The sequence below is a fragment of the Streptomyces sp. Wb2n-11 genome (assembly GCF_001049855.1).
GTDB classification, from domain to species: Bacteria; Actinomycetota; Actinomycetes; order Streptomycetales; family Streptomycetaceae; genus Streptomyces; species Streptomyces altiplanensis.
Map to the genome: position 1 here is coordinate 3,283,939 of NZ_CVPB01000001.1, position 55,692 is coordinate 3,339,630.

A 55,692-nucleotide genomic window follows, 5' to 3' on the forward strand; every position below is an offset into this window, starting at 1 on the left:
GGTGATCCAGCGCGCCCACGCGCCCAGCAGGTCCGAGCGCAGCAGCAGGGACCTCTGCCGGAGGAAGTCCGCGAAGGACAGTTCCCGGGCGACCAGCGCCCGGCGGTCCGCCTCCCAGTCGTCGCCCGTGGTGTCGCCGACCACGGTGCCGGCCGTCGGGCCCGCGAGCAGCACTCCGGCCTCCTCGTACGTCTCGCGCACCGCCGCGCACACGATGGCCTGCGCCGACGCCGGGTCCACGCCCAGGCGCACGGCCCAGTCGTCCAGCGACGGGCCCGCCCAGCCCACGTGGTGGTCGTCGTCGCGCGGGTCCACTCCGCCGCCCGGATACGCGTACGCGCCTCCGGCGAAGGCCATGGAGGCGCGTCTGCGCAGCATGTGCACGACGGGGCCGCCCGCCATGTCCCGCAGCAGCATGACGGTGGCGGCCCGCTTGGGGGACGCGACGGTGAGCTCACCGCCGGCGAGGGCGCGGATCCGGTCCGGCCACTCGGGCGGGTACCACTGACCATTGGACATGGCCGGAGGCTATCCGCTCCCGGTTGGATGTTCGAGAGGACCGGGGCCCGGAGGCGGAAGACCGGGGTCCGGAGACGGGACCCCGGCCGTCGGGCAGACGTGAGAGCCCTCGGGCGGAGGCGGCCGCTCAGGCGGAAGCGAGCTCGACCTGGATCTCGATCTCGACCGGCGCGTCGAGCGGCAGTACCGCCACGCCCACCGCGCTGCGCGCGTGCACGCCCTTGTCGCCGAGCACCGCGCCCAGCAGCTCGCTCGCGCCGTTGATCACGGCCGGCTGGCCGGTGAAGTCCGCGGCGGAGGCGACGAAGCCGACGACCTTCACGACACGCGCGATACGGTCCAGGTCGCCGGTGACCGACTTGACGGCGGCCAGGGCGTTCAGCGCGCACGTACGCGCCAGGTTCTTGGCCTCCTCCGGGGTGACCTCCGCGCCGACCTTGCCGGTGCACGGAAGCTTGCCCTCCACCATCGGGAGCTGGCCCGAGGTGAAGACGTACACACCCGACTGCACGGCCGGCTGGTACGCGGCGATCGGCGGAACGACCTCCGGAAGCGTCAGGCCGAGCTCGGAGAGCTTCGCCTCGACCACACCGGTCATGCCTGCTTCTCCCGCTTCAGGTAGGCCACCAGCTGCTCGGGGTTGTTCGGCCCGGGCACGACCTGGACGAGCTCCCAGCCGTCCTCGCCCCAGGTGTCCAGAATCTGCTTGGTCGCGTGCACGAGAAGGGGCACGGTCGAGTATTCCCACTTGGTCATACGGCGACTGTAGTCGCTGCCACAGGCAGCCTCCTGCGTAGGCCGGGTCCCGACTGGTTAGGCTCCAGGACGTGAGCAGGCTCCAGGTCGTCAGCGGCAAAGGCGGTACCGGAAAGACCACGGTGGCCGCGGCACTCGCGCTCGCCCTCGCGACGGAGGGCAAACGCGCCCTCCTCGTGGAGGTCGAGGGCAGGCAGGGGATCGCGCAGCTCTTCGAGACGGAAGCGCTTCCGTACGAGGAGCGAAAGATCGCTGTCGCACCGGGCGGCGGGGAGGTGTACGCCCTCGCGATAGACGCCGAACGCGCGCTTCTCGACTACCTCCAGATGTTCTACAAACTCGGAGGAGCCGGCCGGGCGCTCAAGAAGCTCGGCGCGATCGACTTCGCGACCACCATCGCGCCGGGTCTCAGAGACGTGCTGCTGACCGGCAAGGCGTGCGAGGCGGTCCGCCGCCGGGACAAGCAGAACCGTTACGCGTACGACTACGTCGTGATGGACGCGCCGCCCACCGGCCGCATCACGCGCTTCCTCAACGTGAACGACGAGGTGGCGGGGCTGGCCAAGTTCGGCCCGATACACAACCAGGCCCAAGCCGTCATGCGCGTGCTCAAGTCGCCGGAGACCGCGGTCCACCTGGTGACGCTGCTCGAGGAGATGCCGGTCCAGGAGACCGCCGACGGCATCGCCGAACTGCGCGCCGCCGAGCTGCCCGTCGGCAACGTCATCGTGAACATGGTCCGGCCCCACCACCTCGACGAGGACGCGCTGCGCACCGCGTCCGGTGAGCGGCGCTCCGATGTCGCCAAGGCGCTCTCCCAGGCCGGACTGGGCGGCGCGCGCCGCGGCGGTCTCGCCGAGCGCCTCGTCGACCCGCTCCTCGAACAGGCCGCGGAGCACGCGCAACGCGTCGAGCTGGAGCGCGAGCAGCGCGCCGTACTGGCCCGGCTGGACCTGACGGCGTACGAACTGCCGCTGCTCGGCGAGGGCATGGACCTCGCCGGGCTCTACCGGCTGGCGAAGGAACTGCGGACCCGTACCGCCCTTGGGGGAACTGCATGACCGCGAACGTGACGGATACGAGGGACACGACGGACGCGATGGACACGGCGCCCGCGCTGGACATCGACCCGCTGCTCGACGACCCGGCCACCCGCATCATCGTGTGCTGCGGCTCGGGCGGCGTCGGCAAGACGACGACCGCGGCGGCCCTGGGGGTACGGGCGGCCGAACGCGGCCGGAAGGTCGTCGTCCTCACCATCGACCCGGCCCGCAGGCTCGCCCAGTCCATGGGCATCGACGCCCTGGACAACACCCCGCGCCGGGTGAAGGGCATAGACGAGTCGGCCGGCGGCGAGCTCTCCGCGATGATGCTCGACATGAAGCGGACCTTCGACGAGATCGTCGAGGCGCACGCGGACGCCGAGCGGGCCCGCGCGATCCTGGAGAACCCCTTCTACCAGTCCCTGTCGGCCGGTTTCGCCGGCACGCAGGAGTACATGGCGATGGAGAAGCTGGGCCAGCTGCGGGCGCGCGACGAGTGGGACCTGATCGTCGTCGACACCCCGCCGAGCCGGTCCGCCCTCGACTTCCTCGACGCGCCGAAGCGGCTCGGGTCGTTCCTGGACGGCAAGTTCATCCGGGTGCTGATGGCGCCCGCGAAGGTGGGCGGCCGGGCCGGGATGAAGTTCCTCAACATCGGCATGTCGATGATGACGGGCACCCTCAGCAAGCTGATGGGCGGCCAGCTGCTGAGCGACGTACAGACCTTCGTGGCCGCCATGGACACCATGTTCGGCGGCTTCCGCACGCGTGCGGACGCGACGTACCGGCTGCTCCAGGCGCCCGGTACGGCGTTCCTGGTGGTCGCCGTACCGGAGCGGGACGCCCTGCGCGAGGCCGCGTACTTCGTCGAGCGGCTGGCGGCGGAGGAGATGCCGTTCGCCGGACTCGTACTCAACCGGGTTCACGGCAGCGGCGCTTCCCGGCTCTCGGCCGAGCGGGCGCTCGCCGCCGCAGAAAATCTTGACGAGGGCCGCATTGTGGATCAGGAGGCCGGGAAGGCTGGTGTTCGTGACTCCTCGGCCATCTCTCCCGATGCGGAAGTCGATGACGAAACCCACGCCGAAATCTCGCCGGACCACCAGGGCCACGGCCGCGGCGACACCCACACCGTGGAGCAGTTGACGGCGGGTCTGCTGCGCCTGCATGCCGAGCGCATGCAGGTCCTCGCGCGTGAACAGCGCACGCGCGACCGCTTCACCGCACTCCACCCCGAGGTGGCGGTGACCGAAGTGGCCGCCCTCCCGGGTGACGTACACGACCTGGCGGGACTCCGGGCCATCGCTGACCGGCTCGCCGCCGGTAAGGCCGTCGAGCCTGGTGGGTCCGTCCGTCCGGACTAACCCACAGCCGCGTACTCGATGTACGCCCCGGTTTCGTCGTCCTCGGCCAGAATGCCCGTGCTGCGCTCGTACTCAGTGCGGGCGGTCTCAAGGAGCCGGCGCCAGGAAGTGACGGTGGGGCGCCTGCGCAGAAGTGCGCGCCGCTCCCGTTCCGTCATGCCGCCCCACACGCCGAACTCGACGCGGTTGTCCAGCGCGTCGGCCAGGCACTCGGTCCGCACCGGACATCCGGTGCACACCGCCTTGGCCCTGTTCTGTGCTGCTCCTTGTACGAACAGTTCATCCGGATCGGTAGTGCGGCAGGCTGCCTGCGCACTCCAGTCGGTTACCCAGCCCATACCGGCGCCGTCCTCTCCCGAATCGAGGCTCCCCCACGGCGACAGCGGCATATTCACCGCTGCCAGTTGAGGACGTTACGGAAGGTGGGCACAGCACAACACCCCCTTCGGGCCCAATCTTGAATGACCCGAACGGACTATGCGTAAGCGACAGATCACCCGACGGAGTGATGCGAGGGCATACATGACCAACCCGGCGAAGCGGGGCGGTTCGACCAAGTCACAACGGGAATCAAGTGACGCATGAGGCGGAATCAGACATGCGCATGCCCCATTCCGGAACTGACGGGATGTGACACCGGCGATGTCGGGGGGCTTGATGCGAAACCGCACTGCTGTGACAGTTGGGAGCAGCTTAGGCCAAGGCCTGTACGCGTGTCCGGCGAATGAGAACGTAGGCTGCCCCCATGCCAAAAAAGCGCTCGGGCGGGGGTCTCACCGGGATCCAGCAGGCCGCCAAATTCATCGGTGTCGCCGCGCTCTCCGGAGTTGTGCTGGCGGGCATCGCGCTGCCGGCGGCCGGAGCGCTGGGTCTCGCGGCCAAGGGGACGGTCGAGGGGTTCGACGAGATCCCCGCGAACCTCAAGACGCCGCCGCTGAGCCAGCGCACCACCATCCTCGACGCGCAGGGCGGTCCCATCGCCACGGTCTACTCGCGTGACCGCACCGTCGTGGACCTGAAGGACATCTCCCCGTACATGCAGAAGGCGATCATCGCGATCGAGGACGCGCGCTTCTACGAGCACGGGGCGATCGACCTCAAGGGCGTGCTGCGCGCGGCCAACCGCAACGCCCAGTCGGGCGGCGTCTCGGAGGGCGCGTCGACCCTCACCCAGCAGTACGTCAAGAACGTCTTCGTCGAGGAGGCCGGTGACGACCGCACCAAGGTCGCCCAGGCCACCCAGCAGACACTGGGCCGCAAGGTCCGCGAGCTCAAGTACGCGATCCAGGTCGAGGAGGAGCTGGGCAAGAACAAGATCCTCGAGAACTACCTCAACATCACCTTCTTCGGACAGCAGGCGTACGGCGTCGAGTCCGCGTCCAAGCGCTACTTCAGCAAGTCCGCCAAGGACCTCAAGCTGGAGGAGGCCGCGCTGCTGGCCGGCATCGTGCAGTCGCCGTCCCGCTACGACCCGGTCAACGACTCCGAAGAGGCGACCAAGCGGCGCAACACCGTGCTCCAGCGCATGGCCGACGTCCACGCCGTCCCGCAGGCCGAGGCCGACCGGGCGAAGGCCACCCCGATCGAGCTGAACGTCAGCAGGCCCAAGAACGGCTGCATCACCGCCGTCAGCGGCGCGGGCTTCTTCTGCGACTACGTGCGCGAGGTCTTCCTGTCCGACCCGGTCTTCGGGAAGACCAAGGAGGAGCGGCTCAAGGTCTGGAACAAGGGCGGCCTGAAGATCCGCACGACGCTGGACCCGAAGGCACAGGAGTCGGTGCAGGCGTCGATCAGGAACCACGTCTACCAGTCCGACAAGGTCGCGACGGCCGTCACGCTGGTCGAGCCCGGCAGCGGCAAGGTCCTCGGCATGGGCCAGTCCAGGCCGTACGGCTTCGGGAACAACGAGACGACGATCAACTTCTCCGCCGACAAGGAGATGGGCGGATCGACCTACGGCTTCCCGACCGGCTCGACCTTCAAGCCGTTCGTGGCGGCCGCGGCCATCGAGCAGGGCATCCCGGCGACGAAGATCTACTCGTCGCCGTTCGAGATGGACTACCCGACGGTGCAGACCTGCAGCGGCAGGCCCTGGGTCAACGTCAACGGCGAGCGGGTGCCGAACGAGTCCGAGTCCGAGGTCGGCCCGTACCCGCTGCAGGAGGCGATGGCCCTCTCGGTCAACACCTACTTCATCCAGATGATCGAGGACATCGGCATCTGCCCGGTGACGAGGATGGCCGACAAGCTCGGCGTCGTCACGGCCGACGGACAGAAGCTGAAGGAAGTACCCGCGATCTCGCTGGGTACGGAGGGCATGTCCCCGCTGACGATGGCGAACGCGTACGCGACCTTCGCCAACCGCGGCACGTACTGCACGCCGGTCTTCATCGAGTCGGTCACGACCGCGCAGGGCAAGAGCCTGCCGGTGCCCAAGTCGTCCTGCTCGCGGGCGATGTCCGAGAGGACCGCCGACACCATCAACACCCTGCTCATGGGTGTGGTCGACTCCGGCACCGGCCGGGAGGCCGGGCTCACCAGCCGCGACAACGCCGGCAAGACGGGTACGACGGACAGCCGCCACAACGCCTGGTTCGTCGGCTACACGCCGAACCTGTCCGGTGCGGTCTGGGTCGGCGCGGCCGGCGCCGAGCAGGTCTCGATGGAGAACATCACCATCGGCGGCGTCTACCACCCCAAGGTCTACGGCGGCCAGGTTCCGGGCCCGATCTGGAAGGACGCGATGAGCGGCGCGCTGGACGGCGAGCCCGCGCCCGACTTCAACACCGTCCACATCCCGAAGCCCGAGAAGGAGAAGAAGGACGAGGGCGACCGGGACGAGGGCGACGACAACAAGCCCAGTGACAGCAGGCCCGGTGGCGACGACGGCGACAGTGACCGGGGCCGCGGCAACGGCGGCGGCCGGGGCGGGAACGGGCCGTAGACACAGCGGCATCGTGTACGGGTACGGCGGAAGGGGCGCCCGGTGGAGACCACCGGGCGCCCCTTCCGCCGTACTGCGCGCCGTACCGCGCCCGTACGTCCGTGTACGCGTAGGGCGTGCTCAGCCCGCCAGGAGCTTCTTGACCGCGGCCGCGACCCGGCCGCCCTCGGCGCGGCCCGCCACCTTCGGGTTCACGATCTTCATGACCGCGCCCATCGCGCGCGGCCCCTCGGCGCCCGTGGCCTTCGCCTCTTCGACCGCCTGCCCGACGATGGCGTTCAGCTCGTCGTCGCTCAGCTGCTGCGGCAGGTACGCGTCGAGGATCCTGCCCTCCGCCAGCTCCCGCTCGGCCGACTCGGCCCGGCCGCCCTGGGTGAAGGCCTCGGCCGCCTCGCGGCGCTTCTTCGCCTCCTTGGCGATCACCTTCTGCACCTCGTCGTCGGAGAGCTCGCGCGCCGCCTTGCCGCCGACCTCCTCCTTGGTGATCGCGGTGAGGGTCAGCCGGAGCGTGGACGAGGTCAGCTCGTCGCGCGCCCTGATGGCGGCGGTGAGGTCTTCCTGAAGCCTGGACTTGAGCGTGGTCATGGGGCAAGTGTGGCAGGTACGCACCGACTGACGCCCACCGATTTCGTGCGCCGGAACCGTCTGCGACGATGGGCACATGCGCGCACGTTACGGGATACCCCTGAAAGTCACCGCAGGAATCACGGCTGTTGGCGCGGCCGGCCTCGCCTACGCCGCCGGGTTCGAGGCCCGCTCGTTCCGGCTCCGCCGGGTGACCGTGCCCGTGCTTCCGCCGGGGGCCCGGCCCCTGCGCGTGCTCCAGGTCTCGGACATCCACATGGTGAGCGGGCAGCGCAAGAAGCAGCGCTGGCTCCAGTCGCTGGCCGGCCTGCGCCCCGACTTCGTCGTCAACACGGGCGACAACCTCTCCGACCCGGAGGGTGTGCCGGAGGTGCTGGACGCGCTCGGCCCGCTGATGGAGTTCCCGGGGGTCTACGTCTTCGGCTCCAACGACTACTACGGCCCCAAGCTCCGCAACCCCGCGCGCTACCTCATCGAGAAGGCCCAGGGCAAGCACGGCCTGAACGGCAACGCACCTGCCGTCGGCGTCGTGCACAACCCGTGGGAGCGGCTGCGCGACGGCTTCGACGCGGCGGGCTGGGTGAACCTCACCAACACCCGGGGCCGGCTCAAGCTCGGCGGGCTCGACGGCATGGAGGTCGCCTTCACCGGCGTCGACGACCCGCACATCAAGCGGGACAGGTACACCGAGGTCGCCGGCGGCCCGGACCGCTCGGCCGACCTCTCCATCGGCGTGGTCCACGCCCCGTACCTGCGCTCGCTCGACGCCTTCACCGGCGACGGCTACCCGCTGATCCTGGCCGGCCACACGCACGGCGGCCAGCTGTGCATTCCCTTCTACGGGGCACTGGTCACCAACTGCGACATCGACACGGACCGGGCGAAGGGCCTCTCGACGCACTCCGCCGAGGGCCGGCGTTCCTACCTCCACGTCTCGGCGGGCTGCGGCACCAACCGCTACACCCCGGTCCGCTTCGCGTGCCCGCCGGAGGCGACCCTGCTGACGCTCGTGGCGCGTCCCTGAAGGAGCGGCCCCACCCCGGACCCGGTGATCACCGGCCTCGGCCGGATCCGCCCCGGCCCGCGAGGCCGCGAAACCGGATTTCGCCTCCGGGCGCGCGTCCGCTAAAGTAATCGATGTCGCCGCAACGCGCGCGACATCGGGGTGTAGCGCAGCTTGGCAGCGCGCTTCGTTCGGGACGAAGAGGTCGTGGGTTCAAATCCCGCCACCCCGACAGAGAAACACCAGGTGAGGCACCTACGAATTTTCGTAGGTGCCTCACCTGTTTCGTCTGCGTGTCTATCTGAGTGACTACCGGCTCCCGCGTGTCTACGGCCGCTGCGGATCAGCTCCGAAGATCCCGTCCATGACCACGGCGCCGGTCTGGATCACGGGCCGGATCTGCTTCCGGTAGACCTCCTCGGTCACGGCCGTACCGGAGTGCCCGACGAGCCGGGAGATCACTTCCAGCGGGACGCCGCGGTCGGACAGCAGGGACACGAAGCTGTGCCGGAGCTCCCGGGGCGTCCACTCGTCGGCATTGATTCCCTCGATGCCCTTGAGCGCCTGGCGGAAGGCGCGGCGGACGTTGGCCGCGTCCAGTGGCTTGCCCACGGCCGAGGAGAAGACGAGCCCGTGTTCCTCCCACTTGTCGCCGGCCGCCAGCCGATCCCAGCCCTGATCCTCGAACTGCTGCCAGAGGGCATCGACGCAGCGCGCAGGCAGAGCGAGCGTGCGCCGGGACTTTCGGGTCTTGGTGTCCCCGCCCCGCCGGACCGAGCGCCACACCGCGATGTGCGGAGGCTGCGGCGGGTTCGCGTCCGGCTTGCCCTTGAGGAAGACGTGGTCCCAGGTGAGCGCCCGCAGCTCCTCGGTACGGGCACCGGTCAGCAGGGCGACGACGATGTACGCGTACATCGAGGTCCCCTCGGCACCCTTGAGCACGGCCTCCGCCTGAGCGAAGGTGAGCGCCTTGGAAGGGCGCCCGGCTTGGCCTTGGGGCACCGAGCACAGCTCGACGACGTTGCGCTTCACCTTGTCCCGGGCCATGGCCCGCTTGACCGCGCGGTTGAGGCACGAGTGGATCGCCTGGAGGGTGCGCGTGCTGAGCGTCTTCGCCTTGGCGGCCAGCCAGCGGTCGACGTCCTCAGCGCTCAGATCACGGAGCTTGCGAGCACCGAGGGATGGGATGACGTGCGCCTGACTCAGGATCGCGCAGGTCTTGGCCGTGCTGGGGTCGATGCCCACCAGGCCGTACGCGAGCCAGTCCGTCATGGCGTCCTTGACCGTGTAGTTGGTGGGCGCGATCGCGAGACCGTCCTCGTGGTCCCGCAACACCTCCTTGAGCTTGTTCTTCGCCTCCGTCTTGGTCTTGCCACTCCCCCGCTTCACGATCCGCTTTCCGCTCGGATCGAACCCGAGGTTCGCCGTGGCGATCCACCGTTGCCGCTTCTCGTCCCAGTGCAGGCCGCCGTCACCGCGGCTCCGACGCTTGGTCATCAGGCCGCACTCTCCATCTGTCCCGCAATGAAGTCACGCAAAGCGATAACAGGGATGCGCCGGCATCGGCCGATGGTGACCGAGGCCAGCTGCCCCGTACGGAGCAGGTCGTACACCGTGGACCGGCCGAGCCTGAGACGGGCCATCACCTCGGCGACGGTGAGCAGTTCATCGTCATGCACGGGTAGGTTCTCCTTCCGTTCCGGGAGCGGGTTCGAGGGTTTCGGCGAGCCAGGCTTCGGCGTCGGTGAGGCCGGTTCCGGCGTAGCTCCAGTGCGCGAGGACGAGGGTCGTGTCCGGGTCGGTCCCGTCCGATACCAGGGCTTGTGCGCGGCGCCATTCGGCGCGGGCGTCGCGGAGGGCGCCGAGGGTGGTGGAGTAGCGGCGGGACTTGGTGGAGAAGTGGCCGCAGAAGCCGAGCATGTGGGCCCAGGCGCGCAGGCGGAGGTGTTCGAGGTCCTTATGCGCGCCGAGGGTCCAGGCGGTGCGGATGAGCCGGCGGGCGTGGTCGCTGATGTCGAGCTGGGCGAGTTCGGCGAGGAACCTCAGCGGCCGGTCCAGAGCTCCCGTGGCGATCTCGGCGCCCTTGGTGGCGTACTTGGCGATGTACGCGGCGACGGCCCGTTCGGTCAGTTCCGGGCCGCCGTCGAAGTCGGCGGAGCGGATGGTGCGGACGTCGAGTTGGCGGCCGAAGGCGAAGGTGTGGGCGCGGCCGTCGATGACCGGGCCGTCCACGCGGGCGGCGGTGGCGGCGGCCCGGATGGCATCGGTGAGCAGTTCGGCGGTGGCCCAGGCGGGAGGCGGGGTGTCGCCGCCCTCGGGGCCGTCGAGGCGGATGACGGCGTGGAAGTGGACGGCGCCGCGCTTCTGGTATTCGGCGACCTTGGCGAAGGACACCCGGGCGTACTCGCGGAAGGCCCGCTGGGTGAGGCCGGCGCGCTTGGCGACCTCCCGGCGCAGGTAGATGGAGAAGCGCCGCCACAGTGGACCGGCGTGCGCGTTCCAGAGCACGGCCGCTTCGTAGTCGTAGGTGTCCGGGTCGAGCGGGGTACCGAGGGCGGGGTCGTCCGGGTCGTGGAGGGCACCGCAGCGGCAGCGGCGGACCGATCCGGCCGGGCCGGTGGGGCGGTTGTGGACCGGGCCGAAGCCCGGTGCGGTGAAGGTGGCGAAGACGCGCGGGTGGGCGGCGACGCGTTCGGGGACGCCCTTGCCGCCGCGCAGGCCGCTGGTGATCAGGTGGAAGGTGTCGCGGCGGTAGACCTCGGCGCAGGCCGCACAGCGGGTGGTGCGGCGGTTGTTGCAGCGGACCAGGAGGTGACCGGCCGGGAGGCTGGAGGAGTCGAGGTGGTGGAGGACGTTGCCGATCTCGCCGGTGCGGGTGTCGACGGCGTGCTCGGTGCGGTGGCCGTCGAGGCGGATCGGGTGCGTGCAGCCGCCGAGGCCGGCGAGCTGGCGCAGGAGTGCGGGCATGGTGCCCAGGGCGGCCAGTTCGCCGAGTTCGTGGAGCGGGGGCGGAGTGGCGCGGGTGATGATGGCTTTCTCCTTCTGGTTCGGCTGGAGGGAGACGGCCCCCGGGGCGGCGGATGCTTGGCGGTATCGAGGTCGCCCCGGGGGTTCGGTGCGTCAGCGGTGGTGCTGGTCGCGCAGCAGCGAGCGCAGGACCACGGTGGCGACGGCCACGGAGACGGCCGTGACGGCGACGGCGGCCAGGAGCGCGGTCAGCACGACGCCGCCGACGAGGACGGCCGCGACCGCTCCGGTGCTGACGGAGATCTGAGGGACCGGCCGCCGAGCGGGCATTTGGTCGGCCATGGTGTGGGGGTGTGCGGGCGGCGGCGTCGGGCTGTCGGGGCACTTGGGCAGGAACACGGCGAAGCTCTCCTTATCTACTCGTCTAGTCATGTGAGCCGTTGACGATGTCTACGCCGGAGCGCGTGCCGGACTCGATGGCGGGGGCCATGAAGGTGTCCGAGAGCCAGAAGCCGAAGAGGGCGATCAGGACGACGATCCATGTGCGGACGCCGAGGAACTTGACCGCTCCCCAGGCGAAAAAGCCGAGGAGGACGACGAGCGGCAGGCTGACGGTCACGGTGTGCGGGTCCTTTCAGCGGACGGGGCAGCGGTGGGTACGGGCGGCCAGTTCGGCGGCGGAGCGGCTGTCGTAGTCGGCGGAGAAGCCGCAGCGCGGAGCCGTGCAGGCGGCGGTGTGCTTCTCCCGGCCGCGGCCGTCGTAGGACGTGCCGACCTGGACGGGGCCGATGCGGCTGACGTTGCGGAAACGCTTCGGTGCGGGCACGGTCAGTTCTCCTGTCGCAGGCTGGGGCCGGGGAACTCACGCAGGATCCGGGCGGCTTCCCCGGGCTCCGACGTGCGGTCGGCAGCTTCTTCGGCGAGGAGCCGAGCGAGCGCCGACCGACCGCTTACGGCCATCTCGCGGGCCGCTTCGAGGTAGTCGGCGGCCGTGTTGAAGCAGAGAGGCATGGTTCTCCTTTGTCGGTCAGGTGAGCTGGGCGGCGATGGCGTCGGCCATGGGCGGCGGGACGCCGAGGCGGGCGCGCAGGGTCGGGGTGTCGATGGCCGTTCCGGTGCGGGCGTGGTGCTCGGCGGCGACTTTGCGGGCGTGCTCGACCAGGGCGGCCGGGACGGCGACCGGCGGCGGGGCCGGAACCGGGGTCGGTGCCGACTCGACCGCCAGAGGCTCCGGAGGTTCCGGCGCGGGATCGGGCGCGTCCTCCTGTTCCTCGATGTCCTCGGGCGCCTCCTGGCCCGCGGCGTCACTGGTCTCGTCGTGCGTGGTCGGCGACGAGTGGACGAGGAGGGTTCCACCGAGGAAGGCGACCGCGGGCCAGCCCGCGACGAGGATGCGGAGCCAGGCCGGCACATGGTCCAGGTCGAGCAGTCCGGCGGTGGCGACGTTCGCACCCAGGGACGCGGCGAGGGCGATCAGGAACCAGCACCACCCGGCCGCTTTCGCCTCGCCGGACCGCAGCCGACGCCAGGCGGCGACGAGCAGCAGGTCGACCGAGACGGGATAGGCCCACGCCTTCCACCCGTCCTGTCCGGCCGCCAAGGCGACGTCGTGCAGGTGGGCGAAGGACAGCGCGGCGGCGATGACCGCTTGGACGAGCACCGCGTCGACACGGGCCAGGTGGGCGCGCATGCGGCGGCTCCTTCCGGATTCGGGCATGGGAGGGGTAGGGACATGGCGTGAGGCGGTCACGCCGACCGGGGATGAGCGGGGACGCGGATCAGTCGGTCACCGGTCGGGGCCGCACGACCGGGCCCGGCATCTCGGCAGGCGGCCGTACGGGGACGTCGGGCCGGAAGGGCTTGAGCGCGGGCAGGTCGGGGACCAGGTGGGCCGACTCGCGGCAGGTCTCAGCGGCGTCGCCGAGGGAGAGGTACGGCGTGCGGATGCGAGACCAGCCGCCGGAGGTGTCACCGGCCACGGCGAGGCCGGGCCGTTCGGGGGCGATGGCGCAGGCGGCGGAGACCGCCTCGGGGGCGATGTCGCCGAGTGCCATCTTGGCGGAGGCTTCGTCGTTGACGCGGTGGCAGACGCGGCCGGTCAACTGGGCCCGCAGCATGGTCGCGCCCTTACCCAGCTCGGCACCGAAGCGCTGACCGCAGACCTCCAGGTAGATGCCGGCGGCCCGGCCGAGCTGGGCGAGCCGGATGAGCTGGGTGACCATCTCGTCCCGGCGTTCCTCGTCCTTCCTCGTGGCGACGAGGAAGAGTTCGGCCACCTCGTCGACGAACAACACGACGGGCACCGGGCGTTCATCCTCGGGCAGACCCCAGATGTCGGAGGTGATCTCCTCGTCCGGCGTGTTCGGCGCGATGCCCTGCCGGGCCTTGATCAGGTCGTACCGGTCCTCCATTTCCTTGATGAGCACGGGCAGCAGCTCGGCGGCCTGCTCCGGGTCGGTGGCGAGCGCCGACAGGCGCGGAGCGAAGGGCCCCAGCTCCACACCCCGCTTGCAGTCGATGCCGACCAGGGCGACGGGCTGACGGGCGAGGCCGGCGACGAGGTGGCGCAGGTACATGGACTTACCGGACAGCGTGGCGCCAAGAGTGAGTTGATGCGGAACGGTGCGGTAGTCGCGTACGAACGGAGTGGCGTCCTCGCGCAGCGCGACCGGCACCCGGAGCAGGTCCGGGCGGAGCTTGCGCGGCATACGCACCCGCCGCAGCACGTCGAAGCCGACGAGCCGCAGTTCGACCACGCCCGGCTTGACCGTGGTCACGTAGACGGCGTGGACACCCCAGGCATGCCGCAGTCGTTCGGCGGAGGCGGCCACGTCGGCGGGTTCCTGCCCCGGGGCAAGCCGCAGGCGGACCCGCAGCCCCGTCGTGGTCGGCCGGATGATCCCCCGACGCGGCGGTACGGGACGGACCTCACGGCGGGTGGTGGCCTTGACCGCCAGGACCCGCAGCCGGGAGGGGGCCACGGTCAGCCCGCACGCCTCCATGACGGAGCCGTAGGAGCCGAGCAGCCGGACCGTGGATGCGGGTAAGCCGACCGTGGACCAGTAGACGCCGGGGTGTCGCGCCCGGGCGTAGGCGGCCCCACCGCCGAGCGCGGCGACGGGACCACCCACCTCCAGAAGCGTTGCCAGGTCGGTCATCAGGCCGACGCCCCCACGGCGGCCGGGAAGGCGGCCGGAGTGACGGCGGCGGCCCGGAAGGCGATGCCGTGCCGCTGCTGGCCGTTGAACACGCTCTCCCACGGCCGGGCGATCAGGCCCGGCAGGGAGACCGGGGCACCGAGGGCGAGCCCTTCCGACACCCCGCTCTCAGGGACGGTCACCTTGATCAGGGACGACTCCCCCTCCTCGATGTACACGACGCCGATGGTCATCAGCGCCTCGCCGCTGACGGCGTCCTTCGCGATCTCGCCCGACTGCCGGTCGCGGACCTTGGGCTCGGGTGCCTCGGTTAGCAGGATCGTCGCGGCCGAGGTCTCCACACGGATGGTGCGCAAGGTTCTTCCCATCTACTCGTCTAGACAAGATGCATCTTTCGAACCCGGCGACGCCGGGAACGGGATCACCTTGCCACACAACTTGCCCACTCGTCTATACGAGTATGCATGTCAGTGTGTACGAGTCCGGGGAAGTGGCCTCGCGTACCGCCGATCAGGTCGCCGGAAGCTGGTAGGAGAGGACGTACGCGTCCGCTGCCATCACCGTGTCGCAGACCTCCACGGCCCGCCCCGCAGTGTCAAAGGCGGTACGAATCAGGTGGATCACCGGCACACCGGAGGCCAGTTGCAGCGTCTTTACCTCGGACGGCGAGGGCATCCGGGCCCGGATCTCCTCCTCGAAGTGGTCGAGCTGATGGCCCAGCTCCTCGAGGCGGGCGTAGATGCCGCCGGGGCCGGGGTTGGGCTCGGCAATCTGCGTACCGCGGGCGATATCGAGCGGGAGGTACGACGTGGCGAACTCGACCGGCCGGCCGTCGAGCAGGTACCGGCGACGCCGGGCGAGCACGCGCCGCACGGAACCGAGCCGGGTGGAGATGTCCTGGCCGGCCTTCTCCTCCTTCACCTCCAGGCTGTCCACGGTGGGGTGACTACCGGCAGCGTCGGCCTCCACGATGAACGCGGACTTCCCCTGCTCGCGATGGCGCCGGGCGAACCGGTCGGAGGCGAGACGGCGCACCGGAGGCCGGGGCCGGACGAAGACGCCCCGGCCGTGTTCGGCGTGCACCAGGCCCTCGCCCTGGAGGATCGAGAAGGAGTTCCGGACCGTCATCCGGGAGACCCCGTAGTGCTCGACCAGCTCGGCCTCGGAGGGCAGCTTCTCCCCCTCCTTGAATCGCCCACGGTCGATGGCCTCGCGCAGCTGGTCGGCGATCTGTCGGAAGACCGCACGATCACTGGTCGGGTCGAGGCCGCCGAGAATGCTCGGTAGAGACGCCATGCGTACTCCTTTAGGTATCTAGACGAGTGGGCGAGTGTTGTTGCTACGGTGGAGAGCCTAGTCAGCCGAGAGGGCCGAGGAACGTGAGCACAGAACGCCCGCACTCCGTGAGCGTCGCCGGGGTCATCGTCGATGACCAAGGCCGGGCCCTCCTGATCAAGCGCCGCGACAATGGCCACTGGGAGCCCCCGGGCGGAGTCCTCGAACGCGAGGAGACCATCCCCGAAGCCCTCCAGCGCGAAGTCCTCGAAGAGACCGGCATCAAGATCGAGCTTCCCGCGACCCTGACCGGCGTCTACAAGAACATGACGGGCCTGATCGTCTCCCTGGTCTTCCGCTGCCAGGCGGCCGACGGCACTCCCACCACGGGGACGAGACCCGCGCCCTGCGCTGGGCCACCCGCGAAGAGGTCATAGAACTCACCGACGAGGCGTACGCGATCCGTGTGCTTGACGCACTCGACGCGGCGTCCCCGCCGGCCGTTCGCGCCCATGACGGCGTGAAACTCGTCTAGCCCGAACCCGCTGCACATGGCGGCCTACCAGCACGAAGGAACTTGTATGCACGAGTATACGAGTAGCGCCCGGGTCTGGGGGCTCAGTTGCCCAGGATTCCCGGAAGAGGTCAGCAGGGCCCGCCGCTGGACCCGCGACATCCTGCGAGGTTCGCCGTTGGCCGAGGACGCCGAGCTGATCGTCAGCGAGCTGAGCGCGAACGCGATCCTCCACACGGCCAGCGGCCAGACATCCGGCAGCTTCCACCTGGCGCTCGCGGTCTCCTCGCAGGTGATCGCCCTGTCCGTCACGGACGACGGAGGCACCGGCACCGCACCGAAGGTCGAGCACCAGGACCAGGAGGCGGAGCACGGCCGGGGCCTGGGTATGGTCAGCGCGCTCGCTCACCGGGTCGTCGTCCACGGCAGCCACGGCGGTCACACGGTCACCGCGGAACTCTTCACCGAGGCCGGCCCGGCAGGAGGACACCCGTGCTGACATCCGCTCCCTCCCAAGCGCTGAGCACAGGCAGACGGCCCCTCCCCTACCTGTGCCGAGCCGCCGCCTACCCGTTGAACGAGGTCCGTTCCATCCCCTTGGGATCACACGACGCCACGAGCCCACGCCTGGCACTGCGCTGGTTACGCGAGCGCACGCAGCACATCACCGACCAGCTCGACGCCGCATACGCACAGCCGGGCCTGCACTGGCTGACGGACGAGGCCGAACACGAACGAGCCCTCGCCTACCTGACCAGCGGCACGGGCTACCAACTCACCCTCTACGACGAGAGCACCCGCTACGTGCTGCTGGCCTACCCGGCAGGAGCGACCCCATGAACGGGCCCACCCGCGGCTACTGGTGCGAATGCTGGACCGAGGAAGTCACCGGCACGGGAGGGCCGGCGCGCCTGGCATCGTTCGACGCCTACTCGGCGCCCCAGGCAGACCGCTGGGTAGCCATCGCTCTCCGCACCATCTCACCGGCGCTCGACTCCGACGCGTCGGACGAAGCGTGGACGTGGCTGTACGAAGAGCGCGCCGAGACCCGCAGAGCCCTGATGCGCTCCGAACCCTGCACGGTGACCATCACCCACGCCAGCACCCGCATCACCTGGACCATCCGCCCAGTGTTCTTCTTGCCGCTTGCACACCGACAGGACATCGAACTTCCAGCCTGTGCCCACGACTTCAAGCCCCGCACCACAGACTGAGTTACAACTTTCTTTACGGGTTCAAGTGCGGCTCGCTCCGCTCCCCGCGCGCGGCCCGGCCCCCGGCCGGGCCTGCGCTCCTGTCTCCGCCCCGCTCCAGCCCGGCCGGCGTCCGTGCCGCGCGCACAGCAATCAGCCGCCTGACGTCAGAGAAGGGGTTCGTCGTGGCTGGGGCGGTCGGTTCCGCGGCTTTACGGAGCCACTTTGGCGCGAGCCTCGAAGATCATGGCCCCAACGTCGTGCTTTACCGGGCAGGTCCACTACCTGCCCGACGCGCCGGAAGCTTACGGGGCCATGATCACTCGCGCCAAAGCAGCGCCACCCCAAAGCCGCTCCACCGCCCTGGGTGGCGCACGGAAACCAGCCCCGCATTTCCGCTGGTCAAAAACGGTCACGAAAGGCCTTGCTTCCGTATGGTTTCGGTCTTTTTCGATGTGTGGGACGGTGCGGGAACTTCTCGGCCGGTGGTGGTCGTCTGCGCGGGTGCACCCTTTGGTGCGGACAGTGGTCTGTGCGGCAGTAGGAAAGGGAGGGGTCGGGGATGGCTGAAGAGATCGGGATTGCGGAGGCTGTGGAGCATCTGCGGGCGGAGTTGGTGGCCGCTGCGGCAGGCGGTGGAAGTGGTCCGCGGTTCGAGGTGGGGCCGGTGGAGCTGGAGTTTTCGGTGGAGATGCGCAAGGAGGGCACGGCCGGGGTGAAGGCGTGGGTGGTGTCGGCTGGTGCGGGGACGTCGAAGGTGTCGGTGCACCGGGTGAAGCTGGTGCTGACGCCGAAGGACACCACGACGGGCACGGCGTATCACGTGAACACCGACCGGCCGGATGAGACGGGTGAGGTGCTGGGGTCCCGGTTCGGCGAGTAACCGGGTGGCATCCACGCTGCGGGGTCGGCCCGCGCCTGGACCGGGGCAGGACCTGAAGGACAGGGATCGGGGAGGCAGGGCGGGGTGGACAGGGCGCGGGTGGCGGTGGTGCGGTCCGGTGAGGCTCGGGGGTCGGGGTATGTGCTGGGCGGTCGGCTGGTGCTGACGGCCGCGCACGTGCTCAAGGACCGCGGGCGGGTGTCGGTGCAACTGCCCGGCCGTGCCGGGCGGGTGCCGTGCCGGGTGGTGTGGGAACGGCTGGAGGACGGCCCTCAGGGGTGGGACGCGGCGTTGCTGCTGGCCGGGGAGGATCTGTCGGACAGGCCTTTGCCAGGGGTGCGGTGGGGGCGGTTGGTGACGATGCAGGCCTGTGCCGCCCAGTGCCTGGGGTATCCGGTGGTGGGGCAGGCCGGTGCCGATGCGGTGTCGCTGGTGCAGGCGGATGGGCGGGTTCTGCCGGAAAGCGGCCGGGACAGAGACCGGTATGTCCTGGTCGGTGAGGCGGGAGCCGAGCTGTATCAGGGTGCTTCGCCGTGGGGCGGGATGTCGGGGGCGGCGTTGTGGTGCGGCAGCGCATCGGGGATGGCGCCACTGCTGACCGGGGTGGTGGCCGGTGATCCGCCTGGCTGGAGCCACACCCGGCTGGAGGCCATGCCGGCCTATGTCCTGGCGTCGGATCCGGTGGTGCGGGAGCTGGTCGAGGAGCACACCGGGCGGGCGATGCTGCTGGAGCCCGCAGACCTGCAACACCTCGCCGACCGCACGGCCATCCCCCGGCCGCCCCGCTCCCCGGCCGATCTGCTGCGCCCGGAGCAGGCGGCGGTGTCCTTCATGGGCCGCGAAGATCTGCTCGAGAAGGATCTGACCCCTTGGTGCGAGCCGCCTTCTAGCCAGGGGCAGTCCGCCCCTCACGATGGACCGGCCAGGGTATGGGGGTGGGGGCAGAGTCTGGTGCAGGCTCGGTTGCTGACCGGGCCGGGTGGTGCGGGAAAGACCCGGCTGGCGGCCGAACTCGCCACCCGGATGACGAGCCGGGGCTGGGCCGCGATCCGCCTGACCACCGATACCAGGGTGCCGCTGGACGTGCTGTCCCAGGTGCGCCGGCCGTTGCTGATCGTCGTCGACTACGCCGAGACCCGCGTCCCGCAACTGCATGCTCTGCTGGAGGCGGTCGACCACGACCAGGTCACCAGCCCCGTGCGGGTGCTGGCCCTGGCCCGTGCCGCGGGCGACTGGTGGACTCGGGCCACCGAACACCCTCACAGCCAGGCCCTGGCCACCGCCCTTGTCACACCGGTTCCGGCCCTGCACCACACCTCCCAGGACCGCACCGCCGCCTACCGGCAGGCGCTGGGCGACTTCAGCACCCGGCTGCGCCGGCTCTTCCCCGCCACCGACTGGGCGGCCCTCCTGCCTGCCCTCGCCGCCGTGGATGCGATGCCCGCCCTGGCTGGCGCCGAGTTCGACACACCCTTGTCGGTGCAGATGGCCGCCCTCCTCGCTCTCCTCGACGCCACCGGCATCCCGCAGATCCCAGGCCGGCCCACCGTGTTGGAAGGCAGGCTGCTGGGACACGAACGCAAGTACTGGGACGAGACGGCCAACAGCCCTGAGCGGGGCTTGACCGGGGAGCGCAGCGGGACCGAGATCCGTGCCCTCGCCGTCGCTGTGGCCTGCCTGGTCCCCGCAACCAACCGTGATCACGCCAGGGCGCTTCTGGCCCGGCTTCCCGGTCTGGCCGACGACAGCGCGGCCGCTGTCCGCGGGGCGCTGGCCACCTGGCTCGCGGATCTCTACCCGAACCCGGCAGGCTCCGTATGGGGCAGCCTCCAACCCGACCGCATCGCCGAGTACCACATCGGCACCCAACTCAGCCGCGAACCCGACCTGTTCACCTGCATCCTAACCACCCTTACCGGCGCACCTGCCGAGCAGGCCCTGACCGTACTGGCCCGCACCGCCCAGCACCCCCACCACCACGACATGATCAACGGCATCCTGCGTGACGCCCTCACCACGGCCCCGACCGAGCTGGGACCGGCCGCCCTGACCACAGCAACCCACGCCTCCCAACCCTCACCCTTGATCGACGCCCTGACTCACCTGACCCGCGCTACGCAGGACATCACCCTGCTGCACCATCTCAGCGGCCAGCTACCGGAATCCACCCTGGCCCTCAGCGAGTGGGCAGCCGACCTCAGCACAGCCCTGGTCGAACACCACGACACACACGAACCCAACCTGCCCGACCTCGCCGCGTCGCTGAACAACCAGTCCGTCCGTCTGGCGGACCTTGGGCGGCGCGAGGAAGCCCTGACCGCCATCACCCGCGCCGTCGAAATCCGCGAAACCCTGGCCAAGCAGCGGCCCGACGCCTTCCTCCCCAACCTCGCCATGTCGCTGAACAACCAGTCCGGCTGTCTGGCGGACCTGGGGCGGCGCGAGGAAGCCCTGACCGCCATCACCCGCGCCGTCGAAATCCGCGAAACCCTGGCCAAGCAGCGGCCCGACGCCTTCCTGCCCGACCTCGCCATGTCGCTGAACAACCAGTCCGGCTGTCTGGCGGACCTGGGGCGGCGCGAGGAAGCCCTGACCGCCATCACCCGCGCCGTCGAAATCCGCGAAACCCTGGCCAAGCAGCGGCCCGACGCCTTCCTCCCCGACCTCGCCGCGTCGCTGAACAACCAGTCCAACCGTCTGGCGGCCCTGGGACAGCGCGAGGAAGCCCTGACCGCCATCACCCGCGCCGTCGAAATCCGCGAAACCCTGGCCAAGCAGCGGCCCGACGCCTTCCTGCCCGACCTCGCCGCGTCGCTGAACAACCAGTCCAACCGTCTGGCGGACCTGGGGCGGCGCGAGGAAGCCCTGACCGCCATCACCCGCGCCGTCGAAATCCGCGAAACCCTGGCCAAGCAGCGGCCCGACGCCTTCCTCCCCAACCTCGCCATGTCGCTGAACAACCAGTCCGGCTGTCTGGCGGACCTGGGGCGGCGCGAGGAAGCCCTGACCGCCATCACCCGCGCCGTCGAAATCCGCGAAACCCTGGCCAAGCAGCGGCCCGACGCCTTCCTCCCCGACCTCGCCGCGTCGCTGAACAACCAGTCCAACCGTCTGGCGGACCTGGGACAGCGCGAGGAAGCCCTGACCGCCATCACCCGCGCCGTCGAAATCCGCGAAACCCTGGCCAAGCAGCGGCCCGACGCCTTCCTGCCCGACCTCGCCGCGTCGCTGAACAACCAGTCCAACCGTCTGGCGGACCTGGGGCGGCGCGAGGAAGCCCTGACCGCCATCACCCGCGCCGTCGACACTTACCAGACCCTGGCCAAGCAGCGGCCCGACGCCTTCCTCCCCGACCTCGCCACGTCGCTGAACAACCAGTCCAACCATCTGGCGGACCTGGGACAGCGCGAGGAAGCCCTGACCGCCATCACCCGCGCCGTCGAAATCCGCGAAACCCTGGCCAAGCAGCGGCCCGACGCCTTCCTCCCCGACCTCGCCATGTCGCTGAACAACCAGTCCAACCATCTGGCGGACCTGGGACAGCGCGAGGAAGCCCTGACCGCCATCACCCGCGCCGTCGACACTTACCAGACCCTGGCCAAGCAGCGGCCCGACGCCTTCCTCCCCGACCTCGCCACGTCGCTGAACAACCAGTCCAACCATCTGGCGGACCTGGGACAGCGCGAGGAAGCCCTGACCGCCATCACCCGCGCCGTCGAAATCCGCGAAACCCTGGCCAAGCAGCGGCCCGACGCCTTCCTCCCCGACCTCGCCGCGTCGCTGAACAACCAGTCCAACCATCTGGCGGACCTGGGGCGGCGCGAGGAAGCCCTGACCGCCATCACCCGCGCCGTCGACACTTACCAGACCCTGGCCAAGCAGCGGCCCGACGCCTTCCTCCCCGACCTCGCCGCGTCGCTGAACAACCAGTCCGTCCGTCTGGCGGACCTGGGGCGGCGCGAGGAAGCCCTGACCGCCATCACCCGCGCCGTCGAAATCCGCAAAACCCTGGCCAAGCAGCGGCCCGAAGTATTCACGGAACCTCTGAAGAGAAGTATCCAGCTACGCAAGTTGCTGGAAGAAATGCCAGAGGAATGACCCGTGGCCAATCCCGCACCACAACCGCACCAGATCGAGCAGTGAACAGCGGGGTATCACGGTGAAGCCGACAACGCCGACGAGGGCGCAGATTACCCATCGACGCAGGTCAATGCCCTGACCGACCGCAAATGCCCGCAGCTTCCCAAGCTGATGGCCTACCGCCAGCTTCTCAGCGGCCGGCTTCCCTTCGCCGCATTCCGGACCGATCATGGGGTCATGGTGTCAAGCATCGTCGTCCAGTACACCGATCTCCTGCGGACCAGCGACTACGACCTGTGGAGCCGGTTGCGGGAGCTTCTGAGGGCCCAGGGACTTGATCCGGACCGAACGATCGTCGTCGACCTCTTGCAGGAGGGCCCCGATCACGAGGACGGCCAGGTGATTTCCGAGGAAGGCAGGGTCTATAGGTTCACTCTCTACTATGACCAAGCAGCAGAGCACGGCGCGCGCAGCGCCCGCCTTGGCCGCTGGACCGACATAACCGATTCTTGGCGGCGCGGATCGCTGGCTACCCGAACAGTCGACGCTTTCGCTTGGATGTCATCGCCCGAAAGCCTGACCTGAGGTACTTCGAACCGAACAGCCGCCGTGCCACAGCCGTGCCAGATACAGGGGTCAGCAGCGGTCAACAAGGGTGGCTGGCGGGTGCGTCCGTGCCCGCCAGCTCGGTCCGCGAAGCGGCAGGTCACCGACCCGATGCCCCAGCCTCTCTCCTAAAGAGGTGCTCGCACAACGCCGCGGCTGACACAGTAGCGGCCGAGTGCCAGCGAGGCTCAGTCCTCGCCCACCTGCAACAACACCACGGTGAAGGACCCACCGGACCCCGCGACCACCCCATCGAAGGTATGCCGGGTGACCGGGTTCCATGCCCGTACTCCGGGCGAAAGGTCGATGATGTTCGTGTACCAGGTGCCCTCGGAACCCAGCAAGCGGACAACACGTTCCGCCGCTCTACGGGCATGGAGGCGGTCTCGTCGTCCTGAGCCCGGGAAAACGAGGTCATAGGTCGCCAGGTAGGTCATAAGCTCCACTGCGCGCTCAGCGTCGACCTGCAAGAGTGCGTCGTCGATCTCTACTGGTGTGTCCGGGCCGACTGCACCTTCCACTGCATACAGCTTTCAAGCCTCTTCAGCCTCGGCGGCCACTTGGCGAACGAGTTCCGGAACGGATCCGCCGGCCTCGTCGACCACACGCCCGAAGACCCCGTCTTCTCGCGACAATGAGCCCGTAAGAGCGCACAGTTCCGCAGCTACGTCCACCCTGCCATTCTCTACTGGTCCAGCTCCGACCCGGTCACGGCTATGCAGCACCGTGCGATCGGGTGGTGAGTGTCTAACTGCGTGACAACGCCGACGGACAGCGGCGGACAAGCGCGGACGCCCCTGGACCATCGCCGCAGGTGAGAGACGCACCAGCCCAAGGCCGAGCACCCATCAAAGTTGCTTCGGGACGAAGAGGTCGTGGGTTCAAATCCCGCCACCCCGACAGCTGAAACACCAGGTCAGGCCCGGTCTCCTTCATCGGAGGCCGGGCCTGACCCGTTCTCCGGTCCGTTCGGTGCCGTCGGCGCGCGCTCGTGGTGGACAGGCCCGGAGGGCATGGGGCGAGAGCCAAGGCCGCGGCTTCGCATTCACGGCGTACCTCCGACGGCGAGGCGTTCCGACTCGCGCCGGTCAGTGCGGGACCGGCGGGCGCGGGGCATCCCATGCGGTCAGCCGCTCACTGGTCCCTGGCCTGCGAAGGGGCATGTGGCCGGGAAACGCGAAGGGCCCGGAAAGCGTGTCCGGGCCCTCTTTCGTCGCAGGTCAGGTGCCTTGCCGCCGCAGCAGGGAGTCAATGAGTCGGCGGCGGGAACGGCGGACCAGGGCGGTCCGGACCCGGTGGCAGGTCATCCCCGCGCAGGGGCGGCGAAGCAGCTGGGCGCGTTGTAACCCGAGTGGGGGTAGGAGGCGGCCCAGCTCACGGCCTCGGGCTGGGCGCGGGGGAAGTCCGCGGCCACCAGCGTCGCCAGGTCGAAGTACGCCTCGCGGGTCCGCGGCTTCGTCTGCTCCAGGTCGACCTCCGAGCCCGTGGCGAGGTGCTCGTCGAACGGGATCACCACCACGCCCCGGCAGCGGGCATGGCGGTCGAAGGCTCCGTCGGCGCGGCGGCCCGGGACCCGTCGGCGACGTACCGGTCCGGCCACGAGGCCAAGCCCCTCGGAGTGCTCCCTGCCCCTGTCGGGTGCAGAGCCGTCAACACGGATGTCGCGATCGTTCGTCACGTTTTGTTCTTTCGATGAGAGGGAGGGCCCGTCGGGCGCAGCGTCGGAGGTGTGACGGCGGCAATGCTTTCCGGCCAGCACTTGCTTTCCGGACCAATGACTTGGGGCTTCGGCGCGGCAGGGATCGCCGACCGGATCGAGGACGATCGACGGCTGACCCGTGGGCAGGCTTCTGATCTGCGGTTCGGGCGGGCGGACGATGTGCTGGTGCCCGGTCCCGCGGTCCGGGCGATGCGCGAGGTCTCCTGCCGGGCCACGTGCCGGACGCCCGCCGGATCCGGCAGGGAGGGCACGTACCGCGTGACCGGACCGGGGCAGGACAGCGGCGCCCGGGCGGTTCGTCGCGGCCTCGACGAGGCGGAGCGGCCCCGGCGGCCCCGGCGGCGCGGCGAGAGGGCTCGGGGGGGCGGCGCGGACCAGGCTGCCGCCCTCGCTGATCGAAAGGCCCATCGACATGAACTGGTCCGGCGTCAGGACCCGCTTGTCACCGCGCCGGACGTGCTGCGGCGGTTGCCGGACCCGGGCCCCGTCATCGCGGAGCCCGGTCTTTGTCGCGTACGTGACGCGGTAGCCCCGGTCTGCTTCCAGAGCGAGCTGGACCTGGGGCGGGACCTCGAGCCGGCTGCGCACGCGGTACTTCCCGGCCTTCAGGTTCTCCGCCCGCTGCAACTGGACCTTCAGCGGACCGACGAACGAGTAGCACCGCTCCTCGGCGTGCGCGCGTACCGTCTCGACCAGCTCCTCACCGAGCATGAACAGGCATGCGTTGTACGACTCATGGTCGCCCGGACTGAGTTCGACGATGAAAACGTTGGGTGTGATGGTGCAGTCCCGGGTCCAGATCCGGAGCGAGCTGGTCTGGCATGTGACCAGCGAGGAGGCGGCCGTCGGGGCTCTGTGCGGGTACCCGCTGCCCTCACGTCCCCCGAGCGTGCCCCTGCCCGGGGCTGATGCGCCGGCGGACCGTCACTGCTCTTCCTGCCTGACCGCTGTCGGCTCCGCCGTCGGACGACGCCCGCGCTGAGCACCTGGCCCCCCTTGTGCCCTCGGGCATGCGACAGGAGAGGTCCTGTCGGTGGAGCGGCGCAGAATGGAGGGATGACTGAGAACAGCGGGGCCTCGCAGGCCATGTCCATGCCCGACTGGGAGAAGCGCTTCAGGGCGCCGCGCGTCTCGCTGCCCGACTGGGCCGAGGACGCGCCGGACCGCGCGTTGTTCGTGTCCAACGCGACGGGGACATACGAGCTGTACGCCTGGGACCGGGCGACCGGAGCGCAGCGGCAGGCCACCGACCGGCCGAACGGGACCACCGACGGTGTGCTGACGCCCGACGGCGAGTGGATCTGGTGGTTCAGCGACACGGACGGGGACGAGTTCGGCGTCTGGATGCGGCAGCCGTTCGCGGGCGGCGCGGACGAGCCGGCGGCGCCGGGGCTGGAGCCGTCGTACCCCGGCGGGCTCGTGCTCGGGCGGGACGGGACGGCGGTCGTGGGGCGCTCGACCGACGAGGGCGGGTCCACGGTGCATGTCGTACGGCCGGGTGCCGAGCCCGTCGAGATCTACCGGCACCGGGAGTCGGCCGGCGTCGGGGACATGTCGTACGACGGAACGCTGATCGCGATCGAGCACACCGAGCACGGAGACGCGATGCACTCCGCGCTGCGGGTGGTGCGGCTGGACGGCAGTGGAGTGGCCGAGCTGGACGACACCCGCGGCGGGGAGGCCGAGCTGGGGATCGACGTGCTCGGCTTCGCTCCGGTCGACGGGGACACCCGGCTGCTGGTCGGGCACCAGCGGCGCGGGCGCTGGGAGCCGATGGTGTGGGACGTGGCGTCGGGCGAGGAGACCGAGCTGGGGATCGAGCTGCCGGGCGACGTGTCGGCCGAGTGGTACCCGGACGGGTCCGCGCTGCTCGTCGTCCACAGCTTCGAGGCGCGCAGTGAGCTGTGGCGGTACGACTTCGCCACGCGGCAGCTGGTGGCGGTCGAGACGCCGGCCGGCACGGTGTCGGGCGCCACGGCCCGGCCGGACGGGTCGGTGGAGTTCCTGTGGTCCTCGGCGGCCCGGCCGCCGGTGGTGCGGTCGACGTCGGGGCGCGTGGTGCTCGACCCGCCGGGGACGAAGGCACCGGCGTCGGTGCCGGTGGAGGACGCGTGGGTGGAGGGGCCCGGCGGGCGGATCCACGCGCTCGTGCAGAAGCCGGCCACCGGACAGGGGCCGTTCCCGACGGTTTTCGAGATCCACGGCGGACCCGCCTGGCACGACAGCGACGCGTTCGCGGCCGGGCCGGCGGCGTGGGTGGACCACGGCTACGCGGTCGTGCGGGTCAACTACCGCGGTTCCACCGGGTACGGGCGCGCGTGGACGGACGCGCTCAAGCACCGGGTCGGGCTGATCGAGCTGGAGGACATCGCGGCGGTCCGGGAGTGGGCGGTCTCGTCCGGCCTCGCGGACCCGGCGAAGCTGGTGCTGGCGGGCGGTTCGTGGGGCGGGTACCTGACGCTGCTCGGCCTCGGTACGCAGCCGGAGGCGTGGGCGGTGGGGCTGGCGGCGGTACCGGTCGCCGACTACGTGGCGGCGTACCACGACGAGATGGAGGCGCTGAAGGCGCTGGACCGCACACTGCTGGGTGGCGCGCCGGATGAGGTCCCGGAGCGCTTCGAGGCGTCCTCGCCGCTGACGTACGTCGACGCGGTACGGGCCCCGGTGTACATCTCCGCGGGCGTCAACGACCCCCGCTGTCCGATCCGCCAGGTCGAGAACTACGTGGACCGGCTGGCGGCGCGGGGAGCGGTGTACGAGGTGTACCGGTACGACGCGGGGCACGGGTCGCTGGTGGTGGAGGAGCGGATCAAGCAGGTCCGGCTGGAGCTGGAGTTCGCCGCCCGGCATCTGGGGTAGCGGGGACAGGGCCCGGGGTCCGGCCCGCGTCCGGCGACCCCGGGCTGTGTGCGGGGCGGGGCGGGCCCGTACCTTGGTGGGGTGTACCGGTTCCTGCTGACGCCCCGCTGGTGGGGGATCCACCTCTTCGTCGTGCTGGCCATTCCCTTCTGTGTCTTCATGGGGTCCTGGCAGCTCGGGCGGTTCGAAGACCGCGTCGAGACCCACCAGGCCGCCGAGGAGAAGCCCGATCCGGGCACGCGGGCCGCCGTACCCCTCGAAGAGCTGCTCCCCGTCGACAAGGAGACCTCCGGGCGGCCCGCCACCGCGACCGGGCGCTACGCCGAGCAGTTCGTCGTGCCCGGACGGGAGCTCGACGGCAAGCGTGGCTCCTACGTGCTGACCCTGCTGCGTACGGACGACGGCAAGGCCCTGCCCGTCGTGCGCGGATGGCTGTCCGCCGGGGAGAGGGCCGCGGCCGCGCCCCCGGGCGAGGTCACCGTGACCGGCGCGCTCCAGGCGTCCGAGAACTCGGGCACCGACGGCGTGCACACCGGCGGCGGACTGCCGGAGGGACAGTTGGGGATGATCAGCGCCGCGTCGCTCGTCAACCTCGTTCCGTACGACGTGTACGACGCCTGGATCACCCTCGCCGAGGGCGATCCCGGCCTGCTGCCCGTCCCCGCGGTCGCACCGCAGGGCAGCGGCCTCGATCTCAAGGCTTTCCAGAACCTCGGCTACACCGGCGAATGGTTCGTCTTCGCGGGCTTCGTGCTCTTCATGTGGTTCCGGCTCATGCGCCGTGAGGCGGAGGCCGCCCGGGACCTCGCCCTCGGCATCCTGCCGGAGGGCCCAGCGGTGCCGGAGACCCCGGAGAGCGGGGACGGGCAGGCTGCCGGGGTGACGGCCTGCGCGGGCGCCGGCGACACCGCCGGTTCCGGCGTCAGGCGCGACTGAGAGGTACGGCGACGGGGCGGGCGCGCCGTCTCCGGCCGCGCCCGCCCCGTCGCCGTACCCTTCCGCTCCGTTACTGCGCCGCCAGCACGCCCGTGCGGTAGATCGTCCCCGCGCACGCGTTGGGGACCGTCGCCGCCGCGCTCGACGCGCCCGCCTCCGGTGTGTGGCTCACCGAGACGCTGCCGTCCGCCGTGCCGCCGTCCTCGGTGCCGAGCTGCGGCTCCATGCCGGACTGCTCCGTCTCGCTTTCCTTGCCCGTACCGCCGATGCCGCCCGTGCTGCCGTCTTCCGTGCCGCCCGTCGGGCCCGGGTCCGGGCCCGGATCGGTGGGCACGGGGTCGGGCGAGGGGTTGGTCGTCGGGCAGCTGTCCGTCGGCACCCAGGCGAACTTCACCTCGTACGCCATGTCCGGCTCCAGCAGCAGACCGGTCGTCTCCAGGGACGGGTCCGGCAGACCGGCCGCCGCGTCGCCCGAGGTGTGGTCGACGACGTTGATACGGCTGGGGTCGGCCGCGCCCATGGGCTGCGCGTACACCGAGCCCCGGCCGGCGACCGTGCACTGCATCTCGGAGACGTTGACGACCCGGAACGTGCCGTACACCTTGCCCTCGGCGTCGGGCGTGCCGGTACCCGCCGAGACGACCGAGAGCTGGCTCGCGCCGCAGGTCGGCGTCGACGCGGGCACGCTGCCCGGAGCCTCGGCACCACCACCGCCGCCGCCGCTGCCGGTGCTGCGGCTCTCACCGGCGTCCGAAGAACCCTTCCTGGCGTCCTTCTCCTTCTTCTGCTTCTTCTTCTCTTCCCGGGAGAGCTCCTTCTCGGAAGGCTTCTCCTCCACCCTTTTGCCCTTGCCTCCGTCGACACCCTTCTCCCAGCCGGTGCCGCCGTGCGTGTCCCGCCCGTGGCCCGCTATCGACGGGCGGCCGTCGGCCGCGCTGTCGGAGTTCGCCACGTGGACGAAGGCGGGGACCGCCGTGCCGACGAAGAGGGCGGCGGCCGCCATGCCGACGACGGCCTGGCGGCGCCTGGCGCGCCGGGCGGGGACCGCCTTGCGCAGGTGCTCCAGGGCGTCTCGCGAGGGCTCCAGCTCTTCCACGGCGCCGCGCAGCATCCGGCGCAGGGCGAGCTCGTCACTCATGCCGAGGCCGTCGGCCGTGCCCGGGCCTCCGCCCGTGCCGGCATCGTCGTCCGTGCCGGGACCGTCGGCCGTGCCGAGGATCTCGTCCGTATCGGGCTCGTCGCGCTCGTTCGGACTGTCGTTCACAATCGCTTTTCCAGTCAGGTCGTTCAACGGCCCGTCCGGCCCGTGCCGCTCTTGCTTGCCACTCATGCCGAGGCCTCCATGGCGACGCGAAGCGCCGCGATGCCGCGTGAACCGTACGCCTTCACCGAACCCAGGGATATCCCCAGCGTCTCGGCGCACTGAGCCTCCGTCATGTCCGCGAAGTACCGCAGGACCAGCACTTCGCGCTGGCGTCGCTGGAGCCCGCGCATCGCCTTGATCAGCGCGTCACGCTCCAGCTGGTCGTACGCCCCCTCCTCCGCGCTCGCCATGTCCGGCATCGGCTTCGACAGCAGCTTCAGGCCGAGGATGCGGCGGCGCAGCGTGGAGCGGGAGAGGTTGACGACGGTCTGGCGCAGGTAGGCCAGGGTCTTCTGCGGGTCGCGGACCCGGTTGCGCGCGGAGTGCACACGGATGAAGGCTTCCTGCACGACGTCCTCACACGAGGCCGTGTCGTCGAGCAGCAGGGCCGCGAGGCCGAGCAGGGAGCGGTAGTGAGCCCGGTAGGTCTCGGTCAGGTGATCGACTGTGGTGCCCGCGGTCATGACGTCTTCAGCGCCCTCACGCGCGGACGGTATACGGGCGGGACGTGTGGTCGGCATGGGGGCGATCACCGGCATGCCGCCGGGCGTGCGGGGCCGCCGGAGCGGGCGCACTGCTGCGCCTCGAGCCGGGCCCACTGTGATGTCGAGTACCTCTGCCACGCCTGTTGGACACGCTTCCCCCCGACAGGGTTGTACGCACGAGGCACCGCTTCTGACGGTGTTGCAAACGCCCGCATGCGCACCCGCCCTCCTGAATGCCCCAATTGTCATGGCGCTTTGCCGGGGCAACCGCAAAGACGCTCCCCTCCCAACTGCCGGTTGCAGTAAGGCGGGGAGCGAATGATCGAACAGAATCACGCCTCGGTTCAAGTGATCCAGTCTTCGACTTGATCACAGAGCGTTCACAGATCCTACAAAGGATTCCACTTGTCACCGCCCCGATTCCACCGCCGGGTTACGCCGCTCCCAGTTCGGCGGCCACCAGCTCGGCGATCTGCGCGGTGTTGAGCGCGGCGCCCTTGCGGAGGTTGTCACCGCACACGAAGAGTTCGAGCGCCGTCGGATCGTCCAGCGACCGCCGTACCCGTCCCACCCATGTCGGGTCGGTCCCCACCACGTCGGCCGGCGTCGGGAACTCCCCCGCGGCCGGGTCGTCGAACAGCACCACGCCCGGCGCGGTCGCCAGGATCTCGTGCGCCCGGTCGACCGAGACCTCGTTCTCGAAGCGCGCGTGCACCACCAGGGAGTGCGTGGTGAGCACCGGCACCCGGACGCACGTGACCGACACCGGCAGACCGGGCCGGTCCAGGATCTTGCGCGACTCGGCGCGGATCTTGAGCTCCTCCGACGACCAGCCGTCGTCCGCGAGCGAGCCGGCCCACGGCACCACGTTCAGCGCGATCGGGGCGGCGAAGGGCCCGGTGTCGTCGCCCACCGCGCGCCGTACGTCGCCGGGGTTCGTCCCCAGCTCCGTGCCCGCGACGAGCGAGAGCTGGGTGCGCAGTGCCTCGACGCCGGCCCGGCCCGCGCCGCTCACGGCCTGGTACGAGGAGGCGACGAGGCCGGCGAGACCGAACTCGGCGTGCAGCGCGCCGATCGCCACGATCATCGACAGCGTCGTGCAGTTCGGGCTCGCCACGATGGACCGCGGGCGGGTCCGTACGGCGTGCGGGTTGACCTCGGGGACGACCAGCGGGACGTCCGGGTCCATCCGGAAGGCCGCGGAATTGTCCACCACCACCGCGCCCTGGGCGGCGGCCACGGGCGCCCACCGCGCGGCCACGTCGTCGGGCACGTCGAACATCGCGACGTCGACGTCCTTCAGTGCCTCTTCCGACAACGCCAGGACCTCGGTCTCCTCCCCGCGCACGACCAGTTTGCGGCCGGCCGAGCGCGGGGAGGCGAGGAGTCGGATCTCGCCCCAGACGTCGGCGTGCTGCGACAAGATCTGGAGCATGACGGCGCCGACGGCTCCGGTCGCTCCGACGACCGCGAGCGTCGGCTTGCCGGTCACCGCCCGGTGCCTCCGTAGACGACCGCCTCGTCGGAGTCGCTGTCCAGGCCGAAGGCGGAGTGCACGGCGCGCACGGCCTCGTTCACGTCGTCGGCGCGGGTGACGACCGAGATGCGGATCTCGGACGTCGAGATCAGCTCGATGTTCACACCCGCTTCGGACAGCGCCTCGAAGAAGCCCGCCGTCACGCCCGGGTTGGTCTTCATGCCGGCGCCGACCAGTGAGATCTTGCCGATCTGGTCGTCGTAGCGCAGCGATTCGAAACCGATCGTGGCCTTCGACTTCTCCAGGGCGTCGATGGCCTTGCGGCCCTCGGTCTTGGGGAGGGTGAAGGAGATGTCGGTCAGTCCGGTCGACGCGGCCGAGACGTTCTGCACGACCATGTCGATGTTGATCTCGGCGTCCGCGATGGACCGGAAGATCGCCGCGGCCTCGCCCGGCTTGTCCGGCACACCGACGACCGTGACCTTGGCTTCGGAGACGTCGTGGGCGACTCCGGAGATGATGGCGTGCTCCACCTGCTGGTCCCCTTGCGGCTCGTTGCTGACCCAGGTACCGCGCAGCCCCGAGAAGGACGAGCGGACGTGGATCGGGATGTTGTAACGGCGTGCGTACTCCACGCACCGGTGCAGCAGCACCTTGGAGCCGGAGGCGGCGAGCTCCAGCATGTCCTCGAAGGAGATCCAGTCGATCTTCCGGGCCTTCTTCACGACCCGGGGGTCGGCGGTGAAGACACCGTCCACATCGGTGTAGATCTCACAGACCTCGGCGTCCAGCGCTGCCGCGAGGGCGACCGCGGTCGTGTCCGACCCGCCCCGGCCGAGGGTGGTGATGTCCTTCTTGTCCTGGGACACACCCTGGAACCCGGCGACGATGGCGATGTTGCCCTCGTCGAGAGCGGTGCGGATCCGGCCCGGCGTGACATCGATGATGCGCGCTTTGTTGTGGACCGAGTCGGTGATGACACCCGCCTGGCTGCCCGTGAACGACTGGGCCTCGTGGCCCAGGTTCTTGATCGCCATGGCCAGCAGGGCCATGGAGATCCGCTCACCCGCGGTCAGCAGCATGTCGAATTCACGTCCGGCAGGGATCGGGGATACCTGCTCGGCGAGGTCGATCAACTCGTCCGTCGTGTCGCCCATCGCCGAAACCACGACAACGACCTGGTGGCCGTTCTTCTTGGCATCGACGATTCGCTTGGCGACCCGCTTGATGCCTTCGGCATCGGCTACGGAGGAGCCTCCGTACTTCTGCACGACAAGGCCCACGTGCGCTCCTCGTTAGTCATTACTGCGGTCGGCTCAGTTTACCGAGCGGACGGGGCCTGCCCACGTGATACCGCATCGTGAGATGTCCCGCTCATGATCCGGGCACGTCGGCAGGTCCTGCCCGCTCGACGGGGACCCCTGCCCGGCGACGGGCAGGGGTACGCGAAAGGTGTCCCGGCTCACACGGCCGCGCCGCGGACGCCGTCCCCCTGGCCGGCGGGCGCGGACGGCCGTACGTACGCCGTCCGCGCCCGGCCGCCCGTACGCTGCACCCGTGCTGTCATACGAGGAACTGACCCCGCCCGAGCGCCGGTTGTGGGACGCCTTTCCCGCCGGGCGCGAGGTCGACCTGCGGGGCGACGAGGAGCGCACGGTCAGGGCGGCCGTCCTCGTGGCGCTGCTGCTCGGCCAGAACGCCGAGCCGTCCGGAGCCGTGCCCGCCCTGCGGCTCACCGGCGCGCGGATCACCGGCCGGATCGTGCTCGACGGGGCGGAGATCCGGCACATGTTCCGGCTGCGGGAGTGCGTGCTGGAGGAGGACGTCAGCCTCGAAGCGGCCTCCACCCTGGCCGTGGGCATCGTGGACAGCCGGCTGCCCGGCTTCCGGGCGCCCAGCGCCCGCATCGGGGGCCGGCTGACGCTGCGCGGCTCCGTCGTGGAGGGGAGCGCCGACCGGTTCCCCGTCCAGCTCATCCACGCGCACGTGAGCGGTGAGCTGATGCTGACCGGGGCGAGGCTGTCGGCGCCCGGCGGCGTCGCGCTGTCCGGCGGCGGCATGGTGCTGGACGGGGCGCTGTACGGCGAGGACGGGTTCCACGCCGAGGGGACGGTCCAGCTGCCGGGGGCGCAGCTGAACGGCGGCCTGTTCCTGCGGGGCGCGCGGCTGGAGACGCCGGGCGGCGTGGCGCTGAACGGGGACAACATGGCGGTCAGCACCGTGCGGCTCTCGCGCGGGTTCACCGCCGACGGCAAGGTGCGGCTGCGCGGCGCCCAGGTCGCGGACCTGCTGTCGTTCGAGGGGGCGGAGCTGTCGGGGACGGGCACGTCGCTGGTCTGCGTCGGCATGCGCACGGCCGACCTCGACCTGCGGTTCGCCGCCCCGCCGGGCGGCCGGGTGGACCTGCGGAACGCCCACACCTCGGGCGTGGTCGACGACCGGCGCACCTGGCCGCCGGTCCTGCGGCTCGACGGCTTCGTGTACGACTCCATACGGTTCGACGACGAGGACGCCATGCCGGGCGGCGTCGCGCCGGCGCAGCGCCTGCTCTGGTTCCTGCGGGACCGCGACTACGCACCCCAGCCGTACGAGCAGCTGGCGTCGTACTACCGGCGCATCGGCCACGACGACCACGCCCGCCGCGTGCTCCTGCACAAGCAGCGCCGCCGGCGCCGGACGGCGACGAGCGTCGTGGGGCGCCTGTGGGGCGCCCTGCTGGACTTCACCGTGGGCTACGGCTACCGCCCGTGGCTGGCCGGGGTGTGGCTCGCCGCCCTGACCACCGTGGGCACGGTGGTGTTCGGCCGGCTGACGCCGACGCCCGTGAAGCCCGGCGAGGGGCCGCCGTTCGACGCCTTCGTGTACTCGCTCGACCTGCTGATCCCTGTCGGCGGCCTGGGGCAGCGCGGCGCCTGGCACTGGGCGGGCGGGGACGCCCAGTGGCTGGCGTACGCCTTCGTCGCGATCGGCTGGGTGCTGACCACCGCCGTGCTGGCCGGGGTCACGCGGGCCCTGTCGAAGAACTAGACGGTTTTCAGGCCCAGCGGCCCGGCGATCTCCTGCGCCATGACCCGGCCGGCCTCCGCCTCCAGGTCCTCCTCGCCCGGGTCCTCGTCCGTGTCCAGGCCGTCCAGTTCCTGGAGCGGCTGGTCCAGGCGGACGTGCGCCACCAGGGACTGGAGGGCGCGCAGGCAGGCGGAGGCGGTGGCGCCCCAGTTCGAGAAGTACGAGAACTGCCACCACCACAGCGCTTCGGTGGTCCGCCCCGCCCGGTAGTGGGCCAGACCGTGGCGCAGGTCGGTGATGACGTCGGCCAGGTCGTCGGAGATGCGGCAGGCGACGGGAGCCTTGCGCGGTTCGTACGGGTCGAAGACCTCGGAGTACACGTCGATCGGGTCGAGCATGACGGCGAAACGCTGGCGCAGGTCGTCCGGGTCCGGCTCCGGGCCGGTGTCCGGCTCGTAGCGGTCGTCGGGAACGATGTCCTCGTGCGCGCCCAGTCTGCCGCCGGCCAGGAGCAGCTGGGACACCTCCAGCAACAGGAACGGGACGGCGCTGTCGGGTTCGTCGCCCTTCGCCACTTCCGTGACGGCGACGATGAAGCTCTCGATCTGGTCGGCGATCTGGACCGCGAAATCGTCCGGGTTCTGCACCACCGCGTGCAGCAGCTTGGTGTCAGACATCGAGCAATCGTCTCCCCTCGAAGGCACGGCCCAGCGTGACCTCGTCGGCGTACTCAAGATCTCCCCCGACGGGGAGTCCACTGGCCAGGCGCGTCACCCGCAGACCCATCGGCTTGACCATCCGGGCGAGGTACGTGGCGGTCGCCTCGCCCTCCAGGTTCGGATCGGTGGCCAGGATCAGCTCGGTGACGGTGCCGTCCGCGAGGCGCGCCAGCAGCTCGCGGATCCGCAGGTCGTCGGGGCCCACGCCCTCGATGGGGCTGATGGCCCCGCCGAGCACGTGGTAGCGGCCGCGGAACTCGCGCGTCCGCTCGACCGCGACGACATCCTTCGGCTCTTCGACGACACAGATGACCGCCGGGTCGCGGCGCGGATCACGGCAGATCCCGCACCGCTCCTCCTGCGCGACGTTGCCGCACACCACGCAGAAACGGACCTTGTCCTTGACCTCCATGAGGGCATGGGCGAGGCGGCGCACATCGGTCGGCTCGGCCTGGAGGATGTGGAAGGCGATCCGCTGCGCGCTCTTGGGACCGACGCCGGGCAGCCTGCCCAACTCGTCGATGAGGTCCTGGACCACGCCTTCGTACAACGGATTGCCTTCCTTGCCCTGCCGGTGTTGCGGTCTTGCCTGGTACGTACGGTAGTTCCTGCGGGGCCGCCTTAGAAGGGCAGACCCGGCATCCCGCCCAGCCCCTGGGCCAGCGGGCCGAGCTTCTCCTGCTGGAGCTGCTGCGCGTTCTCGTTCGCGGCCTGGACCGCGGCGACGATCAGGTCCGCGAGGGTCTCGGTGTCCTCCGGGTCGACCGCCTTGGGGTCGATCACCAGGGCGCGGAGCTCTCCGGAGCCGTTGACGGTCGCCTTGACCAGGCCACCGCCGGCCTGACCGTCGACATCGGTCCGCGCGAGCTCCTCCTGCGCCTTGGCGAGGTCCTGCTGCATCTTCTGGGCCTGCTGGAGCAGCTGCTGCATGTTGGGCTGGCCACCACCGGGAATCACGGTCACTCCTGGCACTTCGACGACGGTTGTTTCGATAAGGCGAGCCTACGTGTTCGACGGGCAGTGCGCGCCATGCCCTGCGAAGCGACTCTTTCGAGTGAGGTCCCCGGCCCCCCTACGGCTGACCACGACCTGGTTCCGGCCGGAAAAACTGGTATATCGGCCCCACGGCCCACCATTCGGCGGTAGGAAGAGCACGCCACACCACTTCACGCAATTTCACGGATCACGCATACAGCGCAAGCGCAGAGGAGTGCCCGGTGAGCCAGCCGGAGATGCAGCCCGAGGGGTCGCCGGTCCGGAGGGAGGGCGGGGGCGCCCCCGGGCGGTCGCACGACGAGGACGACCTGACCGGGAGGCCCTTCCCCCTCGGCGACTGGGGCGAGCCGGCGGAGCGCCTCGACGAACTCTACCGGTGGGTGGAGGCGAACGCGCTGCGCACGGCCGGCTGGTACCTCGCCGACCGGACCTGGAAGCGGCGCGGGGCCCGTGCGCTGCGGACGGGTGCGGCCGCCGGCGTGATCACCGGGGCCGCGCTGCCGCTCGTCGACCTGGCGGGGGCGGTGGACGGCGCCGCGGGGTGGGGCTACCTGTCGCTGCTGCTGGGAGCCGCGTGCGTGGCCTGCGACCGGTACTTCGGGCTCACGTCGGGGTGGATCAGGGACGTGGCCACGGCGCAGGCGGTGCAGCGGCGCCTGCAGGCGCTGCAGTTCGACTGGGCGTCGGAGAGCGTGCGGGAGGTCCTCGGCCCGGCGGAGGGGACGGCCGGTGAGGCGGCCGAGCGGTGCCTCACCGTGCTGCGGCGGTTCTCGGAGGACGTGGCGGAGCTGGTGCGGTCGGAGACCGCGGACTGGACGGCGGAGTTCCGGGCGGGGGCCGCGCCCTTGGGGACGCGGCCGGCGGAGGGGACGGGCACGGCCCGGCCGGACGGCGGGGCGCCGGCCGGGCGGTACACGCTGCCTCCGGGGGCGCGGCCGAACATGCCGCGGCAGCGGCCCCCGGAGCCGCCCCGCTGAGGCGGGCGCGGCGGTCCGTACGGTCAGCTGAAGATGATCATGGAGCCTTGGCCGAGGCTCCGGGTCGCCGCCGCGTGCAGGCCCAGCCAGACGTGGCGTTCGCGGGCGAAGGGACTGTCGTCGTACGGAAGAGCGTCCGCCGGCTCTTCCAGGGTGGTGGGCCGGGCGGGCGGACGGGGCGGCGACGGCGGGTTCATCGGGTCGATGCCTATCGCGGGGGCGATGTATTCCAGCTCGCGCAGCAGGCCCTGGGTGGAGCCCAGGGGGCCGCCGCCCGCCAGGAGCTCCTCGTTGGACAGGGGCGCCGCGTAGTCCACCGGGACGTACGCGCCCGCGTGGTCGTAGTGCCAGACCAGGTGCGACTGCTGGGCCGTCGGCTCGAACATCTCCAGGAGCTGCTCGTAGTCGCCGCCCAGGGCGTCCACCGGCGTCACCTCCAGGCCGCAGATCCGGAGCAGGTACGCGCGGCGCAGGAAGTGCAGGGCGTCGTAGTCGAAGCCCGCCACCGGGGCGACGTCACCCGAGAGGCCCGGCATGTAGGCGAACACGGGAACGGTCGGCAGGCCCGCTTCGGTGAGGGCCTTGTCGTATGACGCGATCTCTTCGGCGAAGGGGTTGTCGGGGCTGTGGCACAGCACATCGACGAGGGGGACCAGCCACAGGTCACAGGCCACGTACGGCTCGCTCTCCACTGGGTTCGTGCGGCAGTCCAGGCAGCGTAGTGCTACCGGGTCGCCGCGCACAGTTGGCGGGTCGCCCCAGTCTGTTCACTCCCGGCCGCCCACGTCCCAGATCCAGGCCCCTCCCACGTACCGGCTCTCCTTGCCGAGCAGCCGCGACACCGCGTCGCGCAGCGCCGGAGCGTTGTCCTGCGGTGCGAGTACGACCACTCCCGCCCGCCAGAACTCCAGGTCCGCGCGCGCCCGGTCCCGCCATTCGGGGCCGATGCCGGGGACCGCGCCGCCGTAGCGGATGTCGCGCAGGAGGTTGGAGGTGTGGCGCGGGGGCGCGCCGTAGATGCCGATGCGCTCCGGGCCCCACGGACCGTTGAAGTAGCCGCCGGCGACCGCGAAGCGGGGTGCGGTGGCGGACTGCCAGTGCAGTGCCTCCGCGTTGCCGGGGTCCGGGAGCGGCACGGGGACCACCGATTCGCCCTCGGCGACGTACGGCTTCCACAGGCCGTCCGCGAGGAACGCCGGCACCTCGGGACGGTCCCGCACCGGCATCGGCGTCGGGACGATCGGCACGAGCGCGAGGGCGAGGGCCGTCAGGCCGAGGGTGCGGGGCGGGCCGGCGGGGAAGGCGCGGACGCGGTCCGCCGCCAGCGCCACCAGGATGCCCAGCACCGGGGCGCAGATCATCGCCACCCGCGATTCGATGACCGACTCGAAGAGCGGCTGGTGGGCGAGCGCCCGCCACGGTCCCGGCAGGATCACCTCGGTGTGCGGGACGCGGAACCTGGGGCCGAGGGAGAGCAGTGCCGCGGCGAGACCGGTGAAGGTGAGCGCCTTGACCAGCGGGAGCCGCCACAGGCTCAGCGCGACGGCGGAGGCGAGACCGGCCAGTGGCCAGCCGTAGAAGGCGTTCTGCTCGGTGCGGTTCATGGCGAGCGGATCGGCCCGCGCCTCGTCGCCCAGCAGCGCGCGGCCGGAGAACTCCAGGAAGGCGCGCGGGCTGTTGCCGGCGTTGTCGCCGTGCAGCACGCTGTGGTAGCTCTGCGGCCCGAAGAACTGCCAGTACAGCGGGAAGGCGACCAGCGGCAGGCAGACCGCGAGCGCCACCCCGGCCCCCCGGAGCAGCGGGCGCCACGCCGCACGCGCCGCGTCCCGGTGCGCGAGGGCGTACGAGAGCGCGAAGAGCAGCATGCCCATGGCGGCGAGGAGGAGCGGCTCCTCGCCGAGGAAGATCTGGTACGTCGTGAACAGCCCCAGCAGCGCCCCGTCGCGCACGACCCTCGCCGGCCTGTCCGGGTCGCACAGGCGCAGGGCCCGGTCGATGATCACCGGGACCATGAAGAGCACCGCGAAGTTGGGGTGGGCGTTGGCGTGCGAGATCATCGGCGGCGCGAAGGCGCACAGCGCGGCGCCGGTGGCGGCCGCCCAGCGGCTGCGCACGAGCCGCTTCGCGATCAGCCAGTACCAGGCGACGGCGGTCGCGGCCAGGCCGACGGTCAGGACGAGCGCCCAGGTCACGGTGGGCCCGAAGGCGAGGGTGACGGGGATGAGCGGCACGGACAGGCCCAGCATGACGGTGTTCGCCATGAGGTTCACGCCGTCGGGGTAGTTCTGCGCCGTCGTGAAGAGCGGGTTGCGCAAGTGGGTGACGTTGTCGGCGGTGACGGCGAAGAACCACTCCCACTGGTTCTGGTCCTGCCCGGAGTCGGCGAGGTAGCGGTGGTCCAGGTCCGCCCAGAGGCCCTTGTAGAGCAGCACGGAGGCGAGGAGGAAGAGCGCGGTGACGGTGAGGTCGACGGGCCGTACGCACCGTGCCTTCAGCCGCGCCAGTTCGAGGAGCACCTTGCCGTAGTCGGCGGGCCTGACCTTGGAGCCCTCCTGGTGCGCCCAGCGGACCGGTACCTCGGCGACCCGCCATCCCGCCCGCCGGAAGAACTGCAGGATCTCCACGTCCGTCCCCCATCCGTCGAGGCGGGCGTCGGCGAAGGCGGTGCGCGCCTTGTCGCCGTCGAAGAGCTTGAAGCCGCACTGGGTGTCCCGTATGCCGGGCACGGCGACGGCCCGTATGAGCCGGTTGCCCATCCTGCCGAGCCACTCGCGGAGGCGCCGCTGGTGTATGTCGATGGTGGAGTCGGGGTGCGCGCGCGAGCCGATGGCGGCGGCGAGCCCGCCGTCGTACTCGGACATCCGCTTGTCGAGGCGGTCGAGTTCGTCGATCGGGGTGGCCAGGTCGGCGTCCGTCACGAGCACCCTGGCTCCGCGCGAGGCGAGGACGCCGCGCCGCAGGGCGTGCCCCTTGCCCCGGTTGCCGGTCTCGTCGGCCTCGACCAGCAGGATGCGCGGCTCCCGGGCGGCGGCGGCCCGTACCGCGTCGGCCGTGCCGTCCGTGGAGCCGTCGTCGACGACGATCAGCTCCCAGCCGCCCCAGCGGCCCGGGTCCGCGCGCAGGTGGGCGCAGATCGCGTCCAGGGTGGGGCCCAGGCGCCGTTCCTCGTTGTACGCGGGGACGACGACCGTCAGGTCGGCTCTCACTGTCGCGGACGCTCCAGCCGCTCGCCGTTCTGGCCGTGTTCGCCACTGCTTTCACTGCTTTCACTGCTGTCGCTGCCGCCGCACTCGCCGCCCTCAAGGCCTTCGGCCCACGCCAGCAACTTCGCGTGGTACGCCCCGATGACCGCCCGTACCGCCTCGACGTCCCCCCGCGTCACCGCGTCCACGACGTCCGAGTGGCCGTTCCACATCCGGGTCCTGAGGTCCGGGTCGCCCCGCAGGTGCGGGACGGAGAAGACCCAGCAGCGCAGCCGCAACTGGTGCAGGAACCCCGAGATGTGCGGGTTCTCGACGAGGACGCCGAGCTCGCGCCAGAAGCGCAGGTCGTACCCGATGAATATGTCCAGGTCCCCGGCGCGGGCCGCCCGCGCCGCCTCGTCCGCCCTGCGCCGTATGGCCATGAGCACGCTGACGCCCGTGACGCTCCCGCCGCTCTCGGCGAGCTTGCGGAAGACGCCGTCGGCGATCAGGGAACGCGCCTCGACCATGCCCCGGAAGTCCCCCACCGAGATCTCGCGGACGCGGAAGCCGCGGTGCTGGTCGGAGTCGAGCAGACTCTGCGCCGCCAGGTCGACGAGCGCTTCCCTGACGGGTGTCGCGGAGACCCCGTACTGGTCGGCGATCTGCTTGACGGTGAATTCCTGCCCCGGCCGCAGGCGCCCCGCGAGCACCTCGTCACGCAGCGCGTCGGCTATCTGCTGCCGCAGGGTATTGCGGGTCACAGGTCCGCTCGCGGGCATGGCGTCTTTCCCCTTCGTTCTGGCTCCGGACACCATAGGCGGTGCCGCCGGGAGCCCGTCGGAGGGCCGTGAGGGGCAGCACGGCGGTGCCCCCTCCGCGCGGGCGGGACGCGTGAAGGGGGCGCCGTGGGGGCGGGGCGTCAGGCGGTGGTGTGTTCGTCCGCCGCCGACAGGGCGATGTCCAGGACCGCCAGGCCCTCCTTCGCCTCCGCCTCGGTGATGTTGCACGGCGGGACGACGTGCGTGCGGTTCATGTTGATGAAGGGCCACAGGCCGTTCTTCCTGCAGACCGCGCCGAACGCCGCCATCGGGGCGTTGGCCTCGCCGGACGCGTTGTACGGGACGAGCGGTTCGCGGGTCTCGCGGTTCCTGACCAGGTCGAGGGCCCAGAACATGCCCGTACCGCGGATCTCGCCGACGCTCGGGTGGCGCTCCGCCAGCTCGCGCAGCCCCGGGGCGATCACCGTCTCGCCGATGTGCGCCGCGTTCTCGACGACGTGCTCCTCCTCCATCACCCGGAGGGTGGCGACGGCGGCCGCGCAGGCCAGCGGGTGGCCGGAGTAGGTGAGGCCGCCGGGGTAGGGGCGCTTCTCGAAGGTCTCGGCGATCTCGGCGGAGATCGCCACGCCGCCCAGCGGCACGTAACCCGAGTTGACGCCCTTCGCGAAGGTCATCAGGTCCGGTACGACGTCGAAGTGCTCGGACGCGAACCACTTGCCCGTACGGCCGAAGCCCGCCATGACCTCGTCGAGGACGAAGACGATGCCGTACCGGTCGCAGATCTCGCGTACGCCCGCCAGGTAGCCGGGCGGCGGCGTCATGATGCCGGCCGTGCCCGGGATCGTCTCCAGCACGATCGCGGCGATCGCGGCCGGGCCCTCGAAGGTGATGGTGTCTTCCAGGTGCTGGAGCGCGCGGGCGCACTCCTCGGCCTCGGTCTCGGCGTAGAAGGGCGAGCGGTACAGGAACGGCGCCCAGAAGTGGACGGCGCCCGACGTGCCGTTGTCGGAGGCCCAGCGGCGCGGGTCGCCGGTCAGGTTGATCGCGGTGGTCGTACCGCCGTGGTACGAGCGGTAGGCGGCCAGCACCTTGTGGCGGCCCGTGTGCAGACGGGCCATGCGGACGGCGTTCTCGATGGCCTCGGCGCCGCCGTTGGTGAAGAAGATCTTGTCGAGGTCGCCGGGGGTGCGCTCGGCGATGAGGCGTGCGGCCTCGGAGCGCGCTTCGACGGCGAAGGCGGGCGCGAAGGTGGAGAGGGTCGCGGCCTGCTCCTGGATCGCCGCGACGACCTTCGGGTGCTGGTAGCCGATGTTGGTGAAGACGAGGCCGCTGGCGAAGTCGAGGTAGCGGTTGCCCTCGTAGTCCCAGAAGTACGAGCCCTCGGCGCCGGCGACGGCGAGCGGATCGATCAGGCCCTGGGCGGACCAGGAGTGGAACACGTGGGCGCGGTCCGCGGCCTTCACGGCCGCGCCGGCCTCGGGGCCTCCCCCGCTCGAACGGAGTCGGGAGCTCGGGGAGGGTTCGACATGAGGGGTCATGGGCCCAGGGTAGGGACGCGCGGGCGGGACACGACATGGCCACCTTGTATGGACTGCGCCACTTTGGTGGGCAGGGTGTCGATGCCCTCCGAGCACTCTCGACAGGATGCTGTCTATTCGACAGCATACTGTCATAGGATTTCGAGCCGGGGAGACCGTCATGACAGACAAGACCGTGCACCTCGCCGTCTACGACACCTTCGCCGACTGGGAGACGGGCCACACCACCGCCCACCTCGCGCAGAACGGCCGCACCGTCAAGACCGTCGCCGCGACCGCCGGTCCCGTCACGACCATGGGCGGCCTGCGCATCCAGCCCGACCTCACCCTCGACGACGTACGCCCCGAGGACAGCGCCCTGCTCGTCCTCACCGGCGCCGGGCTCTGGGACGCTTCCGACGACCTCGCCCCCTTCGCCCGCACGGCGCGCGCGTTCCTCGACGCGGGCGTGCCGGTCGCCGCGATCTGCGGGGCCACGGCCGGGCTGGCGCGCGAGGGACTGCTCGACGACCGCGCGCACACCAGCGCCGCCTCCTTCTACCTCGCCGCGACCGGCTACCAGGGCGGCGAGCACTACCGCGAGGCGGACGCCGTCACCGACGAGGACGGCCTCCTGATCACCGCGGGGCCGACCGAGCCGGTCGCGTTCGCGCGCGAGGTCCTCTCCCGCCTCGGCGTGTACGAGGGCGAGAAGCTCGACGCCTGGTACCGGCTGTTCCACGACTCGGACGCGTCCGCCTTCGAGGTGCTGGAGTCATGAGCGGCACACCGGAGCAGGCGCTGCTGAGCCGTACCGCGCTCGGCGTCTTCCGTCTGAACGGCCAGTTCCTCGCCGTCTCCGAGGACCTGGCCCGCCCGGCCGGGCTGACCGCCGCCTGGTGGCAGGTCATCGGCGCCGTCCTGCACGAGCCCCTGCCCGTCGCCGGGATCGCCCGCGCCATGGGGACCACCCGCCAGAGCGTGCAGCGCATCGCCGACCTCCTCGTGACGAAGGGCCTCGCGGAGTACGCTCCCAACCCCGCCCACCGCCGGGCCAAGCTCCTGCGGCCCACCCCGGCCGGCCGGGACGCCGTACGGGAGATCGAGCCGGGACACGCGGCGCTCGCGGCGCGGCTCGGGGCGGAGCTGGGGAAGGAGGCGTTCGCCGAGACGGTACGGGTGCTGGAGCGGCTCTCCAAGGCGCTGGAAGCGGTCGCGGAGCCTGCGCGCGCCCCGGAACCGTAGGGCGCCCGGAGCCTGTCGTTGTCGTACCGGCGCACTATTCTCGGTTCGTCGGGGGACGTTTCGGGGGAGGGGTGACGCCGCCATGGAGAAGCTGGGGCCTGGCGATCCGCAACGGATCGGCGCCTACCGGCTGTTGGCGCGGCTGGGCGCGGGCGGGATGGGGCAGGTCTACCTGGCCCGATCCGACCGCGGCCGTACGGTCGCGGTCAAGCTGGTACGTCAGGAACTCGCCGAGCAGGAGGAGTTCCGCGCCCGCTTCCGCCACGAGGTGGCGGCGGCGAGGCGGATCGGGGGGCGGTGGACGGCGGCGGTTCTCGACGCCGACACGGAGGCGGTGGTTCCGTGGGTCGCCACGGGGTACGTCGCGGGGCCGGACCTCCAGGCGGTCGTCTCCGGGGAGGCCGCCGGCCACGGCCCGCTGCCGGAGCGGTCCGTCCACATCCTGGGGGCCGGCCTCGCGCACGCGCTCCGGGACATCCACGCGGCCGGTCTCATCCACCGCGACCTCAAGCCGTCCAACATCCTCGTCACCATCGACGGCCCCCGCGTCATCGACTTCGGCATCGCGCGCGCCCTGGAAACGACCACGACCACCGCCGCCCTGACCAGGGCCGGCGCCCTGGTCGGCTCCCCCGGCTTCATGGCGCCGGAGCAGGTCCGCGGCGAGCCGATCACCCCGTCGTGCGACATCTTCTGCCTGGGTTCGGTACTGGCGTACGCGGCGACGGGCCGTCTCCCGTTCGGCACGGCCGACAGCGGCGTCCACGCGCTGATGTACCGCATCGCGACCGAACCGCCGGCGCTGGACCAGGTCCCGGAGGGCCTCCAGGACCTGATCCGGGCCTGCCTGCACAAGGACCCCGCCGCGCGCCCCACCCTCGCCCACATCCTGGAGCGCACCCGGGGCGGCGGCGACGGCGAGCCCTGGCTCCCGGCGGCCCTGGTGGCCCACCTCGGCCGCCACGCCACGCAGCTCCTGGACGTCGAGAACCCGGCCGACGCCATCACGCCCCCGGGGGCGGCGGCCCCGGGGCCGCCCGGAGCCCCGGGCCCCGCGGACCACGGTGGCGACCCCGGAGCCCCCGCGCCGCACGCGATACCGACCCTCGTCGCGCCGTCCGCCCCCGCGCCGCCCTCGCCGTACGCCCGGGCCCAGCCGCAGCCGCACCGCACGCCGCCGCACCCCGCGCCCCCGCCGCACCGCACGCCGCCGCACACACCGCCCGGCGGTTACGGCTACCCCGCGCCGCAGTACCCCTACCAGCCGCCGGCCCCCGAACCGCCGCCCCGCAGCGGGCGTGCGACCGCCGCGTTGATCGCCGTGGCGCTGGTCGTCGCGCTCGGTGCGGGCGGTTCCGTGTACGCCTTCATGAACGCGGGGGACGGGAAACAGCACACCACGCACTCGGACACCCCCACCGACGGATCCACGGCGTCCGCGCGGGGGCAGAAGACACCCGCGCCCGCCCCCTCGGCCGACACGTCTCCCTCTCCCTCCCCCTCCGCCGCCCGGGACGGCTCCGTACCCGCCGGGTACCTCGGCACCTGGGTCAGCGGCCTCGACAACGGAGCGGGGCACAACACGCGGCGCCTCGTCATCCGGCAGGGAGAGGTGGGCGACCCCGTCCTCACCCTCACGGCGGACGGCCCGGCCGAGGGCGGCGGTACCTACCACTGCGTCTTCGAGGCGGAGCTGGCCGCCGCTCCGAGCGACGGCCAGCCCCTGCGCATCGGCCCGTCCCGCATCACCGCCGGCGAGCCGATGAGCTCCTGCACACCGGGCGCCGCGACCGAGGTGACGCTGCTCTCCGACGGCCGGCTCCGCCGGGTGAACACCGCCGGCGGTGAGTCCCTCACGTACACGAAGCCGGACTGACGGGGCCCGCACCGCCCGGACACGGCGCGGGGCCCCGGCGTGAGAAACACGCCGGGGCCCCGCGTCGTACCGCTCGCTCCGTCGGATCAGATGAACGAGTTGATCTCGATCGTCTCGGTGCGGCCGGGGCCGACACCGATGGCCGAGATCGGCGCGCCCGACATCTCCTCCAGCGCCTTCACGTACGCCTTCGCGTTCTTCGGAAGGTCGTCGAAGGTCTTCGCCTTGGTGATGTCCTCGGACCAGCCCGGCAGCGTCTCGTAGACCGGCTTCGCGTGGTGGAAGTCGGTCTGGCTGTACGGGAGCTCCTCGACGCGCTTGCCGTCGATCTCGTACGCCACGCACACCGGGATCTGCTCCCAGCCGGTCAGCACGTCCAGCTTCGTGAGGAAGAAGTCCGTCAGACCGTTGACCCGCGTCGCGTACCGCGCGATCGGGGCGTCGAACCAGCCGCAGCGGCGGTCGCGGCCGGTGGTGACACCGCGCTCGCCACCGATGCGGCGCAGCGCCTCGCCGTCCTCGTCGAACAGCTCCGTCGGGAACGGACCGGCGCCGACGCGCGTGGTGTACGCCTTGAGGATGCCGATGACCCGGCTGATCTTCGTCGGTCCCACGCCCGTACCCGTGCAGGCGCCGCCCGCGGTCGGGTTCGACGACGTCACGAAGGGGTACGTGCCGTGGTCGACGTCGAGCAGCGTGCCCTGGCCGCCCTCGAAGAGGACGACCTTGTCCTCGTCGAGCGCGTTGTTGAGGATCAGCGTCGTGTCGGCGACGTACTGCTTGATGTTCTCACCGTGCGTCAGCAGCTCTTCGACGATCTGCCCGGCCTCGATCGCGCGGCGGTTGTACAGCTTCGTGAGCAGCTGGTTCTTGATCTCCAGAGCCGCCTCGACCTTTTGGGTCAGGATCGACTCGTCGTAGAGGTCCTGCACGCGGATGCCGGTGCGGTTGATCTTGTCCGCGTACGTCGGGCCGATACCGCGGCCCGTGGTGCCGATCTTGCGCTTGCCGAGGAAGCGTTCCGTCACCTTGTCGACCGTGACGTTGTACGTCGTGATGACGTGGGCGTTGCCGCTGATCAGGAGCTTGGACGTGTCGACGCCTCGCTCGTTCAGACCGCTCAGCTCGGAGAGCAGGACCGACGGGTCGATGACGACGCCGTTACCGATGACCGGCGTGCACTCAGGTGAGAGGATTCCGGAAGGGAGGAGATGCAGCGCGTACTTCTGGTCGCCGACGACGACCGTGTGGCCGGCGTTGTTGCCGCCCTGATAGCGCACTACATAGTCAACGGACCCACCGAGCAGGTCGGTGGCCTTTCCCTTGCCTTCGTCACCCCACTGAGCACCGAGCAGCACAAGTGCGGGCACAGGCGTACACCCCTTCCGGGCGGGGCATGTCCAAGGTCAGGGGGCGCACGTACGGCGTACGCCCGATACTGAGCCGTCGGACCGGTTGCCCCGGAATAGACGAAGCCCCTGGCGCAATAGCGCAAGGGGCTCTTGCACAAAGATGCTACCCGAGGAAGGACCGAGGTGTCGGCTCCGGAGCCCACCGCGCGCACCGCGCATCCGCTGCTGGTGGTCATCGACCCGGTCGCCCGGCGTACGGACGGCGAATCCGTGCGCATCGCGAAGGACGTCCTGTGCGCCGGCGCCGACGTCAGGATCTGCCTTCCCGAGGGGCCGGAGGAGTTCGCGCGGGCCCTGGCACGGCGAGGCGGCCGCCGCCCCGTGGTCGTCGGCGACGACCGGGCGCTGCTGCGCGCGGTGGCGCTGCTGCACCGGGAGAGGGATCTCGGCGACGGGGCGCTGGCGCTGGTCCCGGTGGGGGCCTCGGTGCACCTCGCGCATGCGCTGGGGGTGCCGAAGGGGGCGGTGGCGGCGGCCCGTGCGGTCCTGGAAGGGGCGGTGCGCCGGCTGGACCTTCTGGTGGACGACAGCGACGGGGTGGTGCTGGGCGATCTGCGGATCCCGGCCGCGCCGTCGCCCGTGGCCTCCGCCGTGTCCGTCTGGGGGACGTGCCGTTCGCTGGTGCGCACGCTGGTGCGGCCCGCGCCGCGGCCCGCGCCGCCCCCTGCCCGCGCGTACCGGCTGCGCGTCGAGGCGGACGGGGTCCTGCTGAACGACCTGGACCGGCCGGTCGAGGACGTCTCGCTGTGCTCGCGCGGCGGCCGCGCCGAGGTGGTGATCCGCCCGCAGGGCGGTGAGCAGGTGCGGGTGGAGGCGCTCGCGGTGACGGTGTCGGGGCCGGACTTCCGGTACCGGGCCGACGCGCTGGTGTCGGGCCCGGTCCGGCGGCGGACGTGGACGGTGCGGCCGGGGGCGTGGTCGCTGCTGCTGCCGGCCTGACGGCGGCCGCGGGGCCGGGCCCTCACCCGAGGTCCAGGGTGGCCCGGTGCTCCTTCCAGCGTTCCATCACCTGGTGCAGTTCCTGCTGCAGGAACGCGAAGAACGCCGCCGTCTCGGCCGCCCGCGCGCCCGCCGGCGTGTCCGGGCCCAGCGTCTGGGCGCCGTCCCGCAGGACCTTCTCCCAGCGGCCCAGGACCCGGTCGCGCTGGGTGAAGGTCTCGTACCAGAGCTCGTTGTGCAGCACGTAGCGGTCGCGGCGCGAGCCCGGGTCGCGCTCCCTGCTGACCATGTTGACCTGGGAGAGGTAGCGGACCGCGCCGGAGACGGCGGCCGGGCTGATCCGGAGCTGCTCGGCGAGCTCCGCCGAGGTCAGACTGGCGGTCTCGGACGCGAGCAGCGCCGCGAAGACGCGGGACGCCATGCGCTGGATACCGGCTTCGGTCATCTCCGACGCGAAACGCTCCACGAAGCGCGACACGGCTTCTTCGTCCGGACCCGTCGCCGATCCGGCTCTCTCACTGCTCATCGGCTCATCGTCTCCCCTGCTCGACCGCGCAGTTGAGTTTATACGCTTCCTTGACTTCACAAATTTGTGAAATCCTCGTACGTTCGGATCCATGACAAAGGCAATCACCGTCGCCGGACTGCACAAGTCGTTCGGTGGGACGCACGCACTGGACGGTCTCGACCTCACCGTCGAGAAAGGTGAGGTGCACGGCTTCCTCGGCCCCAACGGCGCCGGGAAGTCCACCACCATCCGGATCCTCCTCGGCCTGCTGCGCGCCGACTCCGGCGCCGCGCAGCTGCTCGGCCGCGACCCGTGGAAGGACGCCGTCGAACTGCACCGGCACGTCGCCCACGTCCCGGGCGACGTGACGCTGTGGCGGAACCTGAGCGGCGGCGAGGTCATCGACCTGTACGGCAGGCTGCGCGGCGGACTCGACGGGGCGAGGCGGGCGGACCTCGTCGAGCGGTTCGAACTCGACCCCACCAAGAAGGGGCGTACGTACTCCAAGGGCAACCGGCAGAAGGTCGCCCTCGTCGCCGCCTTCGCGTCCGACGTCGACCTGCTGATCCTCGACGAGCCGACGTCCGGCCTCGACCCGCTGATGGAGGAGGTCTTCCAGCAGTGCGTACGGGAGGAACGCGACCGGGGCCGGACCGTCCTGCTGTCGTCGCACATCCTCAGCGAGGCCGAGAGCCTCTGCGACCGCGTCAGCATCATCCGGAAGGGCCGGACCGTCGAGACGGGGTCGCTGGCCGAGCTGCGGCACCTGACGCGCACCAGCGTGACGGCGGAGCTGGCCGGGCCGCCGAACGGACTGGCCCACCTGCCGGGGGTGCACGACCTGGACGTCCGGGGCAACCACGTGAAACTCCAGGTCGAGGCCGACGGGCTCGACGCCGTGCTCCGCTCGCTGACCGGCTCCGGCGTGCGCTCGCTGACCAGCGCCCCGCCCACCCTGGAGGAGCTCTTCCTCCGCCACTACGCGTCCGAAGGGGCGGTGGCACGGTGACCGCCGTCTCCGCGCCCGCGCCCGCCCCCTCATCCGCCGCACGGACCGGCGGATCGCGCCGGCTGGCGGGTACGGGAATCCTGTTGCGGCTCGCACTGCGCCGCGACCGGCTCATGGCACCTCTCTGGGTCGCGGCGATCGCCGGCCTGGTCGTCAGTGGTGCGGAGTCCATCGAGAAGTTCTACGGCACGGCCGGCGAGCGGGCCGGTCTGGTCCAGTCGACGGGCGCCAACGGCTCGTTGCGCGCCCTGTACGGTCCGCTCTTCGACGACTCCCTCGGCGCCGTCGTCGCCTGGCGGCTCGGCGGCTTCGCGGCGGTGCTCGCGGCCGTGATGAGCCTGCTCGTCGTGGTCCGGCACACCCGGGAGGAAGAGGAGACGGGCCGTCAGGAGCTCCTCTCCTCGGCCATGGTGGGCCGCCGCGCCCCGCTGATCGCCGCGCTGCTGGCCGCGCTGGTCGCCAACACGGCCCTCGCACTGCTGGTCACCGGCGGTCTGGCCGGGCCCGCCGGGTCGGTGGCCGGGGCCCTCGCGGTGGGGCTGGCCGTGGGCGCGACCGGCATGCTCTTCGCCGCCACGGCGGCGATCGCCGCCCAGCTCACCGAGAGCGCGCGGCTCGCCAGGGGCATGACGGCCGGGGTACTCGGCGCGGCCTTCGTCCTGCGCGCGGCGGGCGACGCGTCGAGCGCCGGCGGTTCCTCGGTCCTGACCTGGCTGTCGCCGCTCGGCTGGGCCCAGAACGTACGGCCGTACGCCGGTGAACGCTGGTGGGCGCTGCTGCTCGTGGTGGTGGCGGCCGTGGTCCAGGGCGCCGCCGCGTACACCCTCGCGGGCCGGCGCGACGTGGGGATGAGCTTCCTGCCGGCTCGCCCCGGCCCGGCCACCGGCTCCCTGTCCACGGCGGGCGGACTCGCCCTGCGCCTCCAGCGGGGCAGCCTGCTGGGCTGGACCGCGGGCTTCGGGCTCGCCGGTCTCGTCCTCGGCGGGATGGCCGAGGGCGCGGCGGACCTGGTCGGCGACAACGAGCAGGCGCGGCAGATCTTCGAGCGGATGGGCGGCCAGACCGGGATGTCGCAGGCGTTCCTCTCCTCGATGACCGGCATCTTCGGGATGGCCGCCGCGCTGTACGCCGTCTCCGGCGTCCTGCGGCTGCACGGCGAGGAGACGTCCCAGCGGGCGGAGCCGGTACTCGCGAACGCGGTGGGGCGGCAGCGCTGGGCGGCGGGCCACCTGGTGGTCGTCTTCGGCGGCGCGGTGGTCGTCATGCTCACCGCCGGCCTGGGTCTGGCCGCCGGTCACGGCAAGGACTTCGGCCCGGTGCTGGGCGCCTCGCTCGCCCAGCTCCCGGCGGTCTGGCTGCTGGGCGGGCTGGCGGTGCTGCTGTACGGGGTGTTCCCGAAGGCGGTGGCGGCGGCCTGGGCGGTGGCGGGCCTGTCGCTGGCGCTCGGCTGGATCGGGCCCGCGCTGGAGCTCCCCCGGCCGGTGATGAACCTGTCGCCGTTCGGCCACCTGCCGAAGCTGCCGGGCACGGCGATGGAGTGGACGCCGGTGGTGGTGCTGACGCTGGGGGCGGTGGCGCTGGTGGGGGCAGGACTCGCGGGTCTGCGCCGCCGCGACCTGCTGACCTGACCGGGGGCCGGGGCCGGGTCAGAGTTCGACGCGCAGCTCCCGCAGCCCGCGGATGACGAACCCCGGCTTCCACCGCGGCTCCTCGGCCAGCCGCATGTCCGGCGCCCCGCGCAGCAACTCGCCGAACGAAGCGGCCAGTTCGAGACGCGCCAGCGGGGCGCCCAGACAGTAGTGGATACCGGCCCCCAGCGACACGTGCGGATTGTCCGTGCGCCCGAGGTCGATCTCATCGGGGTGGTCGAAGGCCGCCGGGTCCCGGTTCGCCGAGCCGAAGAGCAGCGCCACCTCCGAGCCGCGGGGGATCGGCACGCCCCCGACCTCGATGTCGTCGAGCACCCACCGCTCGAAGAGCTGGAGCGGGGTGTCGTAGCGCATCAGCTCCTCCACAGCGGTGGACAGGAGTCCGTGGTCGGCGCGCAGGGCCTCCAGTTGCGCGGGGTGCCGCAACAACGTCCGCCAGCCGTTGGCGGTCGTGTTCACCGTCGCCTCGTGCCCGGCGTTCAGCAGCAGCACGCACGTCGAGATCATCTCCTGCTCGCCGAGCCGGCCGCCGTCCTCGTCGTCGTGCGCGGCGATCAGCGCCGAGACGAGGTCGTGGCCCGGATCCTTGCGGCGTACGGCGATCAACTCCCGCAAGTACGCCGAGAACTCGGCCGACGCCCGGACCGCCCGCCGGGCCGTCTCCTCCGGCGGATTCAGCTCGTACATCCCGCAGATGTCCGCCGACCAGGGCCGCAGGAGCGCACGGTCCGATGCCGGGATGCCGAGCATCTCCGCGATGACGGCGACCGGGAGAGGTTCCGCGACGGCGGACAGCAGGTCCCCGCCGCCCTCCGCGACGAACGCCCCCACCAGCTCCCCCGCCAGCCGCCGCACGGTCGGCGCCAGCCGCTCGACCGTACGCGGCGTGAACGCCTTGGACACGAGGCGCCGGATCCGGGTGTGGTCCGGGGCTTCGAGGTCCAGCAGCCCGTGGTCGTTCAGGACGTGGAACGGCTCGTGGCCGGGCGGCGGCGGCGTGCGCCCGAACTCCTCGTGCGTGAACCGGTGGAGGTACGTACGGCCGAGCCTGCGGTCGCGCAGCAGCGCCGAGACGTCCGCGTGGTGCGGGATCAGCCACTGGCGGGTCGGCCCGTACCAGTGGGCCCGGCCCCGGGCGCGCAGCTCGGCGTAGGCCGGGTAGGGATCGGTGACGAAGGAGGGCGACCAGGGATCGAACGTCTCTGCCATGGGCAGACGCTAGCGGACGTACTTCTTCAGGCGCTCGGTGTCGAGTTCGATGCCGACGGGGTCCGGGGGAGCGACTCTCGCTCCGGACTTCACCGTGTGGTTGTCACGGTAGCCTCCGCCGCCCGGGTCCGGCTCGCTGAACACAGTGACGGTGCACGCGTCACGGTCGATCAATAGGTGGACCGGGATTCCAGCGGCGGCGTAGGCGGGGGGCTTCTCCTGTCGGTCCCGCCGGTCGGTGTCGGAGTCGTACGACGTGATCCCGACCGTCATGAGCACGCCCTCGGGATCACCCCAGTCGCCCTGCCCGTCGAAGTGGTCGACGGGAGCGGGCACTCCGCCGGGACGGGCGCGGTCCTTGCGGTACTCCTCGGCCTTCAAGCCCTGGGTCGGGTTGAGATCCAGATCGGGCCGTGCCTGCATGCACAGGCGTACCAGCCACATGGTGATCGCTCCGTGAGCTCCATCCGTCATCCCTTTGATCCTGATTGATCACGATCCGTCCGTCGACGAGCTCGAACCTGACGGATTCGGTCTCTCTTTCGACGAGTGCGGCGATCCTCTCGAACTCGCCGACCGGCATCTGGACCGTGCGCTCAGCCATGACCGTCATGGCGCACCCCCTTCTGCGCGGACACCAGTGCGGCCAGGCCGAAGCCAGTTCGGCCGGTCTCCCTCCCCGGTCACCCCTGTGAGTGATCGCCTACCCCGGCGTGACCAGCCGCGCCTCGTACGCGAACACCGCCGCCTGGGTGCGGTCCCGCAGCCCCAGCTTCACCAGGACACGGCTCACGTGTGTCTTGATCGTGGACTCGGCCACCACCAGGTGCGACGCGATCTCCGCGTTCGACAGGCCCTGGGCGATCAGGACCAGGACCTCCGTCTCGCGTTCCGTCAGATCGCCGAACTGGGCGAGCGCGGGCGGGCGCGGGGCCTCCGCCAGCTTCGAGAACTCCGAGATCAGACGCTTGGTGACCGCCGGGGCCAGCAGCGCCTCCCCGGCCGCCACCACCCGCACCCCTTCGGCCAGCTGGCGCGCCGAGGCGTCCTTGAGGAGGAAGCCGGACGCGCCGGCCCGCAGCGCCTGGTAGACGTACTCGTCCAGGTCGAACGTCGTCAGGACCAGCACCTTCGCGTCCGCGTCGGCGGCGACGATCTCGCGCGTCGCCTCGATGCCGTTCAGCTCCGGCATGCGGATGTCCATCAGGACGACGTCCGGCCGCAACGCCGCGACCTGCGCGATCGCCTCGCGGCCGTTCACCGCCTCACCGACGACCTCGATCCCCGGCATCGCGTTCAGGAGGACCGTGAAGCCCTCGCGGACCATGACCTGGTCGTCGACGATCAGTACGCGGACGGTCATGACGCCGGCTCCGGCGCGACCTCGGCCGGGGCCGGTGCCACCGGAACGAAGACCGCGACCTCGTAGCCGCCGTCCACCGTCTCCTGCGCCGTCATCTCCCCGTTCAGCATCGACACCCGTTCACGCATCCCCGTGATCCCGTGACCGGCCCCGGGCGACGGCTTGGCCGGCCCCTGCGGCGGTGTGTTCACGATCCGCAGCCCCAGGCCCCCCAGCACGTACGACACCTCCACCTTCGCCGTCGCGCCCGGCGCGTGGCGCAGGGCGTTGCTCAGCGCCTCCTGGATGATCCGGTACGCCGAGAGCTCGACGCCCTGCGGCAGTTCGCGCACCGCGCCCGTGACGGTCTTGTCCACCGTCAGGCCCGCGTCCCGGACGTTGGTGAGCAGCCTGTCGAGGTCGGCCAGTGTCGGCTGCGGAGCGTCCGGCGCCTCGTAGTCCTCCGCCCGTACGACGCCCAGCACGCGCCGCAGCTCGGTCAGCGCCGCCACCGCGTTCTCGCGGATCGTCACGAAGGCCTGCTCCAGCTCGGGCGGCGGGTTCTCGACCCGGTACGGGGCGGCCTCCGCCTGGATCGCGACCACCGACATGTGGTGCGCGACGACGTCGTGCAGTTCGCGGGCGATCGTCGTCCGCTCCTCCAGCAGCGTGCGCCGGTCGCGCTCCACGGCGGTGACGGTCTTCTGGACGGTGACCTCCTCCTTCGCCTCCCTGCGGACGTGCAGCACGGTGACGACGAGCAGCGCGAGTGCGGAGAAGAACAGCATCTGCGGGCTGTCCGTGCCGTAGCCGAAGCCCAGGAACGTCTCGGCGAACAGGGCGTACACCGCCGTGCTCGCCCACATCCAGGCCGCGGTGCGCGGCCGGGTCCTGGCCGCGACCACGACCATCACGCCGATGTGCGCGACGAAGGAGGACGGCGTCCAGGGCCAGCCGCCCCAGGAGTGGCCGAGCGCGCCGACGACGGGTGTGGACAGCAGCGAGACCCACCAGGCACCGGCCGGTCTGACCAGCGTCATCACCAGCGCGGCGGCCGGGATGAAGCCGGACATGGCCGCGGCGAGGGCACTCCCCGCGCTGTCGGCGGCTACGGCGGAGATCAGCATCACGACCATCGCCAGCCCCACCACCACGGCGTGCGGCGTCCAGGCCGCGTACGTGCGTATCCGCTTCGGCAACCGCCGGGTGAGCGGCCCGTCCGTACGCATCGGCAGCAGCGGCCGGTAGGCGAAGGCGTCGTGGATGAGGTCCTGGCGGAGGCCGCTCAGTGCGCCCTGGACCAGGCGGAACTCGGGACTGCGGGTCTTCTCGGTCACGTACGAAACGGTAGGCGCCCGGACGGCCGCGGGCGTCCGCCCCCGTGGGGATCCTCCCGCGTCCGTCCCAGGTACTACGCGCCCCCCGTCAGTCCCGCACCCGGAAGGACTCCGCGTGGTCCGCCGCCCACTCGGCGAAGGTGCGTGCCGGGCGCCCCGTGACCCGCTCGACCGTGTCGACGACGGTGCGGCCCTCCGGCGGGGTGTTCCCGTACACGTCCAGCAGGAAGGCGACGGTCTCCGGGTCCGTCCCCGCCCGC

56 protein-coding genes, 1 tRNA gene and 2 pseudogenes (2 of these 59 cut by a window edge) are annotated in these 55,692 nt (G+C 71.2%); 22 read left to right on the forward strand and 37 right to left on the reverse strand.

Annotated features, from left to right (window positions below):
• The 3 genes from BN1555_RS14865 to BN1555_RS14875 form a co-directional block, all read right to left on the reverse strand.
• Positions 1 to 519, reverse strand: partial view of an NUDIX hydrolase gene (locus tag BN1555_RS14865; RefSeq protein WP_093799830.1) — the 5' portion only. It extends 381 nt beyond the left edge of the window; only the first 519 of its 900 coding nucleotides appear in the window; the start codon lies at positions 517 to 519; the stop codon falls past the left edge of the window.
• Between the two features lie 127 nt (positions 520 to 646).
• Positions 647 to 1,117: a RidA family protein gene (locus BN1555_RS14870; RefSeq protein WP_093799831.1), complete on the reverse strand. Its 471-nt coding sequence runs from the start codon at positions 1,115 to 1,117 to the stop codon at positions 647 to 649.
• Complete coding sequence (locus tag BN1555_RS14875) at positions 1,114 to 1,275, reverse strand: Sp36 family protein (RefSeq protein ID WP_019355547.1); 162 nt, start codon at positions 1,273 to 1,275, stop codon at positions 1,114 to 1,116. The genes BN1555_RS14870 and BN1555_RS14875 overlap by 4 nt, the downstream gene beginning before the upstream one ends.
• Before the next feature lie 71 nt (positions 1,276 to 1,346).
• Between BN1555_RS14875 and BN1555_RS14880 the strand changes: the two genes are divergently transcribed.
• Together BN1555_RS14880 and BN1555_RS14885 are read left to right on the forward strand one after the other, a co-directional pair.
• The gene (locus BN1555_RS14880) at positions 1,347 to 2,336 is read left to right on the forward strand and encodes an ATPase BagA (protein WP_093799832.1); all 990 of its coding nucleotides are present in this window, start codon (positions 1,347 to 1,349) and stop codon (positions 2,334 to 2,336) included.
• Positions 2,333 to 3,679, forward strand: a complete 1,347-nt coding sequence (locus BN1555_RS14885; RefSeq protein ID WP_176710041.1) for an ATPase BagB — start codon at positions 2,333 to 2,335, stop codon at positions 3,677 to 3,679. The genes BN1555_RS14880 and BN1555_RS14885 overlap by 4 nt, the downstream gene beginning before the upstream one ends.
• On the opposite strand, the gene BN1555_RS14890 is transcribed toward BN1555_RS14885, so the two are convergent.
• On the reverse strand, positions 3,676 to 4,017 hold the full coding sequence (locus tag BN1555_RS14890) for a WhiB family transcriptional regulator (RefSeq protein WP_176710042.1): 342 nt from the start codon (positions 4,015 to 4,017) through the stop codon (positions 3,676 to 3,678). The genes BN1555_RS14885 and BN1555_RS14890 overlap by 4 nt on opposite strands.
• 407 nt (positions 4,018 to 4,424) lie before the next feature.
• Here BN1555_RS14890 and BN1555_RS14900 point away from each other — a divergent pair, with 407 nt between their 5' ends.
• Positions 4,425 to 6,623, forward strand: coding sequence for a transglycosylase domain-containing protein (locus BN1555_RS14900; protein ID WP_093799835.1), 2,199 nt, complete (start codon positions 4,425 to 4,427; stop codon positions 6,621 to 6,623).
• A 120-nt stretch (positions 6,624 to 6,743) separates the two neighbouring features.
• Here BN1555_RS14900 and BN1555_RS14905 read toward each other — a convergent pair whose 3' ends face one another.
• Positions 6,744 to 7,208, reverse strand: coding sequence for a GatB/YqeY domain-containing protein (locus tag BN1555_RS14905; RefSeq protein ID WP_093799836.1), 465 nt, complete (start codon positions 7,206 to 7,208; stop codon positions 6,744 to 6,746).
• A 76-nt stretch (positions 7,209 to 7,284) separates the two neighbouring features.
• Here BN1555_RS14905 and BN1555_RS14910 point away from each other — a divergent pair, with 76 nt between their 5' ends.
• Both BN1555_RS14910 and BN1555_RS14915 read left to right on the forward strand, forming a co-directional pair.
• The gene (locus BN1555_RS14910) at positions 7,285 to 8,232 is read left to right on the forward strand and encodes a metallophosphoesterase (RefSeq protein WP_093799837.1); all 948 of its coding nucleotides are present in this window, start codon (positions 7,285 to 7,287) and stop codon (positions 8,230 to 8,232) included.
• A 137-nt stretch (positions 8,233 to 8,369) separates the two neighbouring features.
• A tRNA-Pro gene (locus tag BN1555_RS14915) sits at positions 8,370 to 8,443 on the forward strand.
• 95 nt (positions 8,444 to 8,538) lie between these two features.
• On the opposite strand, the gene BN1555_RS14920 is transcribed toward BN1555_RS14915, so the two are convergent.
• The 11 genes from BN1555_RS14920 to BN1555_RS14970 all read right to left on the reverse strand — a co-directional run bounded on the left by BN1555_RS14920 (position 8,539) and on the right by BN1555_RS14970 (position 15,632).
• Positions 8,539 to 9,708 (reverse strand): tyrosine-type recombinase/integrase, encoded by a 1,170-nt coding sequence (locus tag BN1555_RS14920; RefSeq protein ID WP_093799838.1) that lies wholly within the window; start codon positions 9,706 to 9,708, stop codon positions 8,539 to 8,541.
• On the reverse strand, positions 9,708 to 9,890 hold the full coding sequence (locus BN1555_RS14925; RefSeq protein WP_093799839.1) for a helix-turn-helix domain-containing protein: 183 nt from the start codon (positions 9,888 to 9,890) through the stop codon (positions 9,708 to 9,710). Before BN1555_RS14925 ends, BN1555_RS14920 begins: the two co-directional genes overlap by 1 nt.
• On the reverse strand, positions 9,883 to 11,178 hold the full coding sequence (locus BN1555_RS14930) for a replication initiator (protein WP_093799840.1): 1,296 nt from the start codon (positions 11,176 to 11,178) through the stop codon (positions 9,883 to 9,885). Before BN1555_RS14930 ends, BN1555_RS14925 begins: the two co-directional genes overlap by 8 nt.
• A gap of 153 nt (positions 11,179 to 11,331) precedes the next feature.
• Positions 11,332 to 11,577: a SpdD protein gene (locus BN1555_RS14935; protein ID WP_093799841.1), complete on the reverse strand. Its 246-nt coding sequence runs from the start codon at positions 11,575 to 11,577 to the stop codon at positions 11,332 to 11,334.
• Between the two features lie 25 nt (positions 11,578 to 11,602).
• Positions 11,603 to 11,797 carry a hypothetical protein gene (locus tag BN1555_RS14940; RefSeq protein WP_055690856.1) on the reverse strand — a complete coding sequence of 65 codons (195 nt, stop codon included), beginning with the start codon at positions 11,795 to 11,797 and terminating at the stop codon, positions 11,603 to 11,605.
• A gap of 15 nt (positions 11,798 to 11,812) precedes the next feature.
• Positions 11,813 to 12,004 carry a mobile element transfer protein gene (locus tag BN1555_RS14945; protein WP_093799842.1) on the reverse strand — a complete coding sequence of 64 codons (192 nt, stop codon included), beginning with the start codon at positions 12,002 to 12,004 and terminating at the stop codon, positions 11,813 to 11,815.
• 2 nt (positions 12,005 to 12,006) lie between these two features.
• Positions 12,007 to 12,189 carry a hypothetical protein gene (locus BN1555_RS14950; protein WP_093799843.1) on the reverse strand — a complete coding sequence of 61 codons (183 nt, stop codon included), beginning with the start codon at positions 12,187 to 12,189 and terminating at the stop codon, positions 12,007 to 12,009.
• Between the two features lie 16 nt (positions 12,190 to 12,205).
• A complete protein-coding gene (locus BN1555_RS14955; RefSeq protein ID WP_093799844.1) occupies positions 12,206 to 12,868 on the reverse strand; it encodes a DUF2637 domain-containing protein in 663 nt (220 codons plus the stop codon).
• 88 nt (positions 12,869 to 12,956) lie between these two features.
• A complete protein-coding gene (locus BN1555_RS14960; RefSeq protein WP_093799845.1) occupies positions 12,957 to 14,336 on the reverse strand; it encodes an FtsK/SpoIIIE domain-containing protein in 1,380 nt (459 codons plus the stop codon).
• Entirely contained in the window at positions 14,336 to 14,692 is a 357-nt protein-coding gene (locus BN1555_RS14965) for an SCO3933 family regulatory protein (protein WP_093799846.1), read from the reverse strand. Before BN1555_RS14965 ends, BN1555_RS14960 begins: the two co-directional genes overlap by 1 nt.
• A 154-nt stretch (positions 14,693 to 14,846) precedes the next feature.
• Entirely contained in the window at positions 14,847 to 15,632 is a 786-nt protein-coding gene (locus BN1555_RS14970) for a GntR family transcriptional regulator (protein WP_081236041.1), read from the reverse strand.
• Positions 15,633 to 15,739: 107 nt separating this feature from the next.
• Between BN1555_RS14970 and BN1555_RS14975 the strand changes: the two are divergent.
• The 6 genes and pseudogenes from BN1555_RS14975 (at position 15,740) to BN1555_RS15000 (ending at position 22,299) form a co-directional block, all read left to right on the forward strand.
• Positions 15,740 to 16,146, forward strand: a pseudogene (locus BN1555_RS14975) (NUDIX hydrolase).
• A 46-nt stretch (positions 16,147 to 16,192) separates the two neighbouring features.
• Entirely contained in the window at positions 16,193 to 16,624 is a 432-nt protein-coding gene (locus BN1555_RS14980; protein ID WP_093799847.1) for an ATP-binding protein, read from the forward strand.
• A complete protein-coding gene (locus BN1555_RS14985; protein WP_093799848.1) occupies positions 16,618 to 16,965 on the forward strand; it encodes a hypothetical protein in 348 nt (115 codons plus the stop codon). Before BN1555_RS14980 ends, BN1555_RS14985 begins: the two co-directional genes overlap by 7 nt.
• Positions 16,962 to 17,339, forward strand: coding sequence for a hypothetical protein (locus BN1555_RS14990; protein ID WP_093799849.1), 378 nt, complete (start codon positions 16,962 to 16,964; stop codon positions 17,337 to 17,339). The genes BN1555_RS14985 and BN1555_RS14990 overlap by 4 nt, the downstream gene beginning before the upstream one ends.
• Positions 17,340 to 17,880: 541 nt before the next feature.
• Positions 17,881 to 18,201 (forward strand): trypco2 family protein, encoded by a 321-nt coding sequence (locus BN1555_RS14995; RefSeq protein ID WP_093799850.1) that lies wholly within the window; start codon positions 17,881 to 17,883, stop codon positions 18,199 to 18,201.
• Positions 18,202 to 18,285: 84 nt separating this feature from the next.
• Complete coding sequence (locus BN1555_RS15000) at positions 18,286 to 22,299, forward strand: tetratricopeptide repeat protein (protein ID WP_107081079.1); 4,014 nt, start codon at positions 18,286 to 18,288, stop codon at positions 22,297 to 22,299.
• Here the strand turns inward: BN1555_RS15000 and BN1555_RS38500 are convergent.
• Positions 22,264 to 22,512, reverse strand: a complete 249-nt coding sequence (locus BN1555_RS38500; RefSeq protein WP_141662852.1) for a hypothetical protein — start codon at positions 22,510 to 22,512, stop codon at positions 22,264 to 22,266. The genes BN1555_RS15000 and BN1555_RS38500 overlap by 36 nt on opposite strands.
• A 6-nt stretch (positions 22,513 to 22,518) precedes the next feature.
• Between BN1555_RS38500 and BN1555_RS15005 the strand changes: the two genes are divergently transcribed.
• Positions 22,519 to 22,866 (forward strand): hypothetical protein, encoded by a 348-nt coding sequence (locus BN1555_RS15005; RefSeq protein ID WP_141662853.1) that lies wholly within the window; start codon positions 22,519 to 22,521, stop codon positions 22,864 to 22,866.
• 209 nt (positions 22,867 to 23,075) lie between these two features.
• Here the strand turns inward: BN1555_RS15005 and BN1555_RS15010 are convergent, their stop codons facing one another.
• Together BN1555_RS15010 and BN1555_RS40360 are read right to left on the reverse strand one after the other, a co-directional pair.
• A complete protein-coding gene (locus BN1555_RS15010; protein ID WP_093799852.1) occupies positions 23,076 to 23,408 on the reverse strand; it encodes a hypothetical protein in 333 nt (110 codons plus the stop codon).
• Between the two features lie 782 nt (positions 23,409 to 24,190).
• A complete protein-coding gene (locus BN1555_RS40360) occupies positions 24,191 to 25,438 on the reverse strand; it encodes an FhaA domain-containing protein (RefSeq protein WP_369689032.1) in 1,248 nt (415 codons plus the stop codon).
• A gap of 225 nt (positions 25,439 to 25,663) precedes the next feature.
• On the opposite strand from BN1555_RS40360, the gene BN1555_RS15020 reads away from it, so the two are divergent.
• Together BN1555_RS15020 and BN1555_RS15025 are read left to right on the forward strand one after the other, a co-directional pair.
• Entirely contained in the window at positions 25,664 to 27,466 is a 1,803-nt protein-coding gene (locus BN1555_RS15020) for a S9 family peptidase (protein WP_093799854.1), read from the forward strand.
• Between the two features lie 81 nt (positions 27,467 to 27,547).
• The gene (locus BN1555_RS15025; RefSeq protein WP_093799855.1) at positions 27,548 to 28,402 is read left to right on the forward strand and encodes an SURF1 family protein; all 855 of its coding nucleotides are present in this window, start codon (positions 27,548 to 27,550) and stop codon (positions 28,400 to 28,402) included.
• Between the two features lie 70 nt (positions 28,403 to 28,472).
• On the opposite strand, the gene BN1555_RS15030 is transcribed toward BN1555_RS15025, so the two are convergent.
• From BN1555_RS15030 to BN1555_RS15045, 4 genes are all read right to left on the reverse strand, one after another.
• Complete coding sequence (locus tag BN1555_RS15030) at positions 28,473 to 29,732, reverse strand: hypothetical protein (RefSeq protein WP_141662854.1); 1,260 nt, start codon at positions 29,730 to 29,732, stop codon at positions 28,473 to 28,475.
• A complete protein-coding gene (locus tag BN1555_RS15035; protein WP_093799857.1) occupies positions 29,729 to 30,388 on the reverse strand; it encodes a SigE family RNA polymerase sigma factor in 660 nt (219 codons plus the stop codon). The genes BN1555_RS15030 and BN1555_RS15035 overlap by 4 nt, the downstream gene beginning before the upstream one ends.
• Before the next feature lie 295 nt (positions 30,389 to 30,683).
• Positions 30,684 to 31,742 (reverse strand): aspartate-semialdehyde dehydrogenase, encoded by a 1,059-nt coding sequence (locus tag BN1555_RS15040; RefSeq protein WP_093799858.1) that lies wholly within the window; start codon positions 31,740 to 31,742, stop codon positions 30,684 to 30,686.
• A complete protein-coding gene (locus tag BN1555_RS15045; protein ID WP_093799859.1) occupies positions 31,739 to 33,010 on the reverse strand; it encodes an aspartate kinase in 1,272 nt (423 codons plus the stop codon). The genes BN1555_RS15040 and BN1555_RS15045 overlap by 4 nt, the downstream gene beginning before the upstream one ends.
• A gap of 274 nt (positions 33,011 to 33,284) precedes the next feature.
• Between BN1555_RS15045 and BN1555_RS15050 the strand changes: the two genes are divergently transcribed.
• The gene (locus tag BN1555_RS15050; protein ID WP_093799860.1) at positions 33,285 to 34,754 is read left to right on the forward strand and encodes a hypothetical protein; all 1,470 of its coding nucleotides are present in this window, start codon (positions 33,285 to 33,287) and stop codon (positions 34,752 to 34,754) included.
• Here BN1555_RS15050 and BN1555_RS15055 read toward each other — a convergent pair.
• The 3 genes from BN1555_RS15055 to BN1555_RS15065 all read right to left on the reverse strand — a co-directional run bounded on the left by BN1555_RS15055 (position 34,751) and on the right by BN1555_RS15065 (position 36,409).
• Positions 34,751 to 35,410 (reverse strand): DUF5063 domain-containing protein, encoded by a 660-nt coding sequence (locus BN1555_RS15055; protein WP_093799861.1) that lies wholly within the window; start codon positions 35,408 to 35,410, stop codon positions 34,751 to 34,753. The two genes, BN1555_RS15050 and BN1555_RS15055, sit on opposite strands and share 4 nt — an antisense overlap.
• The gene (gene recR, locus BN1555_RS15060) at positions 35,403 to 36,002 is read right to left on the reverse strand and encodes a recombination mediator RecR (protein WP_093799862.1); all 600 of its coding nucleotides are present in this window, start codon (positions 36,000 to 36,002) and stop codon (positions 35,403 to 35,405) included. The genes BN1555_RS15055 and recR overlap by 8 nt, the downstream gene beginning before the upstream one ends.
• 71 nt (positions 36,003 to 36,073) lie before the next feature.
• A complete protein-coding gene (locus tag BN1555_RS15065; RefSeq protein ID WP_078606709.1) occupies positions 36,074 to 36,409 on the reverse strand; it encodes a YbaB/EbfC family nucleoid-associated protein in 336 nt (111 codons plus the stop codon).
• 260 nt (positions 36,410 to 36,669) lie between these two features.
• On the opposite strand from BN1555_RS15065, the gene BN1555_RS15070 reads away from it, so the two are divergent.
• Positions 36,670 to 37,425 (forward strand): SLATT domain-containing protein, encoded by a 756-nt coding sequence (locus BN1555_RS15070; RefSeq protein ID WP_093799863.1) that lies wholly within the window; start codon positions 36,670 to 36,672, stop codon positions 37,423 to 37,425.
• Positions 37,426 to 37,448: 23 nt separating this feature from the next.
• Here BN1555_RS15070 and BN1555_RS15075 read toward each other — a convergent pair whose 3' ends face one another.
• The 4 genes from BN1555_RS15075 to BN1555_RS15090 all read right to left on the reverse strand — a co-directional run bounded on the left by BN1555_RS15075 (position 37,449) and on the right by BN1555_RS15090 (position 42,927).
• Positions 37,449 to 38,099: a hypothetical protein gene (locus BN1555_RS15075; protein ID WP_093803414.1), complete on the reverse strand. Its 651-nt coding sequence runs from the start codon at positions 38,097 to 38,099 to the stop codon at positions 37,449 to 37,451.
• Positions 38,100 to 38,192: 93 nt separating this feature from the next.
• Positions 38,193 to 40,631: a dolichyl-phosphate beta-glucosyltransferase gene (locus BN1555_RS15080; RefSeq protein ID WP_093799864.1), complete on the reverse strand. Its 2,439-nt coding sequence runs from the start codon at positions 40,629 to 40,631 to the stop codon at positions 38,193 to 38,195.
• Positions 40,628 to 41,389: a GntR family transcriptional regulator gene (locus tag BN1555_RS15085; protein WP_093799865.1), complete on the reverse strand. Its 762-nt coding sequence runs from the start codon at positions 41,387 to 41,389 to the stop codon at positions 40,628 to 40,630. The genes BN1555_RS15080 and BN1555_RS15085 overlap by 4 nt, the downstream gene beginning before the upstream one ends.
• A gap of 140 nt (positions 41,390 to 41,529) precedes the next feature.
• The gene (locus tag BN1555_RS15090; protein WP_093799866.1) at positions 41,530 to 42,927 is read right to left on the reverse strand and encodes an aspartate aminotransferase family protein; all 1,398 of its coding nucleotides are present in this window, start codon (positions 42,925 to 42,927) and stop codon (positions 41,530 to 41,532) included.
• A 160-nt stretch (positions 42,928 to 43,087) separates the two neighbouring features.
• On the opposite strand from BN1555_RS15090, the gene BN1555_RS15095 reads away from it, so the two are divergent.
• From BN1555_RS15095 to BN1555_RS15105, 3 genes are all read left to right on the forward strand, one after another.
• The gene (locus BN1555_RS15095; protein WP_093799867.1) at positions 43,088 to 43,687 is read left to right on the forward strand and encodes a DJ-1/PfpI family protein; all 600 of its coding nucleotides are present in this window, start codon (positions 43,088 to 43,090) and stop codon (positions 43,685 to 43,687) included.
• Complete coding sequence (locus tag BN1555_RS15100) at positions 43,684 to 44,151, forward strand: MarR family winged helix-turn-helix transcriptional regulator (RefSeq protein WP_093799868.1); 468 nt, start codon at positions 43,684 to 43,686, stop codon at positions 44,149 to 44,151. The genes BN1555_RS15095 and BN1555_RS15100 overlap by 4 nt, the downstream gene beginning before the upstream one ends.
• Before the next feature lie 82 nt (positions 44,152 to 44,233).
• Positions 44,234 to 46,027 (forward strand): serine/threonine-protein kinase, encoded by a 1,794-nt coding sequence (locus BN1555_RS15105; RefSeq protein ID WP_093799869.1) that lies wholly within the window; start codon positions 44,234 to 44,236, stop codon positions 46,025 to 46,027.
• 86 nt (positions 46,028 to 46,113) lie between these two features.
• Here BN1555_RS15105 and BN1555_RS15110 read toward each other — a convergent pair whose 3' ends face one another.
• Entirely contained in the window at positions 46,114 to 47,397 is a 1,284-nt protein-coding gene (locus BN1555_RS15110) for an adenylosuccinate synthase (protein WP_093799870.1), read from the reverse strand.
• A 165-nt stretch (positions 47,398 to 47,562) separates the two neighbouring features.
• Here BN1555_RS15110 and BN1555_RS15115 point away from each other — a divergent pair, with 165 nt between their 5' ends.
• Complete coding sequence (locus BN1555_RS15115) at positions 47,563 to 48,378, forward strand: diacylglycerol kinase family protein (RefSeq protein WP_093799871.1); 816 nt, start codon at positions 47,563 to 47,565, stop codon at positions 48,376 to 48,378.
• Positions 48,379 to 48,400: 22 nt separating this feature from the next.
• Here the strand turns inward: BN1555_RS15115 and BN1555_RS15120 are convergent, their stop codons facing one another.
• Positions 48,401 to 48,904, reverse strand: a complete 504-nt coding sequence (locus tag BN1555_RS15120) for a GbsR/MarR family transcriptional regulator (protein ID WP_093799872.1) — start codon at positions 48,902 to 48,904, stop codon at positions 48,401 to 48,403.
• Between the two features lie 91 nt (positions 48,905 to 48,995).
• On the opposite strand from BN1555_RS15120, the gene BN1555_RS15125 reads away from it, so the two are divergent.
• Complete coding sequence (locus BN1555_RS15125) at positions 48,996 to 49,895, forward strand: ABC transporter ATP-binding protein (protein ID WP_093799873.1); 900 nt, start codon at positions 48,996 to 48,998, stop codon at positions 49,893 to 49,895.
• Positions 49,896 to 50,008: 113 nt separating this feature from the next.
• A complete protein-coding gene (locus BN1555_RS15130; RefSeq protein ID WP_255306417.1) occupies positions 50,009 to 51,523 on the forward strand; it encodes an ABC transporter permease in 1,515 nt (504 codons plus the stop codon).
• 18 nt (positions 51,524 to 51,541) lie between these two features.
• Here BN1555_RS15130 and BN1555_RS15135 read toward each other — a convergent pair whose 3' ends face one another.
• From BN1555_RS15135 to BN1555_RS15155, 5 genes and pseudogenes are all read right to left on the reverse strand, one after another.
• The gene (locus BN1555_RS15135; protein WP_093799875.1) at positions 51,542 to 52,753 is read right to left on the reverse strand and encodes a cytochrome P450; all 1,212 of its coding nucleotides are present in this window, start codon (positions 52,751 to 52,753) and stop codon (positions 51,542 to 51,544) included.
• A 9-nt stretch (positions 52,754 to 52,762) separates the two neighbouring features.
• A pseudogene (locus tag BN1555_RS15140) lies at positions 52,763 to 53,366 on the reverse strand (Uma2 family endonuclease).
• 90 nt (positions 53,367 to 53,456) lie between these two features.
• The gene (locus tag BN1555_RS15145; protein WP_093799876.1) at positions 53,457 to 54,116 is read right to left on the reverse strand and encodes a response regulator; all 660 of its coding nucleotides are present in this window, start codon (positions 54,114 to 54,116) and stop codon (positions 53,457 to 53,459) included.
• Positions 54,113 to 55,432: a sensor histidine kinase gene (locus BN1555_RS15150; RefSeq protein WP_093799877.1), complete on the reverse strand. Its 1,320-nt coding sequence runs from the start codon at positions 55,430 to 55,432 to the stop codon at positions 54,113 to 54,115. Before BN1555_RS15150 ends, BN1555_RS15145 begins: the two co-directional genes overlap by 4 nt.
• A gap of 88 nt (positions 55,433 to 55,520) precedes the next feature.
• A protein-coding gene (locus BN1555_RS15155; protein ID WP_093799878.1) for an NAD(P)H-binding protein crosses the window boundary here: on the reverse strand, positions 55,521 to 55,692 show its 3' portion. 656 nt of this gene lie beyond the right edge of the window; only the last 172 of its 828 coding nucleotides appear in the window; its start codon lies beyond the right edge, outside the window; the stop codon is at positions 55,521 to 55,523.

Bases quoted from the DNA above. Each gene is read 5' to 3' on its own strand.
- BN1555_RS14875 (WP_019355547.1), bottom strand. From the start codon at position 1,275: ATGACCAAGTGGGAATACTCGACCGTGCCCCTTCTCGTGCACGCGACC.
- BN1555_RS15085 (WP_093799865.1), bottom strand. From the start codon at position 41,389: ATGCCCGCGAGCGGACCTGTGACCCGCAATACCCTGCGGCAGCAGATA.
- BN1555_RS15125 (WP_093799873.1), top strand. From the start codon at position 48,996: ATGACAAAGGCAATCACCGTCGCCGGACTGCACAAGTCGTTCGGTGGG.
- BN1555_RS14990 (WP_093799849.1), top strand. From the start codon at position 16,962: ATGAACGGGCCCACCCGCGGCTACTGGTGCGAATGCTGGACCGAGGAA.
- BN1555_RS14900 (WP_093799835.1), top strand. From the start codon at position 4,425: ATGCCAAAAAAGCGCTCGGGCGGGGGTCTCACCGGGATCCAGCAGGCC.
- BN1555_RS15020 (WP_093799854.1), top strand. From the start codon at position 25,664: ATGACTGAGAACAGCGGGGCCTCGCAGGCCATGTCCATGCCCGACTGG.
- BN1555_RS15095 (WP_093799867.1), top strand. From the start codon at position 43,088: ATGACAGACAAGACCGTGCACCTCGCCGTCTACGACACCTTCGCCGAC.
- BN1555_RS15120 (WP_093799872.1), bottom strand. From the start codon at position 48,904: ATGAGCAGTGAGAGAGCCGGATCGGCGACGGGTCCGGACGAAGAAGCC.
- BN1555_RS15145 (WP_093799876.1), bottom strand. From the start codon at position 54,116: ATGACCGTCCGCGTACTGATCGTCGACGACCAGGTCATGGTCCGCGAG.
- BN1555_RS14920 (WP_093799838.1), bottom strand. From the start codon at position 9,708: ATGACCAAGCGTCGGAGCCGCGGTGACGGCGGCCTGCACTGGGACGAG.
- BN1555_RS14910 (WP_093799837.1), top strand. From the start codon at position 7,285: ATGCGCGCACGTTACGGGATACCCCTGAAAGTCACCGCAGGAATCACG.
- BN1555_RS14950 (WP_093799843.1), bottom strand. From the start codon at position 12,189: ATGCCTCTCTGCTTCAACACGGCCGCCGACTACCTCGAAGCGGCCCGC.
- BN1555_RS14885 (WP_176710041.1), top strand. From the start codon at position 2,333: ATGACCGCGAACGTGACGGATACGAGGGACACGACGGACGCGATGGAC.
- BN1555_RS38500 (WP_141662852.1), bottom strand. From the start codon at position 22,512: ATGATCGGTCCGGAATGCGGCGAAGGGAAGCCGGCCGCTGAGAAGCTG.
- BN1555_RS15130 (WP_255306417.1), top strand. From the start codon at position 50,009: ATGGCACCTCTCTGGGTCGCGGCGATCGCCGGCCTGGTCGTCAGTGGT.
- BN1555_RS15105 (WP_093799869.1), top strand. From the start codon at position 44,234: ATGGAGAAGCTGGGGCCTGGCGATCCGCAACGGATCGGCGCCTACCGG.
- BN1555_RS15005 (WP_141662853.1), top strand. From the start codon at position 22,519: ATGGTGTCAAGCATCGTCGTCCAGTACACCGATCTCCTGCGGACCAGC.
- BN1555_RS14905 (WP_093799836.1), bottom strand. From the start codon at position 7,208: ATGACCACGCTCAAGTCCAGGCTTCAGGAAGACCTCACCGCCGCCATC.
- BN1555_RS14980 (WP_093799847.1), top strand. From the start codon at position 16,193: ATGCACGAGTATACGAGTAGCGCCCGGGTCTGGGGGCTCAGTTGCCCA.
- BN1555_RS15100 (WP_093799868.1), top strand. From the start codon at position 43,684: ATGAGCGGCACACCGGAGCAGGCGCTGCTGAGCCGTACCGCGCTCGGC.
- BN1555_RS14870 (WP_093799831.1), bottom strand. From the start codon at position 1,117: ATGACCGGTGTGGTCGAGGCGAAGCTCTCCGAGCTCGGCCTGACGCTT.
- BN1555_RS15135 (WP_093799875.1), bottom strand. From the start codon at position 52,753: ATGGCAGAGACGTTCGATCCCTGGTCGCCCTCCTTCGTCACCGATCCC.
- BN1555_RS14955 (WP_093799844.1), bottom strand. From the start codon at position 12,868: ATGCGCGCCCACCTGGCCCGTGTCGACGCGGTGCTCGTCCAAGCGGTC.
- BN1555_RS14930 (WP_093799840.1), bottom strand. From the start codon at position 11,178: ATGCCCGCACTCCTGCGCCAGCTCGCCGGCCTCGGCGGCTGCACGCAC.
- BN1555_RS14995 (WP_093799850.1), top strand. From the start codon at position 17,881: ATGGCTGAAGAGATCGGGATTGCGGAGGCTGTGGAGCATCTGCGGGCG.
- BN1555_RS14970 (WP_081236041.1), bottom strand. From the start codon at position 15,632: ATGGCGTCTCTACCGAGCATTCTCGGCGGCCTCGACCCGACCAGTGAT.
- BN1555_RS14960 (WP_093799845.1), bottom strand. From the start codon at position 14,336: ATGACCGACCTGGCAACGCTTCTGGAGGTGGGTGGTCCCGTCGCCGCG.
- BN1555_RS15090 (WP_093799866.1), bottom strand. From the start codon at position 42,927: ATGACCCCTCATGTCGAACCCTCCCCGAGCTCCCGACTCCGTTCGAGC.
- BN1555_RS15030 (WP_141662854.1), bottom strand. From the start codon at position 29,732: ATGAGTGGCAAGCAAGAGCGGCACGGGCCGGACGGGCCGTTGAACGAC.
- BN1555_RS14890 (WP_176710042.1), bottom strand. From the start codon at position 4,017: ATGGGCTGGGTAACCGACTGGAGTGCGCAGGCAGCCTGCCGCACTACC.
- BN1555_RS15055 (WP_093799861.1), bottom strand. From the start codon at position 35,410: ATGTCTGACACCAAGCTGCTGCACGCGGTGGTGCAGAACCCGGACGAT.